Source organism: Neobacillus sp. Soil_C_43 (assembly GCF_057656715.1).
The window spans coordinates 474,894-532,248 of sequence record NZ_JBDGJV010000001.1 but is presented as its reverse complement, the minus strand read 5'-3'; the positions used below and the strand labels follow the sequence as shown (position 1 = coordinate 532,248).

62 protein-coding genes, 3 pseudogenes and 1 riboswitch (1 of these 66 running past the window's edge) are annotated in these 57,355 nt (G+C 37.4%); of the genes and pseudogenes, 50 read left to right on the top strand and 15 right to left on the bottom strand.

Features of this window, described 5'->3' with window-relative positions; genetic code table 11:
* Both AC3A54_RS02845 and vrrA read right to left on the bottom strand, forming a co-directional pair.
* Positions 1-845: the 5' portion of a 4-hydroxy-3-methylbut-2-enyl diphosphate reductase gene (locus tag AC3A54_RS02845; protein WP_487653259.1), read on the bottom strand. The gene continues 106 nt to the left of window position 1, outside the view; only the first 845 of its 951 coding nucleotides appear in the window; its start codon is at positions 843-845; its stop codon lies off the left edge, out of view.
* 137 nt (positions 846-982) lie between these two features.
* The gene (gene vrrA, locus AC3A54_RS02840) at positions 983-1,684 is read right to left on the bottom strand and encodes a VrrA/YqfQ family protein (protein WP_487653258.1); all 702 of its coding nucleotides are present in this window, start codon (positions 1,682-1,684) and stop codon (positions 983-985) included.
* Positions 1,685-1,945: 261 nt separating this feature from the next.
* Here vrrA and AC3A54_RS02835 point away from each other — a divergent pair, with 261 nt between their 5' ends.
* Entirely contained in the window at positions 1,946-3,262 is a 1,317-nt protein-coding gene (locus tag AC3A54_RS02835; RefSeq protein ID WP_335548354.1) for a DEAD/DEAH box helicase, read from the top strand.
* Positions 3,263-3,285: 23 nt separating this feature from the next.
* A complete protein-coding gene (locus AC3A54_RS02830) occupies positions 3,286-4,179 on the top strand; it encodes a deoxyribonuclease IV (protein ID WP_308083151.1) in 894 nt (297 codons plus the stop codon).
* Positions 4,180-4,344: 165 nt separating this feature from the next.
* On the opposite strand, the gene AC3A54_RS02825 is transcribed toward AC3A54_RS02830, so the two are convergent.
* Positions 4,345-4,602 (bottom strand): DUF2624 domain-containing protein, encoded by a 258-nt coding sequence (locus tag AC3A54_RS02825; RefSeq protein ID WP_309860601.1) that lies wholly within the window; start codon positions 4,600-4,602, stop codon positions 4,345-4,347.
* A gap of 364 nt (positions 4,603-4,966) precedes the next feature.
* Here AC3A54_RS02825 and AC3A54_RS02820 point away from each other — a divergent pair, with 364 nt between their 5' ends.
* Genes AC3A54_RS02820 through zur form a run of 3 tightly spaced genes read left to right on the top strand, consistent with a single transcriptional unit; the run spans position 4,967 to position 6,998 of the window.
* Positions 4,967-5,740 (top strand): metal ABC transporter ATP-binding protein, encoded by a 774-nt coding sequence (locus tag AC3A54_RS02820; RefSeq protein WP_308083153.1) that lies wholly within the window; start codon positions 4,967-4,969, stop codon positions 5,738-5,740.
* Positions 5,737-6,588, top strand: coding sequence for a metal ABC transporter permease (locus AC3A54_RS02815; protein WP_308083154.1), 852 nt, complete (start codon positions 5,737-5,739; stop codon positions 6,586-6,588). Before AC3A54_RS02820 ends, AC3A54_RS02815 begins: the two co-directional genes overlap by 4 nt.
* Entirely contained in the window at positions 6,585-6,998 is a 414-nt protein-coding gene (gene zur / locus AC3A54_RS02810; RefSeq protein ID WP_308083155.1) for a zinc uptake transcriptional repressor Zur, read from the top strand. The genes AC3A54_RS02815 and zur overlap by 4 nt, the downstream gene beginning before the upstream one ends.
* Positions 6,999-7,040: 42 nt before the next feature.
* Here zur and AC3A54_RS02805 read toward each other — a convergent pair whose 3' ends face one another.
* The gene (locus AC3A54_RS02805) at positions 7,041-7,643 is read right to left on the bottom strand and encodes a 5' nucleotidase, NT5C type (RefSeq protein WP_487653257.1); all 603 of its coding nucleotides are present in this window, start codon (positions 7,641-7,643) and stop codon (positions 7,041-7,043) included.
* A gap of 192 nt (positions 7,644-7,835) precedes the next feature.
* Between AC3A54_RS02805 and AC3A54_RS02800 the strand changes: the two genes are divergently transcribed.
* Positions 7,836-8,318, top strand: coding sequence for a hypothetical protein (locus AC3A54_RS02800; RefSeq protein WP_335548351.1), 483 nt, complete (start codon positions 7,836-7,838; stop codon positions 8,316-8,318).
* 218 nt (positions 8,319-8,536) lie between these two features.
* Here the strand turns inward: AC3A54_RS02800 and ispG are convergent, their stop codons facing one another.
* The 3 genes from ispG to AC3A54_RS02785 form a co-directional block, all read right to left on the bottom strand.
* Complete coding sequence (ispG, locus tag AC3A54_RS02795) at positions 8,537-9,637, bottom strand: flavodoxin-dependent (E)-4-hydroxy-3-methylbut-2-enyl-diphosphate synthase (protein ID WP_309867754.1); 1,101 nt, start codon at positions 9,635-9,637, stop codon at positions 8,537-8,539.
* Positions 9,638-9,751: 114 nt separating this feature from the next.
* Positions 9,752-10,099, bottom strand: a complete 348-nt coding sequence (locus AC3A54_RS02790; protein ID WP_487653256.1) for a LysM peptidoglycan-binding domain-containing protein — start codon at positions 10,097-10,099, stop codon at positions 9,752-9,754.
* Between the two features lie 83 nt (positions 10,100-10,182).
* Positions 10,183-10,962, bottom strand: a complete 780-nt coding sequence (locus AC3A54_RS02785) for a DUF1189 domain-containing protein (RefSeq protein WP_487653255.1) — start codon at positions 10,960-10,962, stop codon at positions 10,183-10,185.
* A 121-nt stretch (positions 10,963-11,083) separates the two neighbouring features.
* Between AC3A54_RS02785 and AC3A54_RS02780 the strand changes: the two genes are divergently transcribed.
* Positions 11,084-11,569: a DUF456 domain-containing protein gene (locus AC3A54_RS02780; RefSeq protein ID WP_487653254.1), complete on the top strand. Its 486-nt coding sequence runs from the start codon at positions 11,084-11,086 to the stop codon at positions 11,567-11,569.
* Between the two features lie 212 nt (positions 11,570-11,781).
* Here AC3A54_RS02780 and AC3A54_RS02775 read toward each other — a convergent pair whose 3' ends face one another.
* Positions 11,782-12,477 carry a Crp/Fnr family transcriptional regulator gene (locus tag AC3A54_RS02775; protein ID WP_487653253.1) on the bottom strand — a complete coding sequence of 232 codons (696 nt, stop codon included), beginning with the start codon at positions 12,475-12,477 and terminating at the stop codon, positions 11,782-11,784.
* A gap of 256 nt (positions 12,478-12,733) precedes the next feature.
* Between AC3A54_RS02775 and AC3A54_RS02770 the strand changes: the two genes are divergently transcribed.
* The 18 genes from AC3A54_RS02770 (at position 12,734) to AC3A54_RS02685 (ending at position 29,882) form a co-directional block, all read left to right on the top strand.
* Complete coding sequence (locus AC3A54_RS02770) at positions 12,734-13,342, top strand: superoxide dismutase (protein WP_335548346.1); 609 nt, start codon at positions 12,734-12,736, stop codon at positions 13,340-13,342.
* A gap of 132 nt (positions 13,343-13,474) precedes the next feature.
* Entirely contained in the window at positions 13,475-14,689 is a 1,215-nt protein-coding gene (locus tag AC3A54_RS02765; RefSeq protein WP_487653252.1) for an MFS transporter, read from the top strand.
* Positions 14,690-14,900: 211 nt separating this feature from the next.
* Positions 14,901-17,009: a peptidoglycan D,D-transpeptidase FtsI family protein gene (locus AC3A54_RS02760; protein ID WP_487653483.1), complete on the top strand. Its 2,109-nt coding sequence runs from the start codon at positions 14,901-14,903 to the stop codon at positions 17,007-17,009.
* A 251-nt stretch (positions 17,010-17,260) separates the two neighbouring features.
* Positions 17,261-18,172 carry a phosphate ABC transporter substrate-binding protein gene (locus AC3A54_RS02755; protein WP_335548476.1) on the top strand — a complete coding sequence of 304 codons (912 nt, stop codon included), beginning with the start codon at positions 17,261-17,263 and terminating at the stop codon, positions 18,170-18,172.
* An 83-nt stretch (positions 18,173-18,255) separates the two neighbouring features.
* Positions 18,256-19,176: a phosphate ABC transporter permease subunit PstC gene (gene pstC, locus AC3A54_RS02750; RefSeq protein ID WP_487653251.1), complete on the top strand. Its 921-nt coding sequence runs from the start codon at positions 18,256-18,258 to the stop codon at positions 19,174-19,176.
* Positions 19,176-20,063: a phosphate ABC transporter permease PstA gene (gene pstA / locus AC3A54_RS02745; protein WP_487653250.1), complete on the top strand. Its 888-nt coding sequence runs from the start codon at positions 19,176-19,178 to the stop codon at positions 20,061-20,063. The genes pstC and pstA overlap by 1 nt, the downstream gene beginning before the upstream one ends.
* A 75-nt stretch (positions 20,064-20,138) precedes the next feature.
* The gene (gene pstB / locus AC3A54_RS02740; RefSeq protein WP_335548492.1) at positions 20,139-20,900 is read left to right on the top strand and encodes a phosphate ABC transporter ATP-binding protein PstB; all 762 of its coding nucleotides are present in this window, start codon (positions 20,139-20,141) and stop codon (positions 20,898-20,900) included.
* A 12-nt stretch (positions 20,901-20,912) separates the two neighbouring features.
* Positions 20,913-21,686: a phosphate ABC transporter ATP-binding protein PstB gene (gene pstB, locus AC3A54_RS02735; protein ID WP_487653249.1), complete on the top strand. Its 774-nt coding sequence runs from the start codon at positions 20,913-20,915 to the stop codon at positions 21,684-21,686.
* Positions 21,687-21,699: 13 nt separating this feature from the next.
* Positions 21,700-22,359: a phosphate signaling complex protein PhoU gene (gene phoU, locus AC3A54_RS02730; RefSeq protein ID WP_487653248.1), complete on the top strand. Its 660-nt coding sequence runs from the start codon at positions 21,700-21,702 to the stop codon at positions 22,357-22,359.
* Positions 22,360-22,572: 213 nt separating this feature from the next.
* On the top strand, positions 22,573-23,247 hold the full coding sequence (locus tag AC3A54_RS02725; protein WP_487653247.1) for a DUF4912 domain-containing protein: 675 nt from the start codon (positions 22,573-22,575) through the stop codon (positions 23,245-23,247).
* Entirely contained in the window at positions 23,240-24,505 is a 1,266-nt protein-coding gene (locus AC3A54_RS02720) for a glycosyltransferase family 4 protein (protein WP_487653246.1), read from the top strand. Before AC3A54_RS02725 ends, AC3A54_RS02720 begins: the two co-directional genes overlap by 8 nt.
* 10 nt (positions 24,506-24,515) lie before the next feature.
* The gene (locus AC3A54_RS02715; RefSeq protein WP_335548483.1) at positions 24,516-25,133 is read left to right on the top strand and encodes a hypothetical protein; all 618 of its coding nucleotides are present in this window, start codon (positions 24,516-24,518) and stop codon (positions 25,131-25,133) included.
* Positions 25,134-25,208: 75 nt separating this feature from the next.
* Positions 25,209-25,358: a 50S ribosomal protein L33 gene (rpmG, locus tag AC3A54_RS02710; protein WP_015594975.1), complete on the top strand. Its 150-nt coding sequence runs from the start codon at positions 25,209-25,211 to the stop codon at positions 25,356-25,358.
* A 62-nt stretch (positions 25,359-25,420) separates the two neighbouring features.
* Positions 25,421-25,987 carry a 5-formyltetrahydrofolate cyclo-ligase gene (locus AC3A54_RS02705; RefSeq protein ID WP_487653245.1) on the top strand — a complete coding sequence of 189 codons (567 nt, stop codon included), beginning with the start codon at positions 25,421-25,423 and terminating at the stop codon, positions 25,985-25,987.
* The gene (locus AC3A54_RS02700; RefSeq protein ID WP_487653244.1) at positions 25,984-26,772 is read left to right on the top strand and encodes a DUF92 domain-containing protein; all 789 of its coding nucleotides are present in this window, start codon (positions 25,984-25,986) and stop codon (positions 26,770-26,772) included. The genes AC3A54_RS02705 and AC3A54_RS02700 overlap by 4 nt, the downstream gene beginning before the upstream one ends.
* Before the next feature lie 162 nt (positions 26,773-26,934).
* The gene (locus AC3A54_RS02695) at positions 26,935-27,888 is read left to right on the top strand and encodes an L-lactate dehydrogenase (RefSeq protein WP_335548486.1); all 954 of its coding nucleotides are present in this window, start codon (positions 26,935-26,937) and stop codon (positions 27,886-27,888) included.
* A 100-nt stretch (positions 27,889-27,988) separates the two neighbouring features.
* Complete coding sequence (locus AC3A54_RS02690) at positions 27,989-28,183, top strand: hypothetical protein (RefSeq protein WP_308083177.1); 195 nt, start codon at positions 27,989-27,991, stop codon at positions 28,181-28,183.
* 136 nt (positions 28,184-28,319) lie between these two features.
* Positions 28,320-29,882, top strand: coding sequence for a rhomboid family intramembrane serine protease (locus AC3A54_RS02685; RefSeq protein WP_487653243.1), 1,563 nt, complete (start codon positions 28,320-28,322; stop codon positions 29,880-29,882).
* On the opposite strand, the gene AC3A54_RS02680 is transcribed toward AC3A54_RS02685, so the two are convergent.
* Positions 29,854-30,705, bottom strand: a complete 852-nt coding sequence (locus AC3A54_RS02680; RefSeq protein ID WP_487653242.1) for a hypothetical protein — start codon at positions 30,703-30,705, stop codon at positions 29,854-29,856. The genes AC3A54_RS02685 and AC3A54_RS02680 overlap by 29 nt on opposite strands.
* Positions 30,706-30,923: 218 nt before the next feature.
* Here AC3A54_RS02680 and AC3A54_RS02675 point away from each other — a divergent pair, with 218 nt between their 5' ends.
* The 6 genes from AC3A54_RS02675 to AC3A54_RS02650 all read left to right on the top strand — a co-directional run bounded on the left by AC3A54_RS02675 (position 30,924) and on the right by AC3A54_RS02650 (position 35,700).
* Complete coding sequence (locus tag AC3A54_RS02675; RefSeq protein ID WP_308084127.1) at positions 30,924-31,127, top strand: YqgQ family protein; 204 nt, start codon at positions 30,924-30,926, stop codon at positions 31,125-31,127.
* Positions 31,128-31,147: 20 nt separating this feature from the next.
* Entirely contained in the window at positions 31,148-32,122 is a 975-nt protein-coding gene (locus tag AC3A54_RS02670; protein WP_487653241.1) for an ROK family glucokinase, read from the top strand.
* A 105-nt stretch (positions 32,123-32,227) separates the two neighbouring features.
* A complete protein-coding gene (locus tag AC3A54_RS02665; RefSeq protein WP_487653240.1) occupies positions 32,228-33,424 on the top strand; it encodes a M14 family metallopeptidase in 1,197 nt (398 codons plus the stop codon).
* Positions 33,425-33,614: 190 nt separating this feature from the next.
* Positions 33,615-34,748: a YqgU-like beta propeller domain-containing protein gene (locus tag AC3A54_RS02660; RefSeq protein ID WP_487653239.1), complete on the top strand. Its 1,134-nt coding sequence runs from the start codon at positions 33,615-33,617 to the stop codon at positions 34,746-34,748.
* A gap of 85 nt (positions 34,749-34,833) precedes the next feature.
* On the top strand, positions 34,834-35,151 hold the full coding sequence (locus AC3A54_RS02655) for an MTH1187 family thiamine-binding protein (protein WP_308083183.1): 318 nt from the start codon (positions 34,834-34,836) through the stop codon (positions 35,149-35,151).
* Between the two features lie 135 nt (positions 35,152-35,286).
* Positions 35,287-35,700: a hypothetical protein gene (locus AC3A54_RS02650; protein WP_487653238.1), complete on the top strand. Its 414-nt coding sequence runs from the start codon at positions 35,287-35,289 to the stop codon at positions 35,698-35,700.
* 178 nt (positions 35,701-35,878) lie between these two features.
* Here AC3A54_RS02650 and AC3A54_RS02645 read toward each other — a convergent pair whose 3' ends face one another.
* Entirely contained in the window at positions 35,879-36,055 is a 177-nt protein-coding gene (locus tag AC3A54_RS02645; RefSeq protein ID WP_308083184.1) for a DUF2759 domain-containing protein, read from the bottom strand.
* 397 nt (positions 36,056-36,452) lie between these two features.
* Here AC3A54_RS02645 and AC3A54_RS02640 point away from each other — a divergent pair, with 397 nt between their 5' ends.
* The gene (locus AC3A54_RS02640) at positions 36,453-37,088 is read left to right on the top strand and encodes an MBL fold metallo-hydrolase (protein WP_487653237.1); all 636 of its coding nucleotides are present in this window, start codon (positions 36,453-36,455) and stop codon (positions 37,086-37,088) included.
* A gap of 161 nt (positions 37,089-37,249) precedes the next feature.
* Positions 37,250-38,341, top strand: coding sequence for a class I SAM-dependent methyltransferase (locus tag AC3A54_RS02635; RefSeq protein ID WP_487653236.1), 1,092 nt, complete (start codon positions 37,250-37,252; stop codon positions 38,339-38,341).
* Between the two features lie 35 nt (positions 38,342-38,376).
* Here AC3A54_RS02635 and AC3A54_RS02630 read toward each other — a convergent pair whose 3' ends face one another.
* Both AC3A54_RS02630 and AC3A54_RS02625 read right to left on the bottom strand, forming a co-directional pair.
* Positions 38,377-38,619: a DUF2626 domain-containing protein gene (locus tag AC3A54_RS02630; RefSeq protein ID WP_308083188.1), complete on the bottom strand. Its 243-nt coding sequence runs from the start codon at positions 38,617-38,619 to the stop codon at positions 38,377-38,379.
* 83 nt (positions 38,620-38,702) lie between these two features.
* Positions 38,703-39,401 (bottom strand): helix-turn-helix transcriptional regulator, encoded by a 699-nt coding sequence (locus AC3A54_RS02625; RefSeq protein ID WP_308083190.1) that lies wholly within the window; start codon positions 39,399-39,401, stop codon positions 38,703-38,705.
* 225 nt (positions 39,402-39,626) lie between these two features.
* Here AC3A54_RS02625 and comGA point away from each other — a divergent pair, with 225 nt between their 5' ends.
* From comGA to AC3A54_RS02585, 8 genes are all read left to right on the top strand, one after another.
* Positions 39,627-40,712 (top strand): competence type IV pilus ATPase ComGA, encoded by a 1,086-nt coding sequence (gene comGA / locus AC3A54_RS02620; RefSeq protein WP_487653235.1) that lies wholly within the window; start codon positions 39,627-39,629, stop codon positions 40,710-40,712.
* Positions 40,699-41,730 (top strand): competence type IV pilus assembly protein ComGB, encoded by a 1,032-nt coding sequence (gene comGB / locus AC3A54_RS02615; protein ID WP_487653234.1) that lies wholly within the window; start codon positions 40,699-40,701, stop codon positions 41,728-41,730. Before comGA ends, comGB begins: the two co-directional genes overlap by 14 nt.
* 17 nt (positions 41,731-41,747) lie before the next feature.
* Positions 41,748-42,056, top strand: a complete 309-nt coding sequence (gene comGC, locus AC3A54_RS02610) for a competence type IV pilus major pilin ComGC (RefSeq protein WP_308084128.1) — start codon at positions 41,748-41,750, stop codon at positions 42,054-42,056.
* Complete coding sequence (gene comGD, locus AC3A54_RS02605; protein WP_487653233.1) at positions 42,056-42,496, top strand: competence type IV pilus minor pilin ComGD; 441 nt, start codon at positions 42,056-42,058, stop codon at positions 42,494-42,496. Before comGC ends, comGD begins: the two co-directional genes overlap by 1 nt.
* Positions 42,480-42,818, top strand: coding sequence for a hypothetical protein (locus AC3A54_RS02600; protein ID WP_487653232.1), 339 nt, complete (start codon positions 42,480-42,482; stop codon positions 42,816-42,818). Before comGD ends, AC3A54_RS02600 begins: the two co-directional genes overlap by 17 nt.
* Positions 42,787-43,242 (top strand): competence type IV pilus minor pilin ComGF, encoded by a 456-nt coding sequence (comGF, locus tag AC3A54_RS02595; RefSeq protein WP_487653231.1) that lies wholly within the window; start codon positions 42,787-42,789, stop codon positions 43,240-43,242. The genes AC3A54_RS02600 and comGF overlap by 32 nt, the downstream gene beginning before the upstream one ends.
* On the top strand, positions 43,239-43,622 hold the full coding sequence (gene comGG / locus AC3A54_RS02590; protein WP_487653230.1) for a competence type IV pilus minor pilin ComGG: 384 nt from the start codon (positions 43,239-43,241) through the stop codon (positions 43,620-43,622). The genes comGF and comGG overlap by 4 nt, the downstream gene beginning before the upstream one ends.
* Before the next feature lie 78 nt (positions 43,623-43,700).
* Entirely contained in the window at positions 43,701-43,886 is a 186-nt protein-coding gene (locus AC3A54_RS02585; RefSeq protein WP_335529388.1) for a YqzE family protein, read from the top strand.
* A gap of 57 nt (positions 43,887-43,943) precedes the next feature.
* Here AC3A54_RS02585 and AC3A54_RS02580 read toward each other — a convergent pair whose 3' ends face one another.
* Both AC3A54_RS02580 and AC3A54_RS02575 read right to left on the bottom strand, forming a co-directional pair.
* Complete coding sequence (locus tag AC3A54_RS02580; protein WP_487653229.1) at positions 43,944-44,735, bottom strand: YqhG family protein; 792 nt, start codon at positions 44,733-44,735, stop codon at positions 43,944-43,946.
* Positions 44,713-46,401: a DEAD/DEAH box helicase gene (locus AC3A54_RS02575; RefSeq protein WP_487653228.1), complete on the bottom strand. Its 1,689-nt coding sequence runs from the start codon at positions 46,399-46,401 to the stop codon at positions 44,713-44,715. The genes AC3A54_RS02580 and AC3A54_RS02575 overlap by 23 nt, the downstream gene beginning before the upstream one ends.
* 156 nt (positions 46,402-46,557) lie before the next feature.
* Positions 46,558-46,646, top strand: a riboswitch (glycine riboswitch).
* A gap of 150 nt (positions 46,647-46,796) precedes the next feature.
* Between AC3A54_RS02575 and gcvT the strand changes: the two genes are divergently transcribed.
* The 3 genes from gcvT to gcvPB are packed head-to-tail and all read left to right on the top strand — an operon-like array spanning position 46,797 to position 50,718.
* On the top strand, positions 46,797-47,900 hold the full coding sequence (gene gcvT / locus AC3A54_RS02570; protein ID WP_487653227.1) for a glycine cleavage system aminomethyltransferase GcvT: 1,104 nt from the start codon (positions 46,797-46,799) through the stop codon (positions 47,898-47,900).
* 18 nt (positions 47,901-47,918) lie between these two features.
* Positions 47,919-49,265, top strand: coding sequence for an aminomethyl-transferring glycine dehydrogenase subunit GcvPA (gene gcvPA, locus AC3A54_RS02565; protein WP_487653226.1), 1,347 nt, complete (start codon positions 47,919-47,921; stop codon positions 49,263-49,265).
* A complete protein-coding gene (gene gcvPB, locus AC3A54_RS02560) occupies positions 49,258-50,718 on the top strand; it encodes an aminomethyl-transferring glycine dehydrogenase subunit GcvPB (RefSeq protein ID WP_335545789.1) in 1,461 nt (486 codons plus the stop codon). The genes gcvPA and gcvPB overlap by 8 nt, the downstream gene beginning before the upstream one ends.
* Before the next feature lie 99 nt (positions 50,719-50,817).
* Here the strand turns inward: gcvPB and AC3A54_RS02555 are convergent, their stop codons facing one another.
* The gene (locus AC3A54_RS02555; protein WP_487653225.1) at positions 50,818-51,201 is read right to left on the bottom strand and encodes a rhodanese-like domain-containing protein; all 384 of its coding nucleotides are present in this window, start codon (positions 51,199-51,201) and stop codon (positions 50,818-50,820) included.
* 193 nt (positions 51,202-51,394) lie between these two features.
* Here AC3A54_RS02555 and AC3A54_RS02550 point away from each other — a divergent pair, with 193 nt between their 5' ends.
* The 6 genes and pseudogenes from AC3A54_RS02550 to AC3A54_RS02525 all read left to right on the top strand — a co-directional run bounded on the left by AC3A54_RS02550 (position 51,395) and on the right by AC3A54_RS02525 (position 57,247).
* Complete coding sequence (locus tag AC3A54_RS02550; RefSeq protein ID WP_335547656.1) at positions 51,395-52,231, top strand: lipoate--protein ligase family protein; 837 nt, start codon at positions 51,395-51,397, stop codon at positions 52,229-52,231.
* Positions 52,232-52,573: 342 nt separating this feature from the next.
* A pseudogene (locus tag AC3A54_RS02545) lies at positions 52,574-54,016 on the top strand (vitamin B12-dependent ribonucleotide reductase); the annotation flags it as partial.
* 207 nt (positions 54,017-54,223) lie between these two features.
* Complete coding sequence (locus AC3A54_RS02540; protein WP_487653224.1) at positions 54,224-55,159, top strand: restriction endonuclease; 936 nt, start codon at positions 54,224-54,226, stop codon at positions 55,157-55,159.
* Between the two features lie 59 nt (positions 55,160-55,218).
* A pseudogene (locus AC3A54_RS02535) lies at positions 55,219-55,734 on the top strand (vitamin B12-dependent ribonucleotide reductase); the annotation flags it as partial.
* A 292-nt stretch (positions 55,735-56,026) separates the two neighbouring features.
* Positions 56,027-56,629, top strand: a pseudogene (locus AC3A54_RS02530) (hypothetical protein); the annotation flags it as partial.
* A 168-nt stretch (positions 56,630-56,797) separates the two neighbouring features.
* The gene (locus AC3A54_RS02525; RefSeq protein ID WP_487653223.1) at positions 56,798-57,247 is read left to right on the top strand and encodes a C40 family peptidase; all 450 of its coding nucleotides are present in this window, start codon (positions 56,798-56,800) and stop codon (positions 57,245-57,247) included.
* The last annotated feature ends 108 nt before the right edge of the window (positions 57,248-57,355 follow it).

Here is a 57,355-nt window from a genome sequence, read left to right as displayed (position 1 = left end):
GTTATGACTTCCTTTGTAATAGGAGTAGGTGTGGAGGCTCCGGATGTAACAGCAACCGTCTTAGCATCCTTAATCCAATCAATTTCTAACTCAGTAATATCTGCAATACGATACGCCCTTGTACCAGCAATTTCTTCTGAAACCTGTGCAAGACGATTAGAATTATTACTTTTTGGATCTCCTACAACAATAGTAACGTCAGCTTCAGTGGCCTGATCGGCAACTGCCTCTTGGCGTATTTGGGTTGCATGGCAAATTTCATTATAAACCTCAACATGAGGATATTTTTGTTGAACCCTTTTCATCGTATCCGAAACATCCCATTGACTCATAGTCGTTTGGTTCGTTACGAGAAGCTTCTCACAATTAATGGTTAATGCTTCAACATCACTCGGGGTTTCCACCAGATGAACCATGCCAGGAGCAACACCAACAGCTCCTTCTGGTTCTGGATGCCCTTTTTTTCCAATGTAAATGACGTGGTAACCTTGTTGGGTCTTTTCTTCAATGAGGTCATGTGTTCTTGTCACGTCAGGACATGTTGCATCAATGGTTACAAGGCCTTTCTTTTTAGCAAGTTCACGCACTTCTGGAGAAATCCCGTGGGCAGTAAAAATAACTGTCCCTGATTCTACCTTATCAAGAATATCTTTTCTGTTTTTTCCATCTAGTGTGATGATTCCTTCTTCCTCGAAAGCATCTGTAACATGTTTATTATGAACAATCATTCCTAAAATGTAGATTGGACGTGGCAAAGATTTATCTAATGCGGCGTTTCTAGCGATGACCATGGCGTCGACCACACCATAACAGTATCCGCGTGGAGATATCTTTATGATTTGCATATATGAAGTCCTCCTAAAAGACATTGTTTAATAGACTATGTATTTATTATATAAGACTAATAGATAGAATACAAAGATACATTTTTCCTTTTGGAATAGCGAGAAATAAAAAGAATGCTGTTTCCAGCATTCTGACGTTAGATGTACATTCTCGGAATGGAATTTCCTCTTGGTTGTTTTCCGCTACTTTTAGCGGGCTTTTGTTGCTTCTTTTGACTAGATTGTTTTCCTGTACGGCGGTTTTCAGTTTGCTCGTTCGTTGAAGACTCTTCATCCATAACGGCTACCGATTGATTACTTTTCCCATCCGTTGTTTCTTCCATACTCTTTGATGCATTTTTAAATCCTTTATAGAGCTTCCACATGGCCGGGAGATTCTTGACCATTGGGCCGTACTGTTGAATGACAGGGCCTATAGATTGTGCTGTTCTTAATACTTGTTGGGTATTATTGAGAATAGAGGTTAATCCGCCTGGGTTACTTAAGGACTGGAGTAATCCTCCTGCACCGCCTGATGCAGCCCTGCCAGCTCCTTGTGCACCCATAAGTCCACCTGCACCGCCAGCTTGGTTTCCTCTACCCAAAATTTTTGAGAGTAGCCCGCCGCCACCGTTCATTTGTCTTCCCATCGATCCCATCATCGGATTTCTTCCCCCAAATGGATTGGCAGTTGGCCTCATCATTTGGTTTCCTCCTCCAAAGGGGTTTATACTAGGTCCCATCATTGGGCTTCTTCCGGCAAAAGGATTGTTCCCAGCCCCCATCATCGGATTTCTGCCTCCAAACATACCTGGGCCGCCCATACCGCCTTGCATAGGTACTCTTGGTCTTGGTTGCATACCACGACCTCCTTTCGTTCCCTCATGCTTTAAAATATGCATTTACCCTAATTTGGTTTAGGTATTCTACACAAGTTATTAACTAAATTTCATTTTAAAAATCGGATAAAATGTAAAAGATGAGAAATATATAGATAGTTAGCTGGTGATTTAAGAGAAACTTTAATATAATAACATGATGGAATGAAAAGTGTAGGCACATGCTGGTAAAGAAAAACTACATTAAACCATAGGATATTTTTTAGAATAAGGAGCCCTTATATGAAAGTAAATAAATTTGATCGTTTTAAGTTTCAACCTTTTATTATAGATTCGCTGAATAAGTTTGGTTTTTATAGTCCAACGGAAATTCAGGAACGGATGATTCCATTAGTGCTTAAGGGAGAAAGTGCCATTGGCCAATCCCAAACAGGAACAGGTAAAACATTTGCCTATGTATTACCTATCCTTGAAAAAATTGATCCAAAGCGTCAAGAGGTTCAAGCAGTTATTACTGCACCGACAAGAGAATTAGCCTCACAAATTTATCATCAAATCTTAAAAGTAACAGAAAACTGCAGTCCAGATAGTCAAATCATGACAAGATGCTATATTGGTGGAACTGACAAACAGCGGACCATTGAAAAATTAAAGGTACAGCCTCAAATCGTTGTAGGTACTCCAGGACGAATAAAGGATTTAATGGTTGAACAAGCTCTTTTCATTCATACATCAGAAATCCTTGTTGTTGATGAAGCAGACATGATTCTAGATATGGGATTTATTGAAGATGTGGATCAGGTAGCTGCAAAGATGCCGGAGAACTTGCAAATGCTTGTCTTTTCTGCGACCATACCTGAAAAACTTAAACCTTTTTTAAAAAAGTATATGGAAAATCCAAAAACGGTTCATATTGATCCAAAAAATAAGGCTGCTGAAAATTTAGAGCATGCTCTTTTACCATCCAGACATCGCAGTAAGAAGCAGCTTGTTCATGATGCCCTACTGGCCTACAATCCCTATTTAGCGATTGTTTTTACGAATACTAAAAAAATGGCTGAAGAGGTAGCGTACTACTTAAATGAAAAAGGGCTAAAGGTTGGCCGTGTTCATGGGAACTTAAACCCACGGGAACGTAAAAAAATGATGAAGCAAATTCAGGATTTGGAGTTCCAATATATCGTGGCAACGGACCTCGCCTCAAGGGGTATCGATATTGAAGGTGTCAGCCATGTAATAAACTATGAACTTCCAACAGATTTGGATTTTTATATCCATAGGGTTGGAAGAACAGCGAGAGCAGGCAATACAGGGATAGCCCTTACCATTTATGAGAGTTCCGATGAAGATGCGTTAAACAAGTTAGAAAAAATGGGTATTCAATTTAAACATGTGGATCTTAAAAAAGAAGGTTTTGTTGAAATAGATGAACGAAATAAAAGAAAGACAAGAGTTAGAAAAGAAGATGAAGCAGCTAAAACAGCTAAAACCCTAGTAAAGAAGCCACAAAAAGTAAAGCCAGGTTATAAAAAGAAAATGCAATGGGAAATGGACAAAATAAAGAAACGTCAGCGGAAATTGAACCAGAAAAAGAAATAAGAGATTGAATGGAGAGGAACAAGATGTTAAAAATTGGGTCACACGTGTCGATGAGCGGAAAAGATATGTTGCTTGCAGCTAGTAAAGAAGCAGTATCTTATGGTGCAAATACGTTTATGATCTATACAGGTGCTCCACAAAATACCAGAAGAAAGAAAATTGAAGACCTGAACATCGAAGAAGGAAGAAAGCATATGGAGGAGAATGGAATCTCAGAAATTATAGTCCATGCTCCTTATATCATTAATATTGGGAATACCACAAATCCTGACACATTTGAGTTAGGTGTAAGGTTCCTCCGCAGTGAAATAGATAGAACAGAAGCGCTTGGTGCAAAGCAAATTGTCCTTCATCCTGGTGCCCATGTTAGTGCAGGCACAGAGGCAGGAATTAAGAAAATTATTGAAGGATTAAATGAGGTTTTGACGGGTAAGGAACAACTGCAAATTGCGTTAGAGACCATGGCTGGAAAAGGATCTGAGTGTGGTAAATCTTTTGAAGAAATTGCAATGATTATGGATGGGGTTAATTATAGTGATAAATTATCCGTCTGTTTCGATACATGCCATACGCATGATGCCGGCTATAACATTGTGGAAGACTTTGATGGTGTCTTAAATGAATTTGATAAAATTGTTGGCCTGGAGAAGCTAAAGGTACTTCATATCAATGATAGTAAAAATGCAGTTGGTATGAGGAAGGACCGCCATGAAAATATTGGCTTTGGTCATATTGGCTTTAAGGCTCTGAATTATATCGTTCACCATCCACAATTGATGGATGTTCCTAAGATTCTTGAAACTCCTTTTGTTGGAGAAGATAAGAACAATAAAAAAGCACCGTATAAACAGGAAATAGAGATGCTACGCAATCAGACATTTAATGAAAATCTGTTAGATATAATCATGCAATCATAAGGAAAAGCTGTGCAATCTGCACAGCTTTTTTAAATTCGACTTTGAGAATTGTCCAGTTCCAGCGCCTAGCCCCTCGGGTCAAATAACCTTCGGCAAGTAAAGTCAAAGAACGACTTTTCTGGCCGAAGAACATTTGCCTGTCGGGGCTGACCAAGGCGCTTGCACTTATTGCTTAGTAATCTGCATTAATAATTTATTGACTTCGCGCGCTGTTTCCGGACCAGCTGCTTTTGCAATTTCTTTTACTAATTTACTTCTTTGTGTATCATCAAAAATATTTATGTTTTTACCACGTAAGTATTCTGCAATCTTCCTAGCCTGTTGCTGGTTTACTTTAATATTGAATTGATTGGCATATTTGACTAACTCTTCAGCAGTAATCGTGTTGATCTTATGATTAATGATGTTTTCAAATATTTTCACCCTCATCACTCCTCCATGCTAATGTATGAAAAACAAACGGGAGTGTGACAAAGGATTTAAAAAGTAGAGTGCACCTGCCTAGTTGCTGTATGCTTTACAATCAGAATATCGTATTGTATACTACATTAAGTTAAATCGGAATGATTCTTATAATTGGCTTTGTTAAAATTGCCTGTTGATTTCCGCTCCAGGCACAAGCGGTTCGTGGTTGTTTCGGCGAGCCTCCTCGGCGCTTGCGCCTGCGGGGTCTCCCCTGAACCATACTCCCACAGGAGTCTTCGTGCCTTCCGCTCCAATCAACAGGGTGTATAAATCAACACTATTCTTTAACACAGCCTATAATTAAAAAGTGAGAGTGCAAAATATGCAATCAATAATTGATATTCAACATTTATTTTATCGATATGAAAAGGATACAGTCTTAGAGGACATAAACATGTCCATTCCTGACGGTTCATTTTTAGCTATTGTGGGTCCAAATGGGTCAGGGAAATCAACATTGTTAAAATTGATATTAGGGCTATTAAAACCCCAGAAAGGCGACATCACTTTATTTGGTCAGGAAATCTCTAAATTTAAAGATTGGCAGAAGATCGGGTATGTGTCACAAAAGGCTAATTCATTTAACACAGGTTTCCCTGCTACCGTATTTGAAGTAGTGGCAAGCGGGTTAACAAAAAAGCTCGGTTTGTTTACGTTCTTTAAAAAGGAACATTCGATGAAGGTATTTGAGGCATTAGAAGCAGTTGGCATGAGAGAATTCAGTAACAGAAATATTGGAGAACTCTCTGGTGGTCAGCAGCAAAGAGTGTTTATTGCTCGAGCACTAGTCAGTGAACCCAAATTGCTGATTCTTGACGAACCAACGGTAGGAGTGGATGCTGAAAACGTAAATTCCTTCTATCAAATGCTCGGTGATTTAAACCAAAATCGTGCGATTACATTGCTGTTGGTTACACACGATATTGGCACTATTTCCGATAAGGTCACCCATGTTGCTTGCTTAAATAAACATTTACATTTTCATGGTGAAACAAAAGAATTTGAAGAGTTAAGAGGGGAAGGGATGTCTGAGTTTTATGGCCATGACGTTCATTTACTAGCTCATCACCATGAACACGGAGGCGCCAGAAAATGATTCAAGGAATTTTTCATTATGAATTTTTACAAAATGCCTTCTTAACCGGAATTATGATCGGGATACTAGCTCCATTGCTCGGTGTTTTTATCGTTGTGAGAAGATTATCTTTAATTGCTGACGCACTTAGTCATGTAACACTTGCGGGTATTGCAGCGAGCCTTCTTATTGAAAAGAAATTTGCCATCATGGCAGGTTTAAATCCTCTATATTTAGGTATGGTTTTTTCAGTAGGCGGATCATTATTTATTGAAAAACTAAGAGGGGTTTATAAACATTATCAGGAGCTTGCCATTCCCATTATTTTATCAAGCGGGATTGGACTAGGCGTTATCTTTATTTCACTTGCGAATGGATTTAATACAGACTTGTTTAGTTATTTGTTCGGTAGTGTTTCTGCTGTAAGTCGTACAGACCTATGGGTTATTCTTATCATAAGTATTTTGGTTATACTGGTTATTATTTCCTTGTATAAAGAGTTGTTTTTGCTTTCTTTTGATGAAGAGCATGCGAAAGCATCTGGGATTGCTGCTAAAAGTATTCATTTCATCTTTATTGTTATGGTTGCTTTGGTTATTGCAGCTTCTATGAGAATTGTTGGAATTCTACTGGTATCCTCTTTAATGACGTTGCCAGTTGCTGCCAGTATTCGGATCGCAAAGGGATTTAAACAAACCATTTTCTTATCCGTTCTTTTTGGTGAATTAGCAGTATTGGGCGGCCTTTTTATTGCCTACTATGTAGATTTGGCTCCAGGTGGGACCATTGTTATGCTTGCCGTTCTTATTCTTGTATGTTCTATTTTTTACAAAAAATTAACTGGTGCATTAGGAGGTGGTGCTAAATGAACGTTAACGAAGCAATCCAATACCTAAAGGAAAATGGATTTAAGCAAACAGGAAAAAGAGAAGACATGCTTCAATTGTTTGCTGACAGCGATAAATATTTAACCGCTAAGGATGTCCTCGATCAGTTAAAGGATGATTATCCAGGTCTAAGCTTTGATACGATATATCGCAACCTATCCTTATTTGTCAATATGGGGATTTTAGAAATGACAGAGTTATCTGGGGAAAAACATTTCCGTTTTACTTGTTCGAGTAGCCACCATCATCACCATTTTATCTGTTTAGACTGTGGTAAAACCAAGAAAATTGAAACCTGTCCTATGAATGGTCTAAGTGAAAATTTGAAAGGCTACGATGTCTCAGGACATAAATTTGAGATATATGGCCGTTGTCCGGAATGTTTGAATTAGAGAAAAAAACAGCTTGTGGGAGCACAAGCTGTTTTTATTATCCTATAAATGGAAGCTGGCCATTTGAGGTTTGAACCCTTGTTGTTTTAACCATTCGTCAACCCAATCATTAGCCTCTATCCAGTTATTAACCCGTATAACCCCATTTGGAATAGGGTCTTGATTGTAAGGGGTATTAAATAATATAACCGGAATCTTACATTCTTCATGAATCATGATCGCATTATCATGTTTATCCTCGAAAAAGATTTCCACTTTATGCTTTTTTACTGTTTCCACTTTATCGTGGGAACCAATTAATTCAATATGGTCAAAAATTAATCCTTGGTCAAAAAACCAATTCTCAGTGACTTCAAGTAAATGGGAGCCCCTAGCACTAATAAAGAACAGTTCATGTTTATTTTTCCACTTGTTAAGGACTTTTTTTGCACCTGTTGCAAGCGGAGATTCCTTATATATAAGTGGTTCATTCTTGGCAAACCATTTTGCAAATTCTTTCTCCGATACATTAACAAAGGGTGTCAAGTCATATTGATTCACGTCTTCGTACATAATTTCCATTCCAAAAGCTTTGTTGATAAATGGCAGTATCGATTTAGGGCAAGTTACCGTTCCATCGATGTCAATTCCAAATCTTCTTCTCATTAGGCTCACCTTCAAATTGCAATAGACTATCTTTATTTTACCAAAGACAGCTTAACAATAAAGTATTTATTTATAAGTAAATTTTTTCGGTAAATGAAATAAAAAACTAATGCAGTTAAACATTAACATATTAAAAATTTGAAGGAAGCTAACAATAATAAATGCTCCTATTACTGAAAGTGAGGGATTAGGATGGCAGACGAAAGAGACACAAGAATTCAGGAAGCCCTTCGAAGTTCAATTATAGGCGAGGATATCCCCAATTCTCCATCAGAGTTTAGGGAAGAAGTAGCATCTGAAGTTGCCGAGCCTATTAAAACTCGCTACTCATTGAAAAAAGACGATCCTGTTCCTGAAATTGGAGCATCAGTTCCAATCCATTCTCATGGATACAGAGAAGAAACAGCTGCCGAAATAGCTGCCCCAGTACCTGTAGTTCGAAGAGATGTGCGTACAGGGGATAGGGAGAGAGCTGAGGGAGGGACCGGAATAGGTACCCTTGCAATTGCTCTTTCTATTTTGTCCCTGTTTGTTATGCCAATTCTTTTTGGTGCTGCCGGTATTGTGTTAGGGTTTGTTGCTAGAAGAAGGGGTGCCGAGGGGCTTGGTGCCTGGGCAATAGGTATTGGTGCCATCTCGATCATTCTTGGTATGTTTATTCTTCCGTTCTTTTAACATGAACGCAGCCTAGGAGCAAAAAGAAACCCGGTAGCTAATTACCGGGTTTCTTACTTTATATAAATAAGAATGTAAAAATGACTTCGAGAATTGTCCAGCTCCAGCGCCTAGCCCCTCGGGTCAAATAACCTTCTGCAATAAAAGTCAAAGAACGACTTTTTTTGCAGAAGAACATTTGCCTGTCGGGGCTGATCAAGGCGCTTCCGCTTTTCTTATTATTTATTCACTTTTTCTTCTTCAGCTTTTTTGCGGAAATATTCTTCCGCAACTTGATCAATTTCTTTTTTCAATTCTTCGACCATTTGAGCCTCTGGAACTTTACGAACGATTTCACCTTTTCTAAAAAGCAAACCTTCACCGCGGGCACCTGCAATTCCGATATCAGCTTCTCGAGCTTCACCTGGACCATTGACAGCACAGCCTAAAACTGAAACCTTAATAGGCGCTTTGATATTTTGGATATATTCTTCGACTTCATTTGCAATACTGATTAGGTCAATTTCGATTCGACCACAAGTTGGACATGAAATTAATGTGGCTGCATTAGAAGAAAGTCCAAAAACTTTCAAAAGTTCTCTTGCTACTTTCACTTCTTCAACCGGGTCTGCACTTAAAGAAATACGAAGGGTGTTACCGATTCCTTTACTAATGATAGCACCTAAACCTGCCGCACTCTTTACAGTTCCAGAAAATAGTGTTCCGGATTCTGTAATTCCTAAATGTAATGGATAGTCAAATGCCCGTGCAGCTTTTTCATAAGCTTCGATAGCCAGATTAACATCTGATGCTTTCATGGAAACAATAATGTCGTGGAAATCTAAGTCCTCAAGAATTTTAATATGATGAAGGGCACTCTCAACCATTCCATCTGCAGTCGGATAACCGTACTTTTCAAGAATCTTTTTCTCGAGTGAACCTGCGTTTACTCCAATCCGAATGGGGATTCCACGTTCTTTTGCTGCTTTAACAACAGCCTCCACTTTTTCACGCTTGCCGATGTTTCCAGGATTAATTCTGATTTTATCTGCTCCGCCTTCAATGGCTTTAAGAGCTAATTTATAATCAAAATGAATATCTACCACAAGGGGAATATTAATTCGTTTTTTGATTTCTGAAATAGCATTTGCTGCTCGTTCGTCTGGACATGCCACACGAACAATTTGACAACCTGCTTCCTCAAGACGTTTAATCTCAGCAACTGTTGCTTCAACATCATGAGTCTTAGTTGTAGTCATACTTTGGATAATTAATTCATTATTCCCGCCAATTGTTAAATTACCAACTTTAACTGGCCGGGTTTTTGTGCGATGTATAATTTCACTCACGTGGAATTCGCTCCTTTAAATTGGAATTCGAATATGGGTTCTAAAAACAATTCGACTTTATTTTATCAGTCTACCACTATTTTTGACAAGAAGAAGCGATTATCCTCATTTTTTTGAGTAATCAGGAAAAACGTAGGTGGAGCCAATCTGAATTTTCTCAGGAGACTTTCCTGGATTGAGCTTCTTAAAATCTTCAATAAGCTCGGTTATTGAAACAGGAAGAGATTTATCTAACTCATTTTCAACGATTGAAATAACAGTATCGCCAGGTTTTACTTTTGCTTCAAATGCAGGGATATCTGTATTAGGTTTATTATTGTTTACTTTAGTGGTGTTCTCCACCTGTGCATCGACATGCTGAGGAGCTGAAGTGGATAGTGTGCCAACAGTTAAATCAAAGTAAATAACATATATGATTAAAACAGATAATAATAGACCAAAAAGTTTTTTCATCGGACAAGCCTCCAAAATGGAAAGTTTGTACATACCTATGCTTGTCCAACTATAAAAAGAACTAGATAAAAAAAATGCACCAATTATGGTGCATCGCTTTTAACCGTCTTTGGTCTTGGAATTTCCTTGATGGCTAAGTATAAAACGATAATCACAACAAACCAATTGATTAGCGCGCTGTTAGGTACAGTGGTTTTAATAGCTGCCATAATTGTAAAAAATAGCGTAGGCAACGTTTCACTATATGCAGCCATTCTCCATAATTGGCGATAATTTAGCTTTCTTCCTACTAGGTTCTTTAATACTAGACCTATTAATGCTAAGACGGACACTTCAATAAAGCTAGCGGCACTAGAGAAGAGGTAAATAAGCAGCGAAACCACAGGTATAATTACACCCTTTACTCCAGCAATTGTATCGATAAATTTAAGCATTTCATCCTTGGTTAAACCTTCAAACATGGAATAGGGTGATGTATCAGTCCGTCCTGCTGCAGTAAGGACGAATTCATCCTTTAACAAGGCAAATGCATTTCCTTCGTTCTCCACATCGGTTTCAGTCATAGTGCCAGTTGGATCGATGATAATCGTGAAGTCCTCACGATTAATTATGACAGGTACATCGGTTTTTGCTGATAGTTGTCCATTCTTTATTGAAAAATCAGGCGATTCATTCGTGAGAATCTTCTCAGCGGTATCTATTCCAGTGGTTAAGGCTGTACTAAAATAAATAATGGCAGGTAGAACGGAAATCAATGTTAGAAAGAATACATAAAGAATAGTTTTTCCGATACCTTGGAAACGAAATAAGGCAATATCTTTTGGAGAGTAGATACTTTTAATAAATTGTTTAAAAATATTCATAGTGACCACCTTTATACAGATTCCATTCTATTGTATCTTTTGTAGGCCTTATATACAAGAATGCCTTATGAAACCTTTTTGATTCTGATTCGTAAAAATAATCAAAGAAAGGAATGAAAAGATGGAAATAGTGTATTGGTCTTTAATAGCCATTTTATTTATTGTAGCTTTCGTAGGATTGGTATACCCTATCATTCCTAGCGTCATATTTTTGGTAGCCGGTTTCCTATTGTATGGCGTGTTTTTTAGTTTCGAACCCTTTCATTGGTTATTTTGGGTAATTCAAGGATTGTTTGTCATTTTATTGTTTGTGGCTGATTATATTGCAAATATGATTGGCATTAAGAAATATGGGGGCTCCAAAGCCGGTATTTGGGGAAGTACAATTGGTCTTATTTTTGGACCATTTATTATCCCGGTGTTGGGTATCCTAATTGGCCCTTTTATTGGTGCAATAGCAGCAGAGTTACTATTCAATAAAAGAAACTTTACGGAAAGCATAAAAATTGGCTTTGGTTCTGTTATAGGCTTTATAAGCAGTGTCGCGACAAAAACCATCATTCAAGCAATAATGATCGGATATTTCCTAATGGTTGTTTTAAATTAAGGCTGTGTTAAAGAACGGTATTGATTTTTACACCCTGTTGATTGGAGCGGAAGGCACGAAGACTCCTGTGGGAGTATGGTTCAGGGGAGACCCCGCAGGCGCTTTTCGCCGAGGAGGCTCGCCGAAACACCCACGGAAAGCGAAGTGACTGGAGCGGAAATCAACAGGCAAGTTTAACAGAGCCTAAATTAAAAAGCCACCTCGGTGGCTTTTTAATTTAAACCGCAAATTTCGAAGGAACAATTTTGGCAATCTACTTCTTGCTTTAAGCAATTTATCTTTTTAACAGTGATCTTTTGATTATCATATGAAATGATATCCTTTTCTCGAAGCTCCTTCAAAGAACGTTGAATTACCTCTCGTGTTCCAAAGGTTAAGTTAGCTAGTTCCTGATGTGTTAGCGGAAGGTCAATCAGGATGCCATCATCTGTCTTCACACCATATGAATTGCACAAGCGGATCAAAATGGAATACAGGCCTCCTTTTTTCCCATTCATAATTAAGTCCTGGCATTTCATCTGTGCTTTAAGATAACCAGTGCTTAACCAGAATACGAGCGCATTCATTGCTTCAGGGTCTGTTAAGATAAATTCTTCAAAATGCTCCCGTTTGACGAGCAGCATTTCACAATCAGTTAAAGTTTTCGCATAAAATTGATAATGGGGATTTGCTTTAAACAACTGATACTCAACAATTAACTCTTGGTTATTCAAGACTTTTAAAATAAACTCTTTTCCTTTTAAATGGACTCTACCAAGTGCAATACTTCCTTTAAGTAATAAGTAAACATACTCTACTGAATCTTTTTCTTGAAAAAGGACCGAACCAGACTTAATCTTTTGAATCGGTTCTTTTGTCTGGAAAAACTGAATCATTAAATTATATATAGAAACCATATTGCTTTCCATCATTATCACTCCCTATATATTACAGCTTAACAGAATAAGGGAAGGAGAATCATGACACTTTTTCGAAATATTATTAGTTATGAATAAAAATCGTTGAAATGGGGATTGTAAATATGTTAGCCTAAGCATTTTATTTGAAACGCTTTACTTATTTTGGTACTCTTAAGCTACAAAGCTTAAGAAAATTCGAAAAATCGTTGGATTTTTTGATTGACTTTAGCCCAAAAATAATATGAATACATAGGAGGAATTTTACATGGCTTTTGAATTACCACAATTACCTTATGCAGAAGATGCTCTTGAACCACACATTGATAAGGAAACAATGAATATTCATCACACAAGACACCACAACACATACGTAACAAATCTTAACGCAGCATTACAAGGCAACGAAGAATTACTTTCTAAATCTGTTGAAGAAGTAATTGCAAACTTAGATGCTGTTCCAGAAGCAGTACGTACAGCTGTACGTAACAATGGCGGTGGACATGCAAACCACTCTTTATTCTGGCAAATCCTTTCACCAAATGGTGGCGGTGCACCAACTGGTGAATTAGCAGATGCAATTAACAGCAAATTTGGAAGCTTAGAAAGCTTCAAAGAAGAGTTTGCAAAGGCTGCAACTACTCGTTTCGGTTCTGGCTGGGCATGGCTATCAGTGTCAAACGGTGAATTAGAATTAACAAGCACTCCAAATCAAGATTCTCCATTAATGGAAGGTAAAACTCCTATTCTTGGCCTAGATGTTTGGGAGCATGCTTACTACCTAAAATATCAAAACAAACGCCCAGACTATATTGGTGCGTTCTGGAACGTTGTAAACTGGGATGAAGTTGCTAAACGTTACAACGAAGCAAAATAATTCCAAATAAAAACAAAAAGACAGCTGTTTTTATAAGCAGCTGTCTTTTTGTTTGTTCCGATACCCGAAAAATTTGAATAGAAACCTCTCTCTTGTTAAAGACTACCCTTAAGATAAAGGGGAGTTTTAAAGGTGAAAAAATCAAAAATTTTAGGTGATGTAGAATTAACAAAAGATCTAACACTTTTGTTAGTTATTGGAGGGTTATATTCATTAAGTGTTGCTCTTTCCAATACATTTGTGAATATATACCTATGGAAACAAACAGGAAGTTATTTTGATCTAGCACTTTATAATCTTTCGATTGTCGTTCTACAACTGTTGACGTTTATCTTAGCAGGACGGTGGGCGAAGAAAATTGATAGGGTTATTGTACTTAGAATCGGTGTGATTTTCTTGGCTGTCTTTTATCTAATGGTATTAATTACTGGTACAAAGGCTTCCACCTTTTTATTACTTTTGGGCAGTCTTCTGGGTATAGGGTATGGTTTTTATTGGCTAGCCTACAATGTTTTAACCTTTGAAATTACAGAACCAGAAACTAGAGATTTTTTTAACGGATTTTTAGGGATCCTTAGCTCAGCAGGGGGAATGATAGGTCCATTAGCTGCTGGATTCATCATCACTAGATTTGAAAAATTCACCGGATATACGTTTGTATTTGGATTGTCCTTAGCATTATTTGCACTTGCTGTGTTTATCAGCTTTTCTTTAAAGCCAAGACCTGCTGCAGGGAGATACTGTTTTAGACGTATATTAGAGGAAAGAAAACTAAATGAAAATTGGCGTCTCGTTACCAATGCCCATTTTTTTCAGGGACTAAGAGAAGGGACGTTTTTATTTGTTATCTCCGTGTTTGTTTATATCTCAACTGGAAGTGAAATGGCTCTAGGTACATTTGGTTTGATTAACTCGGGCATTTCCTTTGTTGCTTATTACCTTGCATCCCGCTTAATCAAAAAGAACAATCGCAAAAAAGCCATTCTGATTGGTGGTCTAATACTATATGCGGCCGTCTTAATCATTGTCTGGGATGTAAATTTCGTAAAACTGTTAATTTATGCTGCTATGATTGCTCTGGCCTATCCACTCTTGCTTGTCCCGTATATGTCAACTACCTATGATGTGATAGGAAACGGGTGGAAAGCTGCAGAAATGAGAATTGAGTATATCGTTGTAAGAGAAATCTTTCTAAACTTAGGACGAATCGTTTCTATCCTTGCCTTTATTGCCGCAGTCACATGGTTTAATGAGGATCAAAGTATTCCTATATTATTGTTAATATTAGGTGCAGGTCATTCTTTGATTTATTTATTTATAAAAAGGGTTCAATTACCCGTAACGTAATGAGGCTGACAAATCAGCCTCATTTTCCATTTCAAAGAGAATTTAATAAAAAATGTCGAAATACGCAAAATTGGTAAGGGTTATTCATAGAAAAAAAGCTCATTTTCTTATAAAATAGAGGATGTTGTGTTAAGCCTTGAAAAAAAGGAAGTGTGTAAGAACCTTGAATAAAAAGAAAAAAAAGAAGACGCATGTACCGTTCCGTTTAAATATGTTATTTTTTGTGGTTTTTGCGCTGTTTTCCATTCTCATCCTTCGCTTGGGTGAATTACAAATTGTTTTTGGTGATGATTTTAAACGGGAAATTGAACGAACAGAGGATATCACCGTAAATAACCCTGTCCCAAGAGGAAAAATGTATGATCGAAATGGGAAAGCCATAGTTGATAATAAACCTTTAAATGCCATTACTTATACAAAGAATCAAAGTACTACGCAAGAAGAAATGTTGAAAACAGCAGAGAAATTGGCAAAATTTATTGAGATGGACACAAAAAAAATACCTGTAAGAGATAAAAAAGACTTTTGGATTATGAAGTATCCTGAAAAGGCAAAGGCCTTAATCTCTAAAAAAGAATGGGATAAATATAAGCAAAAAAAATTAACTGACAAAGAAATCTATCAAATGCAAATTGATAGAATTGAAAATGATGATCTTTTGGAGCTAGAAAATGATCAAAAGGCAATGAGAGTCCTAGCGATTTATAGGAAATTCAATAGCGGATATGCACTAACACCACAAATCGTAAAAAATAAAGATGTAAAACCTGAAGAATTTGCGATTGTTAGTGAAAACTTAGAAAATCTTCCAGGTGTGGACACAACCACTGATTGGGACCGAACCTATCCGTTTGGTGATACATTAGGGTCCATTTTAGGGAATGTTTCATCCTCTGAGGCAGGAATACCAAAAGAACAGGTAAGTAAATATCTTGCCCGAGACTATAGCAGAAATGACCGTGTGGGACAAAGTTATATTGAATTAAAGTATGAGGATGTCCTTCATGGTCAAAAAGCTAAAGTGAAAAATGTGACAGATAAGTCTGGGAAGGTTCTTTCTACTGAAGTTGTTTCTGAAGGGAAAAGGGGAAAAGACCTTGTTTTAACCATTGATATGGATTTACAGAAGCAGGTAGAAAAAATTATTGAAGATGAGATGTGGGATGCCAAGAAAAAGCCAAATACTGCACTAATGGATCGTGCTTTTGTAGTAGTCATGAATCCTAAAACAGGAGAAATTTTGTCATTGGCCGGAAAGCAGATTGGTAAGAACAAAGAGGGTAAGACCGTAATGAAAGACTTTGCTGGAGGAAATATTACATCCTCCTATAACGTCGGTTCTGCTGTTAAAGGAGCAACCATCCTAACGGGTTATAAAACGGGAGCAATAAGTCCAGGAGACACTCAACTGGATGAACCTTTAGTTATTAAAGGTACACAGGTGAAAAAATCCTGGAAAACATTTGGAAGAATTAATGACTTAAGAGCACTTCAAGTCTCTTCTAACGTTTATATGTGGAAAACAGTTATTGCGATGGCCCATGGACGTTATGTCCCTAACGGACCATTAATATTAGATACAGAAAAGACTTTTAATACAATGAGACAAACCTTTAGTCAATTTGGACTTGGTACCCGGACGGGGATTGACCTGCCAAACGAAGCGAGCGGTTTTCCGGGTTCAGAAAAGAAACCAGGTTTGCTTCTTGACTTTGCCATTGGTCAATATGATACCTATACACCGATTCAGCTTGCACAGTATGTTTCTACAATTGCTAACGGCGGTTATCGTGTGCAGCCACATATCGTTAAGGAAATTCGCGAGCCAATAATGGAGAATAATGAATTAGGTCCTATTATTGAAGAAATGCAACCTAAAGTATTAAATCGTGTGGATATGAAAGAACAATGGATCAAGCGAGTACAAGAAGGTTTCCGCATGGTTATGCAGGTGGGCGATGGTACAGCTACAAGTTACTTTAAAAGTGCTCCGTATCACCCAGCCGGTAAAACAGGAACTGCACAGGCCTTTTATTACGGTTCTGATAAATCTAAATATGGTACACCAGTCATGAATTTAAGTCTTGTTAGCTTTGCACCTTCAGACAATCCTGAAGTAGCTTTGGCTGTTATGGTACCATGGGCATACCAAGGAAATAGTGGGCCGAGTGTGAATAACTTAATTGGCCGAAAAGTAATGGATGCATACTTTGACTTAAAAAAGAATCGTAATAGTACGGGAGAATCATCAACTACAGAACAACAACAGACCGAAATTCCTACTGACGCAAATCAAAACAACCAGCAATCTGGTCAATAATCAAATCTTGAACTGTCTCCACATTTGGAGGCAGTTTTTTTTAATAACATGACAATGATTTGAGCATGATAACATTACATAACAAAGTATCTGTATAGTAGGGACTTAATTAGAAAGTGAATTTACAAAAGCTCTACATAGATTTACAAAACCTTTACATTCAATTAAAACACGGTTTACAGTGAAGGTTTATTCTTAAACATGTAAGGAAGACAAACATTAATACGAAAATTCTTAGGGGGAATTAAGAAATGAAAAGCCTGAAAAAATTAAGCTTATTTTCGATTCTAGCAGCAGTAATGGTAATGATGGCTGCTTGTGGAGGCGGAGCTGATACTGATAAAAAAGATGGAACAGCTGATGGTGGAAATAAAGAACTTTCTGGCTCATTAGTCATTTCTGGTTCATCTGCGATGCAGCCATTAGTTGCAGCTGCAGCAGAAGAATTTATGGCAGACAATCCAAATGTAGATATTCAAGTAAATGCTGGTGGATCTGGTACAGGTTTATCACAAGTAGCTGAAGGTTCTGTGCAAATTGGTAACTCTGACGTTTTTGCTGAAGAAAAAGAAGGTATTCCTGCTGACCAGCTTGTTGATCATAAAGTAGCTGTAGTTGGAATCACTGCTGCCGTTAACCCTAATGCAGGTATTAAAGATATTTCAAAAGAAGATTTAATTAAAGTCTTTACTGGAAAAGTGACGAACTGGAAAGAAGTTGGCGGTAAGGATCAAAAAATCGTATTAGTAAACCGTCCTGATTCATCTGGTACTCGTGCAGTATTCAATAAATTTGGTTTAGATGGTGCAACACCAGCTGAAGGAATCACTGAAGATTCATCAAACACAGTTAAGAAAATTATCAATGAAACAGATGGAGCAGTTGGTTATCTTGCATTCTCATATTTCACTGATGATAAAGTTACACCACTTTCAATTGACGGAGTAGAACCTACTGATGAGAACGTTCAATCTGGTAAATTCCCAATCTGGGCATATGAACATTCATATACGAAAGGTGAGCCTGATGGCCTTGCAAAAGCGTTCCTTGACTATTTAATGTCAGATGATATTCAAAACAATCTGTTAAAAGAACAAGGATACCTTCCTGTTACAAAAATGAAGGTTGAACGTGATGCAGAAGGAAATCAGAAAAACCTATAAGCAGTAAAACTTTTAAAAGTAAAGGGTAAATGCAGGATGCATTTACCCTCTTATGACGTATTCATAGGGGTGTTTGGATTTATATGGAAAAAACAATTCCTGCAAGTGAGAGATTGTTAAAATCAAAAAAGAGTTTAATGTCTGGGGAACTGCGAGGCAAGGTTATAGTCATACTATGTGCTGTAATTATGATCTCAGCAACCATTTCAATCACTATTTTCTTAGGCACAAAAGGGCTACAATCTTTTATTAAAAATGGTGTCAGTGTGATTGAGTTTATCACCAGTTCAAATTGGAACCCCACAAATAAAGCAAATCCAGGGTATGGCGCCTTACCGTTTATCTTCGGCTCCTTTGCCGTCACTTTCCTTTCGGCGCTAGTTGCTGCACCATTAGGCATTGGCGGTGCTATTTTTATGACCGAAATTGCACCCTCTTGGGGAAGGAAAATTTTACAGCCAGTCATTGAGTTATTGGTGGGAATTCCCTCCGTTGTTTATGGATTCATCGGACTTACCGTGTTAGTTCCTTTTATAAGGGGAAATGTGGGCGGACTCGGCTTTAGTTTATTATCTGGAACGATTGTGCTTTCAATTATGATTTTGCCAACCGTAACGACCATTGCGACAGACGCAATGAGTTCTATACCAAAAAATCTTCGTGAAGGTTCCTATGCGTTAGGTGCTACTCGTTGGCAGACTATTCGTAAAGTATTACTACCAGCAGCATTACCGACTCTTTTAACGGCGATCGTGTTAGGTATGGCCAGAGCCTTTGGGGAAGCACTTGCTGTTCAAATGGTTATTGGTAACGTAAGAGACTTACCATCAAGCATATTAGATGCATCAGCAACTTTAACGACGATTATTACACTCAATATGGGACATACAACCTATGGAAGTGTTGAAAATAATACTCTATGGTCAATGGGATTGATTTTATTAATCATGTCGTTTGCGTTTATTCTCCTTATTCGCTATCTCTCTTCTAGGAGGAAAATGTAATGAACAGCAAAACTGCGGATCGTATTGCAACGGGAGTATTTATTGCAATTGCTATTATTATCGTTTCTATATTAGTCGGTCTATTTTATTATATTTTGGTTAATGGTCTTAAGCATATTTCCATAGATTTCTTAACAACTCCATCTAGCAACGTACGTGCGGGCGGAGGTATACGTGATCAACTTTTTAATTCTTTTTATATCTTATTTATTACAATGTTAATTGCCGTTCCACTTGGAGTGGGTGGTGGTATATATATGGCTGAATATGCGAAGCCAGGGAAAATTACAGATATTATTCGTTCTTGTATTGAGGTGTTAGCCTCACTTCCATCAATCGTCATCGGAATGTTTGGCTTATTAATGTTTGTAAATGTCACAGGCTGGGGCTATACCATTTTAGGAGGAGCATTGGCGCTAACTGTGTTTAATTTACCTGTAATAGTAAGGGTTAGTGAGGATGCCCTTCGATCAGTGCCTCGTGATTTAAAAGAAGCGAGCCTTGCCCTAGGGATTACTCATTGGCATACGATTAAAACAGTTTTATTACCAAGTGCTTTCCCGTCTATTTTAACTGGAGTCATTCTTGCTTCGGGTCGTGTGTTTGGTGAAGCAGCGGCGTTGTTATTTACGGCAGGCCTTTCTACACCAAGATTAGATTATGCGAATTGGAATCCATTTTCAGCGCAATCGCCATTAAATATATTTCGTCCTGCGGAAACACTGGCTGTTCATATTTGGTCAGTTAATACTCAAGGGTTAATTCCAGACGTTGAGGAAGTTTCAAATGGATCTGCTGCAGTTCTAGTTATATCCGTACTAATATTTAATTTATTAGCCCGGTGGATTGGTAGTTTGATTCACAAGAAAATCACAGCAACTAAATAAAGGGCGGGATACATGATGGTTACAGCTTTTAAGGAAAAGAACTCAACAAAACAAGCTGTTCAGTCAAACAGCCATATGGTAAAGGAACATATTTTGAAGGTCAATCATTTGCAGATATTCTACGGGGAAAAGCGTGCAGTTAATGGAATATCAATGGACATTGAAAAAAATGGCGTAACAGCTCTTATTGGTCCTTCAGGATGTGGGAAATCAACTTTCCTGAGAAGTATTAATCGGATGAATGACTTAATTCCGGGAGCAAGGGCAGAAGGTGAAATCCTTTATGAAGATGTCAATATTTTGTCTGATGACATCAATGTTGTAGCTTTACGTAAGGAAATTGGAATGGTTTTTCAAAAGCCAAATCCCTTCCCTAAATCGATATACGAAAATATTACCCATGCCCTTAAGTTTGCTGGGATAAAAAAGAAAAAAGTACTAGATGAAATTGTCGAGGAAAGTCTTCACAAAGCAGCGCTATGGGACGAAGTAAAGGATCGGCTCCATAAATCGGCACTCTCGCTTTCTGGAGGACAGCAGCAACGTCTTTGTATCGCAAGAACGATTGCGATGAAACCGACTGTTATGCTCCTGGATGAACCGTCTTCTGCTCTAGACCCGATATCAAATGCTAAAGTTGAAGATTTGATTGTTGATTTAAAGAAGGATTATTCAATTATTATTGTCACCCATAATATGCAGCAAGCATCTCGTATTTCAGACAGAACTGCCTTCTTTTTAAACGGCGATTTGGTTGAATATGACAACACGGAAACAATCTTTACTAATCCATCTGTTAAAAAGACCGAAGAATATATTTCTGGTAGGTTTGGATAAGGAGGAATCGGTGTGGCAATCCCAACATTGACTAGAGAAGTTTTTAATGTGAAAGATCTTAACTTATGGTATGGAGAGCATCATGCCTTAAAGAATATCAATTTTCCTATTAATAAAAAAGAAGTAACAGCTATTATCGGTCCATCCGGTTGTGGGAAATCAACATTTATTAAAACCCTAAATTTGATGATCAATATGGTCCCAAATGTAAAAATGACCGGTGAAATTAATTATGATGGTCAAAATATATTAGATGAGAAAATGGACCTTGTTGAACTGCGTAAGCATGTTGGCATGGTCTTTCAAAAGGGTAATCCATTCCCACAATCGATTTATGATAATATTGCCTATGGTCCAAGAATTCATGGAATTAAGAAAAAGGTTCATTTGGACGAACTTGTCACAAAATCGTTAATGGATGTGGCTCTATGGGATGAAGTTAAGGATCGTTTACATGCACCTGCTTTAGGACTTTCAGGTGGGCAACAGCAAAGGTTATGTATAGCAAGGGCGCTCGCGACTAAACCTGAGGTTTTGTTAATGGATGAGCCGACTTCTGCCCTCGATCCCATCTCTACTTTGAAAATTGAGGAATTAATTTTAGAGTTGAAAGAAAAATATACCATTGTTATTGTTACCCATAACATGCAGCAAGCGGCACGGGTTTCAGATAAAACAGCTTTCTTTTTAATGGGGGAATTAATCGAATTAGATTCCACTTCTGCTATTTTTTCAAATCCAAAAGATTCACGAACGGAAGGCTATATTACAGGAAGATTCGGATGATGAGGTGACTAAATTGAGTACAAGGTCGAATTTTGATAATAATTTAAAGCAGTTGAAAGAATTGCTATTACAAATGGCTAATAAAGCTGAGTTTGCCATTAAGGAAGCGATGATTGCCCTAATTAACCAAGATATGGAGAAGGCTATGCTTGTAATTGATGGAGATAATGAAATTGATGATTTAGAGCATGAAATCAATGATAAGGCTTTATTATTAATTGCAAGAGAATCACCTGTAGCAACAGATTTAAGACAAATCAATGTAGCCTTAAAAGTATCATCTGAGGTGGAGCGGATGGCGGACATGGCTGTGAACATTGCTAAATCTGCGGTTCATATCGGAAATGAAAAACATATAAAAGAAATGGTTGATATTCCAAATATGATGGAAATGGCTTTAGATATGGTATCTGATTCTATCAAAGCATTTTATTCAGAGGATATTACTCTTGCTAAAAGTTGTGCTGAAAGAGATGATCAAGTAGATAAAATGTTTGGAAGCCTGATTCAGGAGCTTTTAGGCTACATTCCAAAAAATCCTAATTCTACAAACCAAATCATCCAATTAGCATTCGTGTGTAGATTTATTGAAAGAATAGCTGACCATTCCACAAACATTGCTGAAAACGTAGTCTATTTAGTAACGGGAAAACGAATTGATTTGAACGCCTAACAAAAAAATGTATGAATCAAAGATGAAGCAGAGAATGAGTGCTTCGTCTTTTTTTTATTAACAAGGCAGAGTTTTGTCGAAAAGGAAGCAAGATACGACAAATTGCGTTTATTGTGTGCCTATTAATCTGATGATAACATTAAATTATAAATAATAAGAATAATATGGATTTATATGCATATAATGATTGTTTGCAGAAATGGAGGACAAAACATGATTGAGGAAATAATTAAATTACGAGGGGACGGGCTATCGTTTCGAAGAATTGCTTCAGTACTTAATACGACGGTTGGTAAAGTTCAATATAGATGGAATAAATGGATAGATCACTCGGATGAAATAAATTCAAATGTCCAAAAAACCACTGGTAAGAATTCCGCTAATAGCCAAATTGCACCTGATCAAATTCCTCTTAAGGGTGAATTGAAGGCAAAACTTGTTTCCCCTCGAAAAATTATTCTTTTCTGGGAAGTTTCCGAATTACCGAAGAAAATAATTGAACTATTTTTCAAGAAGAGGTTTGAGGAGCTCGTAACGGTTATCCGTGTGTATGACGTAACAGATATTACGTTTAATGGAAAAAATGCACACCATTTTTATGAAATACCCGTTTCTTATCAAAGTGGACATTGGATAATAAAAGGCCTAATACCCAATAGGAATTTTGTTGCAGAATTAGGAATTTATTTTTCAGATCAAAACTTTTTCCCTCTTCTTCGGTCTAATTGCATTCAAACCCCTCATTCCCAGATTGGGTATGAAGGGAACTTTGACCTTTTCTTGAAGGTTCAAGAATATGAAGAGAAACCGCCAAAGTGGACGGAACATGTAAGTACGTATAGCTATTATGTTGAAACAACAAACAACTTGGAGGAGAAAAATGAATAAGACATTTTCTCAACAAGATGAGGCTAATAAGCCCGTAAATAATTGGCAATTAAAAATCTTAATGCTGTGCTGGGAGTATCCACCGAATATTGTTGGCGGACTTTCGAGGCATGTAGCTGGATTATCCTCTGAATTGGCATCACTTGGTCATGAAGTCCATGTATTAACTGCTGGAACGGACCAACTTCCTGAGTTTGAAAACATGAGTGGTGTGCATGTTCACCGAGTTCAACCCATTAATAATCGTGATGAGCATTTTTTTTCCTGGATAGGCGGCTTAAATTTGGCTATGGCCTTCAAGGCTGAAAGATTATCAGAAGAGATTACATTTGATTTACTTCATGCACATGATTGGCTTGTAGGGGCATCTGCTATTGTTTTAAAGGATACACTTGGTGTCCCATTATTAACGACCATTCACGCGACTGAGCATGGTAGAAATAATGGGATTTACAATGAAATGCAGCAATTTATACATGAGAAGGAACAACAGCTAATTTCTGAATCTGACCAAATTATTGTTTGCAGTGAATACATGAAGAATGAACTCGTTTCTATTTTTAAGGAAACAGATGTGAGTTTAGCTGTCATTCCAAATGGGATTGAGTTAGTGGCACCAAAACAAGCCTTTAATGAGATTTTTCCGGAACTAAAGAACGAAAAATATATATTTTCCTTAGGGAGAATTGTAAAGGAAAAGGGTTTTGAAACCATCATTGAGGCAGCCTCAATTGCCAAAGATGAAGGATTAGATTATCGATTTATTATTGCTGGAAAGGGGCCAATGCTTGAGACGTATCGCCAGCATATTTCAGCCCAGCAATTAGAGAGTCATGTCCAATTTATTGGCTTTATTACAGATGAACAAAGGAATGTCTTGATTCAAGAAAGTGAGTTGGCGGTGATACCAAGTTTATACGAACCTTTTGGTATTGTTGCATTGGAAACAATGACATTCGGTAAACCAACGATTGTTTCCAATACCGGAGGCATGAAAGGAATAGTTAAGCACCTCCAAACAGGGTTATTGATGGTACCAGGAGATGCACGAAGCTTACTGGAGCAAATTAACTTTTTACATAATAACCCTAAGAAAGCTCAAGAAATTGGAGAAAAGGGACGGCAAATTGTAAAGAGCTTGTATGGTTGGAAACGAATTGCCTCAGAAACAAGTAGAGTAATGGAAGATTTATTGTTAAGTGAGCGCATTAACAAGAGTGAGGAAGAAGGACAGGAAAGGCAAATAATTCGTAAATAAGGTGTAAGCGATGATGAATTTAATTGAAAAACACAATATTGAACAGACTTCCGGCCGTCAACAGTCATCTGAATCATTACTATTTATTCCGGGTCTATGGGTAAATGGGAAGTACTATTGGCTACAGGACTGTACGGAAAAGGTCATTTATGATGAAGAGATGACTATCAGAGTAAAACAGGAACAAGTACATTCTAAAATTCGAATGTCCAGTATTTTCGTAAGTAATCACGGCAATCAGGAGAAAGTGATTAAAGTGCTAGCAATGCACCATTTTTCAAATGTTGGGAAAGATAATTTAACCTTTGTTTCTCCCTTAGATAATCGCATTTTTCATCATACCAATAAACAGGTTTATTTAGTTAATGCTCATTACCAAAGGATCGGATTAACTGAATATACGGCTATGCCTCTTTGGAATGTCTATACAGATCAAATTTGGAGCTCACTTCAAACCGGGACTTTGAAATACCAGCCAATGGCTAAGGGTCCTGCAGCCAGTGTGTTCGCTTTAAAAATGGCCATCCAACCACATGAAACGGGTAAAATGATTACCTGGAGTATTAATGGATCGAACAAAAATGAATTAATTGCAATGGAAGATGCTCTAATAAAAAATATACACTAGCATTTCCTTTTGAAAAATGATATTATAGAAAAGTCGTATGAACGAACTAGCTTAATCGTTTGGAGGGAAATTGACATGCGTGTAAATATTACGTTAGCTTGCACTGAGTGTGGAGACCGTAACTATATTTCAACAAAAAATAAACGTAACAACCCAGACCGTCTTGAGCTTAAGAAATATTGCCCAAGAGAAAAGCGTACAACAGCACACCGTGAAACAAAATAAGCAGTAGGGCTTCCTGCTGCTTTTTTTGTTGTCCAAAAGTTATGTATGGAGGTTTCAATCGAATGAATGATAAACATTCACTACGCAAAATAATAAAGGATTCTCTCTCAGAACTAACAAGACCTCTCTATGAAGATTACTCCTATAAAATAGCAACTCGGTTGTTTGATGATCATGACTGGAAACAAGCAAATGTCATTGGAATCACCATATCAAAGCGTCCTGAAGTTGATACATATCAAATTATTCGTAAAGCATGGGAACAAGGTAAACAAGTGGTAGTACCAAAGTGTAACCCAAAGGAAAAGAAATTAGTATTTCGAACATTAAAGGAATTTTCCCAGCTTGAGTCCGTGTTTTATGGTCTATATGAACCAATTGAAGACCAAACTGCTAAGGTCGAAGCAGATGATATCGATCTTTTAATTGTACCAGGCCTTGCATATACGAAAACAGGATATCGTGTGGGATTCGGCGGTGGATATTATGATCGGTATTTAACCGCTTATTCAGGGAAAACACTCTCACTTGCCTTTGAAAATCAAATAGTTGAGCAATTCCAAGTTGAAACGTATGATTTACCTGTATCAAAAATTATTACAAATGTTGAGGTTATTTATACAAAATGATCGAAGTTTTAATGGTTTTTATGGGTATTCTATTGACAGGACTAGCAGGCTATTCACTTAAATCGTTGACCGTATCAGGTGCCCTTGCAGCTATAATAACTGGGCTTGCTGTATATTTGGGTTTTGGAATAAACGGATTGGTCCTTCTTGGTGTCTTCTTTGCTTCTTCAAGCCTATGGTCCAAATATAAGAGCTCCGCAAAGAATAGTATTGAAGAAAAATTGGCAAAAGGTGCAACAAGGGATTGGCGGCAAGTGTTTGCTAATGGAGGAGCAGCTGGATTTTTTAGTATTGTTCATTACTATCATCCTGATTTTATTTGGTTAATAGGATTTGTTGTTTGTCTCGCAAGTGCAAATTCAGATACATGGGCTTCTGAAATTGGTAGCCTTAGCCGTAAGCACCCTATATACATACGTACATTTAAGCGGATTGAGAAGGGGACCTCAGGTGCAATAAGTATGTTAGGCAGCACAGCAGCACTAGCTGGCTCGCTTCTTATTTCTATCTTTAGTTATTGGCTTTTTACGATAAGTTTTAGATTAGCTGTTCTCATTTTTTTATTTGGATATATTGGTAATGTTATTGATACGATTATAGGGGCTTTTTACCAGCAGGTATATGTTTGTAAAAAATGTGGGATAGAAACTGAGAAAAAAGAACATTGTCAAATAGTAACAACTAGAATAAAGGGTTTTCCATTAGTAGATAATGATATGGTAAATTTTCTTTCAGGCGTCCTTTCTGCAATTTTAGCAATTTTAGTCATTCAATTAACAACTTAATAAACCAAAAAACCACTTGTAACAAAATTGACTAATAGATAACGGTTTCATGAAGGTTTTATAGCAATGAAAGATTGTGAAATAGTGTACAATCTAATTGTAGGTAAGATATTAATGAGATTTGATGAACGCACCTTAAACTACCTATTGGAGGAATAAGCCATGTTAAATCGAGTGAATAGAGTAGCATTAATTGGTACAGGATTTGTTGGTTCTAGCTATGCATTTGCATTATTAAATCAAGGTATAACTGAGGAACTTGTCTTAATTGACTTAAATAAAGATAAAGCAGAAGGAGATGCAATGGACTTAAATCATGGACTTCCATTCGCTCCATCTCGTACAAAAATTTGGTATGGAGATTACAAGGATTGTGGGGACGCAGATCTTGTTGTCATTACAGCAGGGGCCAACCAAAAACCAGGAGAAACACGACTTGACTTAGTTGAAAAGAACACAAAAATATTTAAAGGCATTGTTGAACAAATTATGGCGAGTGGTTTTGATGGAATCTTTGTAGTTGCTACAAACCCAGTTGATATTCTAACCTATGCGGTCTGGAAATTCTCAGGACTTCCAAAAGAACGCGTCATTGGCTCAGGAACAATCCTTGATACAGCAAGATTCCGATTCTTACTGGGCGACTACTTCGATGTAGATACCCGAAATGTTCACGCCTATATCATTGGTGAACATGGTGATACTGAACTTCCTGTTTGGAGCCACGCTGATATAGCTGGTACTTCTATTTCTGAATGGACAAAAAATAAAGCCGGATTCATTCAAGATGATTTAAATCAACTCTTCCTAAATGTTCGTGATGCGGCCTATCATATCATCGAAAGAAAGGGTGCCACGTATTATGGAATTGCCATGGGCTTAGTTCGATTGACCAAGGCAATCTTACGAAACGAAAACTCTGTTCTTACAGTATCCGCATACCTCGATGGAGAATATGGACAAAATGATATTTATATTGGGGTTCCTGCCGTTGTGAATCGAAACGGGATAAGAGAAGTCGTTGAGCTCGATTTAAGTGAGGATGAAAAAGAAAAGTTTACAAACTCAGTTAATGTTCTAAAGAACACAATGGAACCTGTATTTAAGAATATATAGTAAGACAATGAGAGGCTGACTGCAAAAGGTCAGTCTTTATTTTATGATTTTTGGATAATATGCAAACCAGTATCACAAAATAACAACAGGAGGGATGAGAATGTCACGTATGTTAACATCCATTTTGATGATTGGCTCAATTGGATATTTTGCCTATCGATATAGATATCGATTAATCAATATTCTACTTGGTTCCGGTTGGATGCGTAGGTTAGCTGTTGGTTCCATCATGAGCTTTCCTGGTGTAAAAAATAAAATGATGCAATCGGTATTTGGAGGACCATCTGAACGGTGAAAAGCCACAGATGGTTTTTTTTGTTTGTTTAATTATGGTGACTTGGTTTATTCGTTTATAATGAAAATAATGAGGAAAAAATGAATTAAAATGTCTCTAACTGCGACTTATTCTTATATAGAAAGTAGGGGGGAAGTTGAATTATAGAGAGGACTATGTTTTTTGGAGGTTGGCATATTTTTTTATATCTGAGCAGGGCTATAGAATTATTCAATTATTTGATAATCAAAAAGAGCTTTGGTTAGAAAAACTTGAAAGTAAGGGGGCTCCAATTGTTCGTTTGCTTCGCCGAGACATTGACTGGAGCAACTCCATACAAAAAGATATTGAGTTTTGCACAACTAATGGGGAGAGAGTCCGTAGACAGGTCCGTCGTGGGGAACTAAAATTATTAAATATATATGTCAGTCAATTTCCACCTGTTGATGAATATGAGTATCGACTGGCTAAGCCATTTGTTTATCCAGAAGGAAAGAAAACGATTGTGAACTCAGTTTTGTTAACCAGTAAGAATTACGATGAAGGTTTGCGATTTCTTTCAGAGCGGTATGGAAAGGATATTACTTTTTCAATTAACGATGAATACTCCGAACAGGATGTTACCCATTTAAAGAATTCCGCTTTAGAATATGCAATAAAAAAAGCGAACTCTGAAAGAGCTGTATTTACGAGCGGTAAACCGTTTTTTACCTATGTATTTATGATCATTCAAATTGCCGTTTTTTTCTGGTTAGAGACACATGGTGGAAGTACGAATAACCAGAATTTGATTAAGTATGGAGCAAAGTTTAATCCATACATTCAAGATGGTGAATGGTGGCGTTTTCTTACACCAGTGTTTCTTCATAGTGGATTTACCCATTTAGCTATGAATACACTGTCCTTATATTTTATAGGTACGGCAGTTGAAAGAATGTACGGTAGTGTCCGGTTTGTATTTATCTACTTGTTTTCGGGAATAACAGGGTTCATTGCTAGCTTTATTTTTGTTGATAACGTTTCAGTAGGAGCAAGTGGAGCTATTTCGGGGTGCTTTGGGGCCTTACTTTACTTCGGTGTCATCTACCCGAAATTATTTGCAAGGACACTTGGAACGTACGTGGTCGCTATCTTTTTAGTAAATATTGCATTTGGTTTTTCACAAAGTGGAATAGATAATGCTGGACATTTAGGTGGGCTGATTGGAGGATTTTTGGCATCAGGAATGATGCATTTTCCAAAGAAGAAAAAACCTCTATTACAAGGAATTTTTTTACTCCTATCCATTATGGCGGTTGCGATATCTTTATATTTCGGTTTTAGTGATACATTAATCTCAAAAGATGAAAATTCAAATCTCATATTAGCTCAAGAATATATAAACCATGAGAATTATAAGCAGGCATATGAAGTTCTTAAGGGTGTCGAGGAGAGGTCAGAGAACCCTTCGGCTCAAATTTATTTTCTGTTATCCTTTACGGAGATTAAGCAAAACATGCTAACAGAGGCAAGAACACATTTGCATAAGACTTTAAAATTGGAACCTGAATTTACAGAAGCCAACTATAATCTGGCACTTATTTACTTAGAAGAAAACGACCTAATACAAGGAAAAAAATATGCCGAAAGAGCAGCCAAACTAAGACCGGAAAAAAAGGAATATATGGCCTTAGTTCGGGAAATTGATCAACTTATTCAATCATCTGGCGAAGGAGAATAGGCTCTCCATTTACTGTCTCAGTTAAAACTAATATATGTGATTTATTTTTTGCTAGTAAAATAAGTGGGAGGGCACTGCCGATCGGAGATATAAAGGTGCCATCGGCTTTTTTTATGCCAAGGAAGTAATTTTTATAAAGGCCTTCCCATAATTGACCAACAATTCGATTGGAAGATGCTTTCGAAAATCCTGATAAACCAGACTTTGCATTTTCGTTAAATAGAGTGAATGGGAGTGCTTGATAGTCATTTAAATGAATAGTATAGTGCCTAATCCCTTTATTCCAGCTGTATTGCAGCATTCTTTCTGTTTGTTCATCTAGTTTTTGTTTCCATTGAATTTGTTCTTTTGTTTTAGGACTGTGGAAGGATCGATTAGTGTTTTCCTGGGGAATGACGTATAAATAATCATCTGATAATGCTTGTGAACTATATATTGAGCCGTCATTTTCATGGAGTTCTCCTTGGTGAAAAGTAATTGCTTGAAAAAGAGAAGAATCCTTAATAGGGATGCGCTTCTCTTGTAAGAGCTTTGAGGTAGTTTGTTTCCAATCGCCAAGTTCACCGATTAGCCTTCCATTGGAGTATAAAAACCCTGCATCCTGCCTTAAATACGCTTTTCGATCAAGAGTGGAATCTATCTTCCAAAGCAGGGAACTTGGTTCAATTAGAGATAAAGAGGTCTTGGCAGATGTAAAGTTAACATTAGGAGCAATTGGGAAATAAGTAATACTTTCTTCTGCCACAGGTGTTTTTACTTGGAAGTAAACGTAAGCAGTGATACCGAGGATTAAAATTCCAACCATGACATAAATTTTTTTCACAATTTTTCTTCCTTCCGTGGTTAAAATAACACTTTGGTTGTCCTGTTACTGTTATATGGCAACATAATCATGGAAATGCCAATAAATTGGACATGTATTAATAAAGAAGGATTTTTATAGAATAAATAAATTATTGCCTTGAGGTGGAATTTTGCTTAGGTTATACTTTTTGTTGTGAAACTAATTATTCTCTCCATATTAAAATTAAGGGGATCATGATGAAAACGATTTATGAAATTCAGCAATTCTTAAAGCAATTTGGAACGATTATTTATGTCGGAGATAGAGTCGCAGACCTTGAATTAATGGAGTCGGAATTAAAGGAATTGTATCAGTCGCAGTTAGTAGAAACAAGAGAGTTCCAAACGGCATTGTTAATTTTAAGACACGAAATTCAAGTAGAGAAAGAAAAATCAAAATAACAAAGATAGGTGAATATACATTGTCAGAGAAATGGATTGCAGGCGTTGATTTAGGGGGAACCACTACTAAAATTGCCTTTATCACGATGGATGGAGAAATCGTTGAAAAATGGGAAGTACCTACAGATAACACGAATGAAGGTCAAAATATTACATTCAATATTTCAAAAGCCATTGATGAAAAATTAATGGAATTAGGTCAGATGAAGGACAAATTAATAGGAATTGGAATGGGTGCGCCTGGGCCTGTAGACTACGAGAATGGAATCATTTTAAACGTTGTGAATTTAGGCTGGAGAGATAATTATCCATTAAAAGCAAGTCTCGAAACAGCTACCATGCTTCCAGCTACAATTGAAAATGATGCCAATTGTGCAGCCTTGGGTGAGATGTGGAAGGGTGCTGGAAATGGAGCTAAGGACCTTGTTTGCATTACGTTAGGTACAGGTGTTGGCGGTGGCGTTATTGCTAATGGTAACATCGTTCAGGGTGTGAACGGTGCAGCTGGAGAAATTGGCCATATTACTGCTATCCCTTTTGATGGTGCACCATGTAATTGTGGCAAGACTGGGTGTCTTGAAACAGTGGCATCAGCTACAGGTATTGTTCGCTTGGCGATGGAAGAGTTAAATAAGAGCGAATCAAAGGGTGAACTAAGGAATATTTTAATCAATAATGGAAAAATAACAGCTAAAGATGTGTTCGATACAGCCAAAAATGGGGATGTATTAGCTCTTGAAGTTTTGGATGTGGTGTCCTTTCACTTAGGCTTTGTTGCCGCTAATATTGCCAACACGTTAAATCCAGGTATGATTGTCCTTGGCGGTGGAGTTTCAAAAGCTGGGAGCATTCTATTAAATAAGGTAAAAGAATACTTTGTTAAATATGCTTTCTCGGCTGTCAGAGAATCCACAACCTTGTCTTTAGCAACATTAGGAAATGATGCTGGAGTCCTTGGGGCAGCATGGCTTATAAAGAATAAATTAAACCAATAGTAAACAATCATTTGAAAGCCTGCAATCATGCAGGCTTTTTCTTTTTATACATTCATTTCTTACAGTCATCCAACATATCTATTTATGATGGGAGGAGGGGGAAGAATGGAAATAACTATACGCTCCGGAGAGACATTATCCTTTTTAAGTCGCTTGTTTAAGGTGCCGATCAGCCTCATTGAAGATTCCAACCCTAATATAAGTCCAAATAACCTGAAATTGCGAGAAAAAGTTAAAATACCAGGAAATATATTAATCCCCTATGTAATACAGGATGGGGATACCTTATTAGACATTGCAGCGGCTGTCGATCTACATGTAGATGCACTGCTCATCCTAAATCCAAGTATGGAGTCAGAACGTGTAAAAATGGGTGAGATCATATATGTACCAGAGAGGATTACTACTCCATTTACTACAGTGAAATCTGCTTGTACTTATCGTAGCCTTGTAAAAACAATTCATTCCCTTAAGAAGGCTTATCCTTTTATTTCAGTTAATATAATAGGTAAGAGTGTTCTTGGAAATTCAATTCATGAAATTAGAATCGGACGGGGTAAAAAGAAAATACATATGAATGCCTCGTTCCATGCTAATGAATGGATTACAACTATGGTTTTAATGAGCTTAGTCAATAATTATCTTCTCTCTTTAACTAATGGATCTATGATAAGAGGAGAAAAGACTTTTCATTCATATGAAGAAATAGAGTTATCTATTGTACCTATGGTCAACCCTGATGGAGTAGACCTCGTATTAAATGGGCCTCCTAGGGAGTTGAGGGAGGAAGTAATTCAAATGAATGAGGGAAGCGATGAATTCGTTCATTGGAAGGCCAATATTAGAGGGATTGACCTCAATAATCAGTTTCCTGCTAATTGGGACGTTTGTAAAAGAAATAAGACACCAAAATCCCCAGCGCCAAGGGATTTCCCAGGCCATTCACCATTAACTGAACCTGAAGCGATTGCGATGGCGAATTTAGCAAAAAATAGTTCTTTTGATTATATAATTGCCTTCCACACACAAGGAGAGGAATTTTACTGGGGGTATGAAGGTCTTGAGCCTTCAGTATCAGAAGAATTGGCCAAAGAGTTTGAGAGAGTAAGCGGATACCAAGCCATACGTTATGTAAATAGTCATGCAGGGTATAAAGATTGGTTTATCCAAGAGTTTAAACGCCCAGGTTTTACTATGGAGTTAGGAAAGGGGATCAATCCTCTTCCCCTATCGCAATTTCAAAAAATAATAAAGCCATCAGAGGCAATTTTTAAAGCTGCTCTGTCTTTTTCATTTTTATAGACACGATATACTTGTTTTCTCTCTCCATACTGATTAAAATAAATTATCATCAATAAGACAATACGTTTAAAAAGCCGGGTATACGGCTTTTTTCCTATTTTGTCTTATAAGTTAGAAAACCTGAAACATTTTTCTGAAAAAAACGTACTAACATAAGAGAAGCATAAAGGGAGGGGGCAGTAGAATTAAATTGGACCATCTGAATAATAACAAGCATCCATTCTTCGTGTTACTATTAATTTTCTTGACCCTTCTATTAACTGCCTGTGCTGATAAACAGCAACCAAAACAAAAAACGAATGTAAAAAAAGAGACGCAAAAAGAAACGACTCCTCATGAGGAAGCTGATTGGAAATTACCAATCTCCATATCAGAAGGCGAGTTTTACATGCTTGGTGGATGGCTTTCTGACACGGAGGTTCTTTATATTACGAATCTGGAGCAAACATCAAGCGTATATAGATATAACCTTTTATCTGGGAAAAGCAAGTTAATTTATAAAAGTGAGTACCCTATCGTTACTGTAAAAATAAGCCCTTCTAAGAAGAATATTTTAATTCATTCCTCCCCTTCTTCATACGAGGGGGTGGTGACCATAATAGATAAAAATGGTAGTGAACAAATGAAACAGTCATTTGCGTCCTATGAATTAGACTTTGAGTGGAACTTATTTAATGAATCACAAATTCTTGTCACAAAATTTGATGAAAATTGGAACTTTCAGTTATCGTTATTAGATACGAGTAAATTAAAAACAGTAGAGCTGACCTTACCACAGCCTTTTATTAAGTGGATTGACGAAAAGAACCTTGCCTATTTAAATTGGGATGAAAATACTCCCTCCTTATTTGCTCCACTTATTATAAGAAGTATAGAAACAGGAAAAGATAAAACAGTATTACCAGAAGTAATACAATTTTCGACTTTTCAAGATGTGCTAATGACTGTTTCTGTTAAGAAAGACGATTCAACCGTGGCAGCTTATACATTTTTTGATAAAGAAATGAAAGAGAGCTTTACATTTTCAATCCCACAGCTAACTAAATTTTCAGATTGGTTAGTGCCTTTCTATGATTACTCAAAGAATAGAGGTCAATTTATAACCTTTGAGCCTCTCAGCTCGGGTGAGGTTGACTCCTATACAGAGGGATTTGAGCTCGTTTCTTATAATATTAAGAGGAAAAAGAGCGAACTAATTATGGAGCACCTTGATAATGAACCCATTCTTTTTTCTCCTTCAGGTAATGCCCTGTTATACGGAAATCGATTTGAGAAAATAATTGATTTAAAAACAAAAGAAACCTATGAATTGATAAAAGAATGACACACGAGAGTCATTCTTTTTGTTTTTTCAAGCAATGTGATAAAATCACGTTGTTATAAATTCTAGGTAAAGAAGGTGCTTGTCCATGGCCATTGTAGATGTGACCGTGATTCCATTAGGTACGGAAACTCCAAGTGTCAGTAAATATGTAGCAAGTGTACAAAAGGTTTTAAAGAAGTATGAGAGTGCTGGAAAAATCCGCTTTCAACTTACACCGATGAATACTATTATTGAGGGGGAACTTCCTGTTCTATTTGAAGTAATCCAAGCCATGCACGAGGTTCCATTTGCAGAAGGGATCCAGAGGGTGGCTACAACGATTCGCATTGATGATCGGAGAGATGTGAAACGAACAATGGAATATAAAGTAGACCGGGTTACAAGCCTCCTAAATGAGGAATGAAAATAAAAAAAGGCTCTTATCGTAAACTTTGTTGCTCTCAGTACTTTTTTGTTCCTGATTCAAAAGCAACATCGGACATTTGAGTGAATTTAAATCCGATGCTGATAGGACCTGATTCAACTTCTGACAGAGTTGGTGAAAAAGACAGCAACATTGTCAGAAGGCAAAGGAACTTCGGACAGAGTAAGCAGAAAAACAGCAACATTGTCAGAAGGCAGGGCAACTTCGGACAGAGTAAGCAGAAAAACAGCAACATTGTCAGAAGGCAGGGCAACTTCTGACAAAGTTGGCAGAAAAAACAGCAACATTGTCAGAAGGCAAAGGAACTTCGGACAGAGTTGGCGAAAAAGACAGCAACATTGTCAGAAGGCAAAGGAACTTCGGACAGAGTTGACGAAAAAGATAGCAACATTGTCAGAAGGCAAAGGAACTTCGGACAGAGTTGGCGAAAAAGACAGCAACATTGTCAGAAGGCAGGGCAACTTCGGACAGAGTTGGCGAAAAAGACAGCAACATTGTCAGAAGGCAAAGGAACTTCGGACAGAGTAAGCAGAAAAAACAGTAACATTGTCTAGAGTAAATGAAATTAATAGTAATCAATTCAAAAGAAGTGAGTCTTCACTGAAAAACATAAGTAGGAAAAACAACAATCTTTGCGAAAACAGCTTAAAAAAAAGACTGTCAATGGACAGTCTTTTTTCAGGCCTTAAAAGGCATTAAGTGTTTTTTAATGAGTTCCAGTAGGAAAACCGTGTTGTAATACTGTCATTACTGTGAACCATCCGAAAACAAGAAAAGAAGCGATACCCCAAAATGCACCTAAGAAATTTTTATTCTTTAGCGCGCTATATCCACCATATGCAGCAAGCAGGGTTACGATAGCGAAAATAATAACTAAACCCATGAAAAGTCCCCCCTTTTTGGTATAATGAGGCAATGTGCCTAACACTTTAAAGAAAATTATGTAACAATATTATATACATTCGTTTCCTATTTTATATTTTTTTCTTTCATTTGTCGAGAGCAAAAACAGCAATGTGTTTGCTGCAATTTTTCTCTCTTTATTAAATGGCTATGTTAAAGAACAGTATTGATTTTTATACCCTGTTGATTGGAGCGGAAGGCTCGAAGACTCCTGTGGGAGTACGGTTCAGGGGAGACCCCGCAGGCGCAAGCGCAGAGGAGGCTCGCCGAAACGCCCACGAACCGCTCGAGCCTGGAGCGGAAATCAACAGGAAATTTTAACAGAGCCTATTAAATAGTGTAAAATAAATATATCGTATTGATTGGAGGAACTGGAAATGAAATGGCAACAACTTCCTTTAGGAAGTATACAAACAAACTGTACTATTGTTGAAAATCCAGATAAGTCATGCTTAATCTTTGACCCAGGTGGTGAAGGAAAGAAACTAATCCATTTACTGAACCAAAGAAAACTGAAACCTAGTGCGATCCTTTTAACGCATGCACATTTTGATCATATAGGGGCTGTAGATGAAGTGAGACAAGCATTCAATATTCCTGTTTATCTACATAAACAGGAAGAAAAATGGCTCGGTGATCCCGCATTAAATGGTTCTCAGTTTTTTATTCAGGTTGAATCAATTAAAGTATCTCCTGCTGACCACCTCATTAAGGATGAGGGGCCACTGAAGATAGGTAATTTTGAGTTCGTCATTTTTCATACTCCTGGCCATTCACCGGGAAGTGTTTCTTATTTTTTTGAAAAAGAAGGATTTGTTATTTCGGGTGATGCTTTATTTCAAGGAAGTATCGGCCGTACGGATCTGCCAGGAGGCAATCAAGCACAGCTGTTAAAAAGCATACATGACAAGCTGCTAAGTTTACCTGAAGACACGTATGTTCTGTCTGGTCATGGACCTGTAACAACTATTATAGAAGAAATGGATAGTAACCCTTTTTTGAATGGTTTTTAGTTAGAAAGTGGAGAGAACAAAGAAAAACCCTTCTCGAAGGAGAAGGGTTTTTCTGGGGGATGTTCTATTCATATAACGGGAGGGGATATTGTTAAGCTACTAATCTAACAATATAATAACTTTAACACTATGTCAATAGTGTTAACCTAAAAGGAGTCTTTATGATTAGCTATTTACAACAATTAATTTCAACAGCACCAATGAATTTAATTTCCTATGCCGATTATATTTCAACTGCCCTTTACCATCCTGAATTCGGCTATTATACGAAAGACAAACAGAAAATTGGACGGAACGGAGACTTCATAACGACAAGTAACATTTCTGATATATATGGCAGGTTGATTGCTAAATGGTTTTCTCAGGTCTGTGAGAGGAATGAATTCAACCCTGTGTTCTGTGAAATTGGTGCTGGTAATGGGCGTTTTGCTAGGGCTTTTTTAGAGGAATGGAACAAATCCATCCAAACACCAATCGAATATATTATTGTGGAAAGTAGCCCCTACCATCGCAAATTACAGAGAGAACTGGTAAGCAAAGATTTTTCCATTATCCAAGTAGAAAATCTTAATGAACTAGAGGCCTTTGAAGGAATGGTCTTTTCGAATGAACTTTTTGATGCACTTCCTGTCCATGTAATTGAAAAAGTTAATGGAAAGCTATTTGAGGTGATGATTGGCTGTCAAAATGAAAAGTTGTTCGAGAAAAGGGTCCCATTATCCAATGCAGCCATTTATTCTTTTTTAGAGGACAATCAACTGCATCTAAATGAAAACCAACGGCTAGAAGTTCCATTAATAATGGAGAATATGCTAAAGGAAATTTCAAAAACTTTACTTAAGGGACTGGTCGTTACCGCTGATTATGGCTATTCAAATGTAGAATGGATGGAGCCACAAAGGGCGAGGGGCAGTTTACGAGGCTATTATCAACATCAGATGATTGATGATGTGTTACTGAATCCAGGGGAAATGGACATAACTACCCACATCCATTTTGATTCACTTATTCGAAAAGGTGAGCATGTGAATCTGAAGCTGTTATCCAAGTTAAGACAGGATGAATTTTTATTAAAAGCTGGCGTTCTTAAGGATTTAGAAAATCATTACGACCCTAATCCGTTCTCAGAGGTAAGTAAGCGAAATCGAGCCATCCGAAGTTTAATTATGCCTTCTGGAATGAGTGCTTATTTTCAAATTGTAATTCAGCAAAAATCTCTTAATTTTACGGAGAATGACTTGTTTAGTGAATAAAGAAAAAACGCCGGGGTTTCCGGCGTTTTCTCTTCTTAATGTCCTCCGCCAAGCGGCATCATGAACGTTGTCCAATATGTAAAGCCGACGAAGAAAACTGTTAAATATGCTCCGAACACATACATATACATCCGCTCGGATAGTTTTAGATAGCTAAGCAGAACGAAGAATCCTGTTTGAGCTAAGAATAGCATTGCCGTCTTATCCATATCACCTAGATAAAACATAACGGTAAAAATACCAGTCCAGAAACCACAAACTCTGAACATGCGATCCATATGTACCCCTCCTTTTACCCTACGATACCATCATTACAATATTATAAAGTAAAAGGCGGTATAATGTAAATAATGGTTTCGAATTAGTTTGTAACAAGTGCCTGATAAGAACAAGTTTCACAGCCAGAAATCATATTTTCTTTTTCAACTAATTCAACTGAATTAAACAATGCGCCGAACATTCCTTTTAGGAATTCATGGTGCATACTGCAAACAGTTTCAGTATGTTCTTCAGCTACTTCCTTAAAAGGACAGTTGAAAATTTGAAAATAAATTTTAGTCTTTTCACCATTTGCTTCAAATTCAGGATAAAAACCTGCAAGTGTAGCGGCACTTTTTAATATATTTAGCTTTTGATCGAATTCTAATTCCTCACTAAGCGATTTTTTTGCCATTTCTTGTTCAATAATTTCCGTACCAAATCGCTTTCCTGTTAAGAAGAGAGCTTGTTTACCAGCTTCACCTAATGAAATCATTGTTTGAATAGCCACTTTAGATAAAAGCATATAATCGCGATAAGGGAAGTGCAGTTGAATCACATCATCTGATAGACGATATAACCGGCTTGGCCTACCACCCTTACCTGTTTTCTTTGTTTCAGATGCTAACATGTTTACATCTTCTAATTTAGATAGGTGCAGTCTTGCTACATTTGGATGAATATTAAAATTTTCTGCTACTTCTTGGACTGTTACTTCTTGATGCCGTTTGGTAATGTATTGATAAATGTAATATCGTGTTGGATCTGACAAAACGTTTGTTATCTTCAATGTTTGTTCCATCTCTATTCACCTCGGACCCCCATAATTTATTCCATTATAATACAGCCATTATTACATGGGAATGAGGTTAACAATGTTAACACTATATGTTTAGAAAATGTTCACAATTACCGACTTTATATTGTAACAATATTAGAATATTTTTGTAGTTTTAAAAAAATAATTTAAAAATAAAGAAGGAAGAGCTAGAATCTTGTCGAATCTTAGTTAAGAGAAAATAAAAAGGTGGTGGTACTCATTGCAAGTTCAATTGAACTATTAGCTAATCGAATCATCTCAGATGCTGCTAGGAATCAGGCAACGGATATTCACATTATTCCAAGAAAAAAAGACACACTCGTCCAAATTCGTTTGACCAACAAACTCATTCCTCGACTCTCCCTTCCAAAAGAAGAATGCGACAGATTAATTTCCCATTTTAAATTTACAGCCAATATGGATATCGGAGAAAGAAGGCGTCCGCAGAGCGGAGCTATTTTTTGTGAGGTAGACGGACAATTGATGGGCCTCAGGCTTTCTACTTTACCATCTAATAACAGAGAGAGCCTTGTCATCAGGCTTTTACCCCAACAAGAACAAATTCCCTTTCATCAACTCTCTTTATTTCCTTCTATGACTAGAAAGCTGTTAGCCCTTCTCAAACACGCTCATGGTTTAATTATTTTCACAGGTCCCACGGGTTCTGGAAAAACGACAACCCTCTACTCTTTATTAAATGAAACGGCCCATTTATTCCATCGGAATGTGATTACACTTGAAGATCCTATTGAAAAAAATTATGATTCTGTTCTCCAGGTCCAGGTCAATGAAAAAGCAGGAGTTACATATGCTGCAGGATTAAAAGCTATTCTACGCCACGACCCAGACATTATTATGGTTGGTGAGATAAGGGATGCAGAAACTGCAAAGATAGCTGTACGTGCTGCTTTGACAGGTCATTTAGTCCTTTCTACCATGCATACCAGAGATGCCAAGGGAGCCGTGTACCGTCTTCGAGAATTTGGTGTGAATTGGTTAGAAGTGGAACAGACACTGATTGCTGTTACTGCACAAAGACTTGTTGAGCTTACCTGTCCGTTTTGCGAGGGTGAGTGTTCTCCGAATTGTTATTCGTATGGAAGGTGGAAACGAGCAAGTGTATTTGAACTCTTGTCAGGAAGGAATTTACATTCCGTTATGAAAGCGGCAAGGGGAGAGGTGATGAATCCTAGGTACCGAACAATTAAGGATGTCATTAATAAAGGTATTGCATTAGGGTATATTCAAGAATCTGAATATGAACGACTGGTGTATGAAGATGAAACCACGTAAATGGTCGGTCAATGAACAAGCGAGCTTTCTAAAAAGAACGGGGGAATTACTAGCAAGGGGATACCCAATTGCAGAAGCAATTGAATCTATAGCATTACAATTACCTGCAAAACGAAAGAAGGAATTATATGATTGTTTAGTAGAGTTAAAAAAAGGATTACCATTTCATGAATCATTAGACAATCTTGGATTTCACAAGGATTTAATTGGTTACGTTTATTATGCTGAGCAGCATGGCAGCTTTTCTGATGCGCTCTTAGAAGGCAGTAGTCTTGCTTTAATGAAGGGTAAAGACCTACATAAGCTTTTGAAATTACTTCAATATCCTCTGGTATTACTCTTTATTACAGGTTTCCTTTTTATTTTCGTGGAAAACACGCTACTCCCTAGATTTACCACTCTTTTTTCATCTCTTGGACTTGAAGAAAACTTTTTTACAAAGGTTATCTTCATGTTTGACCAATATTTCCCCATTTTTATTGGTAGCCTGCTTTTGACATTACTCCTAACATTTGTTTATTATTTTCTCATTTTCCGCAAATTCTCCATCTTGAAGCAAAGGTCGATGCTTGTTCGAATTCCAATCGCTGGCAAGCTCCTCAAATTACTGTATACCCATTACTTTTCCATCCAGTTAAGCTTTCTATTATCTGGTGGATTATCTGTATCGGAAGCCTTGGTACTATTTGAGAAAAACCTAAGACAGCCTTTTTATAGTCAAATCGCGGGAACGATTAAAGAAAATCTCGTAACAGGAGAAAAATTGGAGACCATCTTAACGTCCTTTTCATTTTTTGAAATGGAATTCTCCATGATTGTCAAACATGGACAAGATAATGGGAAATTAGAGCAGGAATTACTCTTCTTTAGTAAACATTGTCTCAACAGTATGGAAGAAATAATTGAAAAAAGTTTAAAGACGATTCAACCAATATTATATTTATTTATTGGATTTCTAGTTGTTTCAATGTATTTGGCTATTCTTTTACCTATGTTTCATCTATTAGATGGTATCTAAAAATGGAGGTTTAAATGATGAATAATGAAAAAGGGTTTACACTTATTGAAATGATGATAGTTATGCTAGTAATTTCAATCCTGTTGATCATTACAATTCCAAATGTAGCAAAACATAATACTAATATAAATAATAAGGGTTGTGAGGCTTATGTGAAAATGGTCCAAGCACAAGTTCAAGCCTATGAAATGGATAAAAACAAGGTGCCAACACTGCAAGACCTTATAACCGAAGAGTATATAAAGAATGATGCAAAAGGGTGTCCGAACGGAAAAACAGTGAGTATAGATTCAAGTGGAAATGTTACAGCTGTAGTAACACCGTAATGAACTGGAATCAAAAAGGATTCACCTTGATTGAATCACTTCTAGTCCTTTCTATTTTTATGATTATTTCCTCAGTCACAGTCTTCACACTGAAACCTCAACACACTTTTATGGAAAAGGATTCCTTTTTCACCCAATTAAAAGCTGACCTGTATTATGCCCAGCAGTATGCCATATCGCACCATCATGAGGTATTAGTTCAATTTGTGCCAAAAGAATACAGGTATTATATGATTTACCGTGCAGAGGAAAGACCAATTATTGAAAGAGATTACTCACACAATGTAAATTTCACCGAAGGTACGATGCCTTTATCTTTTAAGTTCCTACCAGATGGTAATATAAACAAGTTTGGCAGCTTAATTTTGTACTATCGAAATAAAATCTATCGGTTGACCTTTTTAATTGGAGAGGGACGGTTTTATGTTTCAGAACAGTAGAGGATTTTTTTTACTGGAACTACTCTTATCACTGTCTGCGTTGTTAATGATAAGTATGTTTTTACTTCCCATTTTCATACAAGTAAGAGATCAATCACATCAAGTTGAAATAGAGAATATTTCACGAAAATATATATATGAAGAATTGCAGGCAAGGATGATGGATCACAAAAATTTTAACAATTACTCAGTTGTTCAAGATGGAATTGAATATCAAATTATCTGGAAAGACTCCCTTGTAGATAACGGAAAGGTGGTGTGTGTTAAAGTTGAAAAGACTCCCTTTATACATGGAACTGAAACATGTGGAATATTCGAATGAAAAGGCATTTACGCTTATCGAAGTACTAATCGCTTTTTCGGTCTTTAGTATCATTATCTTTTTTATGCTGCCTATTTTTCAAATAACCCTCAATAATAAAGATACTCAAGTGCGATTGCGGGCTATGGAGTGGGAGGTCTTTTGCAGTCAAATAAAGAAAGAGATGCGCTTCTCTAGTAGTGCTCAAGTGTTATCTGGCCGCTTAATCCTAACCAAAGATACAGAAACGGTCCAATTTGAAAAATACGGTACGAACCTACGGAGACGAGTGAATTCTACAGGGAACGAAATTATACTTCAAAACGTGTCACAGTTGTCTCTAACAACGTTAAACAACGCAGTTAAAATTACGGTTGTTGACCTTTCAGGAAAAGTACACACAGTAACCATTTTTTCATTGGTAGATTGGAACAAGGGGTCATGAACAATAAGGAGAAAGGATTTACTTATCCGCTGACACTTTGTTTGCTTCTGTTTTTTTTAGTATTCCTCACCATGCATGTTGACCAATTACTAATGGAAAGGAAAATAGCACATGAAACAGCTGCTATTCATCAGGAGGAATACTATTTTCTCTCTTCGGTAAAAAAGGTAGAAGCATTGTATCAAGCTGGGGAAACTCTTCCAGTAAAAGGAGGCTGGACGTATAGTAATGGCACGATGGAGTTCCAAGCCGAAGCACCTACAGGTGGCGTTCAAAAGGTTACCTTTAATTTGATTTTAAATTCCGGAATAGCAGTTAGCGGCCGAGGTTCTTTTGATGTGGTTACTAAAAAACTAACTAAATGGACTGAAATAAAATAAATCGTTTGAAAAAAGCAATCCTGGACATACTTGTAACTGAGAACGGAAGTGTCCGTCTGGAGAAAGGCAGGTGCGTCCATGAAAACAAATGACTATGTCAAATACATGACACAAACAATTGTAAAATATGCCGACCAACCAAAGGCTGAAAGAAAAAGGCTCCGTTATGAGCGAAAGCAAGGACGAGCATCTTTTTGGTATCGTTGGTTTGGAATCCTACCGTATATCCTCTATTTTCAAATGAAAAAGAGACGAAAACTTTAGGAATACAATTGAATTCTAAAAGGCTGACTCAAAAGCAAAAGAGTCAGCCTTTTGTTCTTATATGGCCTGATCAGTTAGATAAAACAGACCGCCATTGATAAAGGAAATATTAATTTTCGGTTCGTACTGCTCTTGAAGTGCTTTTTTTTCTGTCTCATAATTTTCATTTTCTTCTTCAATTTCTTCATAAAAATGCTCCAACAGTTTTAAATCTTGGTCCCACCGCTTTCGGGCTTCCTCCGCCCAGGAATGATCATCCTCATTAATCAACGATGTTAAATAGTTTTCAATCCTTAGCATTCCACTTTTGGGTTTTACCAATGGTGATAAAGTAAAAGAGTAATCTGGGATTTTGGGTGTTAATGGTATGTGTTCTAGTCGATCATGGAAATTCTCAACCATTTGACCATTAATAAGCTGTAAACCGATTGATTTATAAATATCACGCTTACGATCACATTGATAAGAAATTTTAACATTCATACACAGCCAGGGCAGTAGCGGTGTTTGGTTATGAATTAGGTTATGTTTTTCGTAAAGTCTGATATAACTGGCCAAATTTTTGGTGGATTGAAAAATTTGGTGAAGCCTAGGTGAGCCAAAATGGATAATCTCACCCTTTATATGCTCTGGAGCTATTTCTTTGTTTGTAATGAAGGTGAGCTGCATCGGATTAGGAATACCACCTGTTTTTTCCAGGTAGTGCCAGTAAAAAGGGCGGTTCATTAATTCTTTATCCAATTCAATCGTCAATTGTACGGTTAAGTATCCCGGTTTATTCTCGATAATTTGGCATTCATTTGCTACAAAGTAACTGATAAGAAAGTTATGAATTTCCTGCTGCTGCATGTGTCTCACCTTCTTTAATAGTTTGGGCAAATTCAATCATAGATGATAAATTTTCCATTTTAATTCTCATTTCACCTTCTGAAGCGGATTGTCCAAATATATCAATTAAATGATCCTCAATATTGCCAAATTCTAATTTCGTTAATATATCGTCCAGTTCACCAATGACCTTTTCAAACAGATTAATCTTTTCATAAAGAAGCTTTAATATATGCTCCTCAACTGTATTTTTGATGGCGAAGTTATAAATCATGACGTCCTTTTCTTGGCCTAAACGATGGATTCGTCCAATCCGTTGCTCCAGCCTCATAGGGTTCCATGGCAAATCAAAGTTAATAATATGATTACAAAATTGCAGATTAATTCCTTCACCGCCCGCTTCCGTTGCAATTAAGACTTGGGCATGCTTTTGAAACAGTTCGCGCATCCAATCCTTCTTCCCTCGTTTAAATCCCCCTCGAAATGGGACAGAAGAAATTCCATGTTGCTTTAAATACCATTGCAGATACATCTGAGTCGCACGATATTCCGTAAAAATAATAACTTTATCATTCACTTTCTGAATTATCTCAAGTGCTTTTACAGCTTTTGAATTTTTTTGTACCGCTTCCACTTTACTAATCAAAAAGTTTATTTGTTCTTCAAAGGCAGGAGTTGGATCCTCCTTTTTTTGCAGCATGTTTTTTAAGGTGTAAAAAACAGATTCCCTGCTGCTACATGCTTCCCGCTGCAGAGTCATGACAGAGAAGGCACTCGTTGGTAGCCAATCACTTTCACTTTTTAAATTAGTAATTGAATCATATAAGTCCTTTTCTTGCGGAGAAAATTCAATGGGGATGGTTTCTACGTGCCTCTTAGTCCATTCAATTCCTGTATCAGCACGTCGATTACGAATCATCACCTTGTTTACTAATTCTTTTAAATGCTCATCATCATTTAAGGAACGTGCATCCCGTTTATATTTTTCGTAGAATGCGGTTTCGCTGCCTAAATGTCCCGGTTTTAAAAGTGAAACGAGGTTAAAGATTTCCTCAATTCTGTTTTGAATGGGAGTTGCGGTTAATAATAAACAAAATTTCTTTTTAAGGTTTTGAACAAACTCGTAGTTTTTTGTTTTATTATTTTTAAGCTTATGTGCTTCATCAATAATGATTAGGTCGTAATCAAGCTTAGAAATAATATCTCGATGCGGGTTCCTCTTGGCTGTATCTATAGATGAGACGACCACATCACATTGTTCCCATACATAGCTTTTCCTTTGTGTAATAGCAGGGATGAAGAACTTGCTGTTCAATTCAATCGCCCATTGTGTTACTAAAGATGCGGGTACTAGAATAAGTACCTTTTTCACTAATCCACGAATCATGTATTCTTTTAAAATCAAGCCTGCTTCAATCGTCTTTCCAAGTCCCACTTCATCTGCAAGGATGGCTTTTCCATTCATGTTCTCAATCACTTGCTTAGCTGTTTCAAGCTGGTGAGGAAGCGGTGTTAAATTTGGCAGATGTTTTGGAGCTTGCAAGCCTTCAAATTCAGGTATGACCAGATGTTTTTCAACCCCAATTGCTAGTTTAAATAGCTCCCAATTTCCCCAAGGCCCATCGTTATCAATTCTATGTAAAAAATCATCCTGCCAAGAGGAATCAAATTCAATTTTGACAGACATTTTTTCAGCTCCTTTTGTTGTAAAAAAGACTATTGCCCAATGTATCGTTTTAATGGTAGGATTAAAATAGCTTTGAATGTTTTAAATATTTTAATAAGGTAATTTATTTTAGTAGTATAATTAGTATGACCAAATAGGAAAATATTATAATTGCGAATGATAACAAGGGGAGAGACTACCTTTGTAGCGCCGAAGGAGCAAGCAGAAACTGTGAATCTCTCAGGCAAAAGAACTCTTGTTTGACGCAACTCTGGAGAGTGCTACCTAACAGTGTAGCCACCAAAGGGGAAAGCCTTTTTTTCGGTAAACTTTCAGGTGCAAGGACAGAGACCTTCTTATGTTTTAGGGGAGGTTTCTGTCCTTTTTTATGTTTTTAAATTGAAGGGGGATTTAAAATGACTGAATTAAAACGTACTCCGCTTTTTGATGTGTATAAGGAATTTGGAGGGAAAACCATCGATTTTGGTGGCTGGGAACTACCGGTTCAATTCTCTAGCATTAAAGAAGAACATGAAGCAGTCCGCAATCGTGCCGGATTGTTTGATGTGTCTCACATGGGAGAAATCGAAGTAAAGGGCTCTGACAGCCTAAACTATTTACAAAACATGATGACAAATGATATTTCAAAAATTAAAGATGGCGGTGCACAGTATACAGCCATGTGCTACGAAAATGGTGGAACGGTTGATGACTTGCTAGTTTATAAAATCGAGGACAATTATTACCTACTTGTTGTTAATGCATCAAATATTGATAAGGATTTCAAATGGCTTGAGGACCATCTATCAGGGGATGTAAGCATTGAAAATCTGTCTGAAAAAACAGCTCAGCTTGCTATACAGGGACCTCTTGCTGAACAAGTTTTACAAAAGCTTACTGATACAGATTTAAGTGGTATTGGCTTCTTTAAATTCCAGCAGGAAGTTAGCTTAGATGGTAAAAAAGCCCTCGTATCAAGAACAGGATACACGGGTGAAGATGGCTTCGAAGTGTACTGTGATGCCGCTGATGCCGAACAGCTTTGGAAAGACATCTTACAAGCAGGAAAAGAAGAGGGCGTTCTTCCATGTGGGTTAGGTGCACGCGATACTCTTCGTTTTGAGTCCGTTTTAGCTCTTTATGGGCAGGAGCTTTCACCAGAAATCTCTCCACTTGAAGCTGGAATTGCTTTTGCTGTTAAACTTAACAAAGAAGCTGATTTTATTGGTAAGGAAGCCTTAAAACAGCAGAAAGAGAAAGGCCTCTCTAGAAAGATAGTGGGGATTGAAATGATTGACCGTGGGATCCCACGTCATGGCTACCCTGTTTATAAAGGGGATGAGCTAATTGGAGAAGTAACAACTGGTACGCAATCACCTACATTAAAGAGAAATATCGGGCTTGCCCTTATTTCTACTGAATTTACTGGGCTAGATACTGAGGTGGAAGTAGAAATTCGCGGTAAACGCTTAAAGGCTACAGTCGTTCCAACACCTTTTTATAAAAAAGAAAAGAAATAACAGAGGGGGGCTAGGTTTATGAAACATCGCTATTTACCTATGACTGAACAAGATAAGAAGGCTATGCTCGAAACCATTGGTGTTTCTTCAATTGATGAATTGTTTAGCGATATTCCTGAGAAAGTAAAATTCAAGGGTGAATACAATATTAAACCGGCAAAATCTGAAACCGCATTAATGAAAGAGCTATTCCAAATGGCCAGCCGGAATGCTGACTTAAAAAGAAATGTCTCTTTTCTAGGTGCTGGGGTATACGATCATTACATGCCTGTCATTGTAGATCATGTAATTTCTCGTTCCGAATTTTATACTGCCTATACACCATACCAGCCAGAAATCTCTCAAGGTGAATTACAAGCCATTTTTGAATTCCAAACGATGATTTGTGAATTAACAGGCATGGATGTAGCCAACTCTTCTATGTATGATGGTGGTACAGCACTGGCTGAGGCTGCGATGCTAAGTGCAGGTCATACAAAACGAAAGACTATTTTAGTGTCAAGTGCCGTTCATCCAGAGTCCCGTGAAGTTCTTAAAACATATGCAAAAGGTCAATACCTTGATGTCGTTGAAGTACCTGTAACAGATGGTGTAACAGATGTTGATGCTTTAAAAGGACTTGTAAATGCAGATGTTGCTGCTGTCATTGTTCAGTACCCTAACTTTTTTGGCAGAATTGAACCACTAAAAGAGCTTGAAGAAGTAATCCATGAGAATAAATCGATGTTTGTCGTTTCCAGCAACCCATTATCCCTAGGTGTGTTAACACCTCCAGGAAAATTTGGTGCTGACATTGTTATTGGTGATGCGCAAGTCTTTGGTATTCCAACAGCATTCGGAGGACCACACTGCGGATACTTTGCAGTGACAACTAAATTAATGCGTAAGGTACCAGGACGTCTTGTTGGACAAACAACAGATGATCAAGGACGCCGCGGTTTTGTTTTAACGCTTCAAGCACGTGAACAGCATATCCGTCGTGATAAAGCGACATCAAATATTTGCTCTAACCAGGCATTGAATGCATTAGCAGCTTCGGTTGCAATGACTGCACTCGGTAAGAAGGGTGTACGTGAAATGGCAGCAGCAAATTTACAAAAGACTCAATATGCAAAAACTGCATTTAAAGAGGCTGGATTTGATATTGCTTATGATGGCCATTCATTTAATGAATTTATCGTGAAATTCAATCAACCAGTTAAAGAATTAAACCAAAAGCTGTTACAAAAAGGAATCATTGGCGGTTATGATTTAGGTCGTGACTATGTTGAACTTGCAAATCATATGTTGATTGCCGTTACAGAACAAAGATCTAAGGAAGAAATTGATACTCTAGTGAAAGAATTGGGGGATTTGCATGCATAATCAGGACCAGGCACTCATTTTTGAACTTAGTACACCAGGTCGAATCGGTTTCAGCCTGCCGGAAATGGATGTACCTGAATTAGACCTTAGCAGTCTTCTTCCTGAAGGTTACGTTCGCGAAGAAGAGCCTGAACTTCCAGAAGTATCTGAGCTTGATATTATGCGCCATTATACCGCGCTTTCTAGAAGAAATCATGGTGTGGATTCAGGTTTTTATCCATTAGGTTCTTGTACGATGAAATATAATCCAAAAATTAATGAAAATGTGGCTCGATTTAATGGTTTTGCACATGTGCACCCATTACAAGACGAAAGTTCTGTTCAAGGAGCACTTGAGCTATTATTCGACCTGCAGCAACATTTAATTGAGATTACAGGAATGGATGAGGTGACACTTCAACCAGCCGCTGGTGCTCACGGAGAATGGACTGGATTAATGCTCATTCGTGCTTATCATGAGGCAAACGGCGATATGAAGCGTACAAAGGTCATCGTACCAGATTCTGCTCACGGTACAAACCCAGCATCCGCTACCATTGCTGGATTGGAGACAATTACAGTTAAATCAAATGAAAATGGTCTTGTTGATTTAGAGGATCTAAGAAGAGTAGTTGGCGAAGACACGGCAGCATTAATGTTAACAAATCCAAACACACTTGGACTTTTTGAGGAAAATATTCTTGAAATGGCTGAGATTGTTCACGGAGTGGGTGGAAAGCTGTATTACGATGGAGCTAACTTAAATGCGGTTTTATCAAAGGCTAGACCAGGGGATATGGGGTTTGACGTTGTTCACTTAAACCTTCATAAAACATTCACTGGCCCGCATGGCGGAGGTGGCCCTGGATCAGGTCCGGTAGGTGTTAAAGCAGATTTAATTCCTTATCTTCCAAAACCAATTATCGCAAAGCGCGGTGAAGAGTATGTGCTAGATTATGATCGTCCACAATCCATTGGACGTGTGAAGCCTTACTACGGCAACTTTGGAATCAATGTTCGTGCATACACTTATATCCGCTCAATGGGCCCTGACGGCTTAAAGGCAGTAACGGAGTATGCGGTACTAAACGCAAATTATATGATGAGAAGGCTTGCTGAATACTATGATCTACCATTTGATAGACATTGTAAGCACGAGTTTGTTCTTAGCGGAAGACGCCAGAAGAAATTAGGTGTCCGTACACTCGATATTGCGAAACGTCTGCTTGATTTCGGTTACCATCCACCAACCATCTACTTCCCGTTAAATGTGGAAGAGTGTATCATGATTGAGCCAACTGAAACAGAATCAAAAGAGACTCTCGATTCATTTATCGATATCATGATTCAAATTGCGAAAGAGGCGGAGGTTAACCCAGAGATTGTTCAAGAGGCCCCACACACAACTGTTGTAGGTCGTATGGATGAAACAACAGCTGCGCGTAAACCTGTTTTAAAATACCAAAGAGCATAGTTAGGAGAACGGTCAGATTCCTTAATAGAATCTGACTTTCTTTTTGTTTTTGTGAAAAATTAAAGGTTCCGGAGTTGCTCCGGAACCATGAGTTTTAAATTATTTTTTTGCTTTTACTTTACCAGACCATTTTTTAAATCCACCTTGCAGTTGGGTAAGGTCTCTATAGCCTTTACGATGTAAGAATTGAGCAGCACGTGCACTGCGCATTCCGCTTTGGCAATATAAGTAAACAGGCATATCCTGACGAATCTCTTGCATTCGCATTTTCATTTGCGACATTGGAATATTACGAGCACCTAAGATATGTCCACCCTCGAATTCGTTTGGCTCACGAACATCTATAAGCTGTGCCTTTCTATAGCCCGCACGGAAATCCTCTTCTGTTACCGTTTTAACAATCCTTTTCTGATAGAAAAAGGTAATAACGGAGTAGATAATAACTGCTGCAATAATGATTAATAAAGTATAAAGTGAATTCAACTTCTTTTTGCTCCTTTCAAGCTTTCCTGCACTAGTTTTTATTATATAAGTCATTCCACGAAAGATAAAGATGCATGGGAAAAAATCTTTACTTTTTCTCATACAATTATACCAGAAACATCTTATTTTGAATTCATATCAGATTTTGGTAGACTAAAGAACGAAATAATTTTATAAAATGAGGTTTTTATATATGGAAAAAGAAGTATGGCGTTTCATAGATACAGGCAATAGTTCTCCTTCATTTAATATGGCTTTGGATGAGGCTCTGCTTGATTGGCACAGTGAAGGGAAATTTCCCCCGGTGATTCGGTTTTATGGGTGGAATCCTCCGACGTTATCCGTAGGTTATTTTCAGAAGGTTGAAAAGGAAATTGATATGGAGGCAGTAAAAGCCCATAATCTTGGTTTTGTCAGAAGACCAACAGGTGGACGTGGTGTGCTACATGAACATGAGCTTACATACAGTGTAATCGTTTCAGAAGACCATCCAGAAATGCCTAGTTCAGTTACTGAGGCGTACCGGGTTATTTCAGAGGGAATTTTGAAGGGATTTCACCATTTAGGTTTAGAGGCATATTTTGCTGTGCCAAAAACTTCAGAAGAAAGAGATGCATTGAAAAATCCACGTTCTGCTGTTTGCTTTGATGCACCAAGCTGGTATGAGCTTGTTGTGGAGGGAAGAAAGGTAGCAGGCAGTGCGCAAACAAGACAAAAGGGTGTTATTCTCCAGCACGGATCGATTCTGTTAGATTTAGACGAAGAGAAGCTGTTTAGTCTTTTTAAATATCCGAATGATCGGGTAAAAGAACGGATGAAGAAGGCCTTTAAGGATAAAGCGGTGGCTATTAATGCAATTAGTCCAAGAAGAATTACGCTGGAAGAAGCGAAGGAAGCATTCTATAAAGGGTTTGCTGAAGGGTTAAATATTGAGCTAGAATCCTATCAATTAACAGAGGAAGAGCTTGCCTACGTCCAAAAAATTGCAACTGAACGATATGAGAATGATGAGTGGAATTATAAACGATAATTTGAGGAAAGCGGCGATTGCCGCTTTTTTCCTTTTATAATACCTTTTTAAAAAAGTAGCAAGCCTCGAAATTTGTTAAAATTTCCTGTTTTTAGACGAAATCCGTAGAAAATCTTTCATTATCTCTTAAATCTAGTTATTTTTATGTTTGACAAAATAATTGTTTTTTGCCTCTAATACAATATATAGTGGCACCGAAAATATTTTCGGTACTATATATAGATTTTTTAGTTGATTATTTCGGCAGAGCTGTGATACCTTATTTATATAAGACAACTAGATATAGCAAAAGCAATCTAGATTAGACACAATAGGTAGATTTTATTCGAAGGAGTTGTTCTCATGTCTGTAGTTTTTAGACAAAAAATGAATATTGATTTTGAAAGGTTGAATGAGGATATCCACCTTTTCCCCCAGGTACACCCAGTAACCCCAGATATGAAAATAACTCACAAGGGTGTTTCGCGTTTGGTTATGTTGGACCGCTACACCTTTAAAGACACAGAGAAAATTACTCTCACAAACGGCGACTTTGTAGTTCTCACCATAAAAGAGGATCCAAAATTTCCAGCAAGAGGTCTTGGGTACATCCAGGAGATTGATTGGGAAAATAAAAAAGCAAAAGTTTTAGTCGATGAGGAATTTAGAGGAGTGCTAGATGACCCTCAAGAAGCTAGTACAGGGGTAATTGTCCGTTCTTTAGACGTGATTGAAAAGCCGTTGGAGCTATTTTACGAGCAAATTGCGAAACGAAATGCAACTGGCCTAGCCTCGGTTGAAGAAACGGATGAAAAGCGACAAGAATGGTATGAAAAGTTCTATCAAGAGCTTGTTTCAATGAATTTTATTCCTGCAGGTCGTGTGCTGTATGGTGCTGGAGCAAATACAGATGTGACATTTTTTAATTGCTATGTTATGCCGTTTGTTCCGGACTCACGTGAAGGGATCTCTGACCACCGTAAACAGGTAATGGAGATCATGAGCCGAGGCGGCGGTGTTGGGACGAATGGGTCGACTTTAAGACCGCGGAATACACTTGCAAGGGGCGTAAACGGTAAATCATCTGGTTCTGTATCGTGGTTAGATGATATTGCAAAATTGACGCACTTGGTAGAACAAGGCGGGTCCCGCCGCGGAGCTCAGATGATAATGCTTGCAGACTGGCATCCAGACATTATTGAATTTATTATTTCTAAGATGCAGAACCCTAGAATTCTACGATTCTTAATTGAAAATACAAATGACGAAACAATCAAGAAACACGCTAGCGATAAGCTTAAGTTCACACCGCTTACCCTGCAGGAAACAGCTATGTATCAAGGTATAGTGAATTATAAGAACATCCCAGGCTATGGTGGTTTTGATGAGAAAATCATTGCTGAGGCAGAAGAAAAATTAGTTACTGGCGGTAATTACACTGTCCATAACTCAGAGTTCTTGACTGGTGCGAATATTTCGGTATGTTTAACAAAAGAATTTATGGAAGCTGTCGAAAATGATAGTGAATATGAACTTCGTTTCCCATATGTTGAACACTATGATCAAGATGAAATGAAAATTTACAATGAAGAATGGCATAAAGTCGGTGACGTGCGTGAGTGGGAAAGAATGGGCCACAAAGTTCGTGTCTATAAAAAAATTAAAGCAAAAGAACTTTGGAACCTTATTAATATTTGTGCAACGTACTCTGCAGAACCTGGAATTTTCTTCATCGATAATGCAAACGACATGACAAATGCTAAAGCATATGGTCAACAAGTTGTTGCAACAAATCCGTGTGGTAAAGTGGCTTAGTTTGCCTCACGTTAAAAATTGCGGAATGAAGCGGGAAGGCTGAGATGCTAATCCGAACCAAAGGCTAGATGTAATAATCTAGTCAGGGGCAACGCATAGATGGTGAACCTGCACTGCAGAATATAATCCATCCACGAGGCCGCAACATTACACATCGAAATAAACACAGCAAAGCTCATATTAGTGGAGTGATAATAAATGAACAGAGGGTATGCTGGGTATTATAAAGGACATTACTTAAGAAGTTCCTACGAATATGCATACGCTAAATACCTTGACTATCATTCTATTCAATGGAGTTACGAAGATGCTGTGTTTGATCTCGGATATAAAATGTATAAACCAGATTTTTTCTTCTACAATAAAGATAAAAGGCTACTTAAAATAGTGGAAATAAAATCAAGGGATAAAAATGAAAAAGATAAAGCAAGAAAAGCTTTAAAGACCATTGAGGAAAATTATAATATAAAGTGTGAACTGATTTCTTATGAGGATTTGCTTATATTATATAAGGATTTACCTTTTTCGTTAACTTCAACAATTAGTGAATGGATTGACTCTAAAGAAACCACGATTAATAAGGCAACTTTTGGAGAACTCAACGCTCATTATAATCATAAGCATAGTGATACCTCAAAAAAAAGAATTGGTAAGCATACTAAAGAATTATGGGCTTCTGATAGTATTGCAAAGCAAAAAATGCTTGAGGGGTTAAGAAAATCTGGATTAGCTCAAAAGGGGAAATTAAAAAGTCCTAGAGAAATAAGAAACTGTCAAGAATGTGGGCAGGGATTCAAAGTTATTAAGACTTCCTCTCAAAAATATTGCAGTCAATCATGTGCAGGTAAAATAGCCATAATGGTTGCAACAAAAGCTTATATCAAGAGTAGAAGCCAACTACATGAAAATATAAAAGAATATATTATACAATGGTCGAAAGCGAATAGAGAAATTGTGCTTGCAACTCCTTTGAATAAAATTAAAACCACTATAAAGCCATTAACAGATAATATCCAAAAAGAGTTTGGAGTGAAGGATTTTAGAGTCATTTCAAAGGCAGTTTTTGGAAAGGATCTAGGTAGAAAAGAATTAATTAAATTTATGCAAAAAGTGTGTAATGAAAATATATGCTGACCTAACGGGAAATCAACCGTTAGAACTAGAGGATAAAAAGCCTTTAGGATAACAAACTGGAACAACCACTTGCACCATTTTCTGTGTGTAACCTTGCTGCAGTAAATCTTGCTGAGATGGCAGATAAGGATACCAAAACAGTTGATTTTGAAAAGTTAAAGAAAACTGTTGCCGTAGGAGTGCGGATGCAGGATAACGTAATTAATGCAACACCATACTTCCTAGAAGAAAACAAAAAGCAGGCTCTAGGTGAGCGCCGTGTCGGGTTAGGAGTAATGGGCTTACACGATTTATTAATCTATTGTGAAACCGAGTATGGTTCGCCAGAAGGTAATTTATTAGTTGATAAAGTATTTGAAACTATCGCTACAACTGCGTATAGAACATCAGTTGAATTAGCAACAGAAAAGGGAAGTTTCCCATTCTTAAAGGGTGAAACAACAGAAGGTACCAATCGATTGAGACAGGCATTTATTAATACAGGATTCATGAAAAAAATGCCTGAGGATGTTCGCCAAGCAATTTTAGAAAAAGGAATAAGAAATTCACATTTGCTAACCGTTGCTCCTACGGGTAAAGTTATTGCCCCCAGTGTTCGTAAGAGCGCTGCGTAAACTTAGCTATATGCGGGAAACCCTGGCGTATCTCTTACTACCTTGTCTGGCCAACAATTTGAAGGTAAAAATGTAAGAGTGTTGGCTTATTGCCTACCAGACAATCCGCAGGGAAGTCGTGGCTGACCCCTCAACGACTACATGCTGAGCAACCATCTACAATGGTTGATGATATAGTCTGATCATTACAGCGATGTAATGAGTGGGTACTAATAATCCCACCCTCTATACCTTATAGAGAGTAACAAAAATGAGTACTGGAACAATGGTTGGCGTTTCCACAGGATTAGAGCCTTATTTCTCATTCTCTTATTTCCGCAGTGGGCGTCTTGGAAAGTTTATCGAAGTAAATGCGGATATTGTCCAAGAATATTTGGAACAGCATCCTGAAGCCGATGCGAACAATCTTCCAAAATGGTTCATAACTGCAATGGAATTAGCACCAGAAGCACATGCTGATGTCCAATGCGTCATCCAACGCTGGATCGATAGCTCCATCAGTAAAACCGTTAATGCACCTAAAGGCTATAGCGTAGAACAAGTAGAAAAAGTATACGAGAGATTATATAGCGGCGGTGCTAAAGGTGGAACTGTTTACGTAGATGGTTCCCGCGATTCTCAAGTACTAACCCTTAAAGCAGAAGAAAATACTAATGAGCAGTTATCGATGTTTGATGAAAAGCCAAAGCAGCATGTTGTTCTAGTTGACACCATTAGTGACCTGCGTTCAACTGACGTAACAATTGGTTCTGAGGTTGGCAACACTTGCCCAGTTTGCCGAAAAGGAAAAGTAAAAGAAATCGGCGGCTGTAATACATGTACAAACTGTAATGCTCAATTAAAATGTGGATTATAAAATAGTATTTCAAGAGGATGGAAAGTAAAATTTCCATCCCTTTTTCAATGTAATAAATTATATTAGAATAATTTTTGTAACCAAATCGTAATATTGCTGTTAAGTCGTTGTTATCATTTCCTTGTATAGTGTGATTATCAAATACATCACTCCAAGGAGGACAACATTATGCTAAAAAAACTAATCTCAGTTCTTGCGATTACAATTGGACTTAGCTCAGTGTTTGCTACTACGGGTGATAAAGCAGAAGCGGCATACTATCATACAAAAGCAATTTCAGTTGCCAAGGCAAACCTTGGTGTTCCATATAGATGGGGTGGAATCACTCCGGGCGGTTTCGACTGTTCTGGTTTAGTGAAGTATTCTTACTCAAAGGCTGGTAAAGTTCTGCCAAGAACTGCAGCGGATATGTTTTACACAAAGGGATATCGTGTAAGTTACTTACAGCCTGGAGATTTATTGTTTTATGCACCAACGAAAGCTAACAGACCCACACATGTAGCAATGTATATTGGTGCAGGGAAAATGATTATGGCTTCATCATCTAAAGGAGTTATTGTTACCTATACAAATAATACCTATTGGAACCCAAAATATATCGGTGCCAAGCGTATTTAAATAAAATAACTTCCCCAGAGTATCGGCATAAGTCGGTACTCTTTTTTGTTCCTAAGAGGCGTTAATCACTAAGATTGTTGTCAGTCCAAAAATGTCCCCGTTTCTGAC

Bases quoted from the DNA above. Each gene is read 5' to 3' on its own strand.
- vrrA (WP_487653258.1), bottom strand. From the start codon at position 1,684: ATGCAACCAAGACCAAGAGTACCTATGCAAGGCGGTATGGGCGGCCCA.
- AC3A54_RS02835 (WP_335548354.1), top strand. From the start codon at position 1,946: ATGAAAGTAAATAAATTTGATCGTTTTAAGTTTCAACCTTTTATTATA.
- AC3A54_RS02830 (WP_308083151.1), top strand. From the start codon at position 3,286: ATGTTAAAAATTGGGTCACACGTGTCGATGAGCGGAAAAGATATGTTG.
- AC3A54_RS02820 (WP_308083153.1), top strand. From the start codon at position 4,967: ATGCAATCAATAATTGATATTCAACATTTATTTTATCGATATGAAAAG.
- AC3A54_RS02815 (WP_308083154.1), top strand. From the start codon at position 5,737: ATGATTCAAGGAATTTTTCATTATGAATTTTTACAAAATGCCTTCTTA.
- zur (WP_308083155.1), top strand. From the start codon at position 6,585: ATGAACGTTAACGAAGCAATCCAATACCTAAAGGAAAATGGATTTAAG.
- AC3A54_RS02805 (WP_487653257.1), bottom strand. From the start codon at position 7,643: ATGAGAAGAAGATTTGGAATTGACATCGATGGAACGGTAACTTGCCCT.
- AC3A54_RS02800 (WP_335548351.1), top strand. From the start codon at position 7,836: ATGGCAGACGAAAGAGACACAAGAATTCAGGAAGCCCTTCGAAGTTCA.
- AC3A54_RS02790 (WP_487653256.1), bottom strand. From the start codon at position 10,099: ATGAAAAAACTTTTTGGTCTATTATTATCTGTTTTAATCATATATGTT.
- AC3A54_RS02785 (WP_487653255.1), bottom strand. From the start codon at position 10,962: ATGAATATTTTTAAACAATTTATTAAAAGTATCTACTCTCCAAAAGAT.
- AC3A54_RS02780 (WP_487653254.1), top strand. From the start codon at position 11,084: ATGGAAATAGTGTATTGGTCTTTAATAGCCATTTTATTTATTGTAGCT.
- AC3A54_RS02775 (WP_487653253.1), bottom strand. From the start codon at position 12,477: ATGGAAAGCAATATGGTTTCTATATATAATTTAATGATTCAGTTTTTC.
- AC3A54_RS02770 (WP_335548346.1), top strand. From the start codon at position 12,734: ATGGCTTTTGAATTACCACAATTACCTTATGCAGAAGATGCTCTTGAA.
- AC3A54_RS02760 (WP_487653483.1), top strand. From the start codon at position 14,901: ATGTTATTTTTTGTGGTTTTTGCGCTGTTTTCCATTCTCATCCTTCGC.
- AC3A54_RS02755 (WP_335548476.1), top strand. From the start codon at position 17,261: ATGAAAAGCCTGAAAAAATTAAGCTTATTTTCGATTCTAGCAGCAGTA.
- pstC (WP_487653251.1), top strand. From the start codon at position 18,256: ATGGAAAAAACAATTCCTGCAAGTGAGAGATTGTTAAAATCAAAAAAG.
- pstA (WP_487653250.1), top strand. From the start codon at position 19,176: ATGAACAGCAAAACTGCGGATCGTATTGCAACGGGAGTATTTATTGCA.
- pstB (WP_335548492.1), top strand. From the start codon at position 20,139: ATGGTAAAGGAACATATTTTGAAGGTCAATCATTTGCAGATATTCTAC.
- AC3A54_RS02725 (WP_487653247.1), top strand. From the start codon at position 22,573: ATGATTGAGGAAATAATTAAATTACGAGGGGACGGGCTATCGTTTCGA.
- AC3A54_RS02720 (WP_487653246.1), top strand. From the start codon at position 23,240: ATGAATAAGACATTTTCTCAACAAGATGAGGCTAATAAGCCCGTAAAT.
- AC3A54_RS02715 (WP_335548483.1), top strand. From the start codon at position 24,516: ATGATGAATTTAATTGAAAAACACAATATTGAACAGACTTCCGGCCGT.
- rpmG (WP_015594975.1), top strand. From the start codon at position 25,209: ATGCGTGTAAATATTACGTTAGCTTGCACTGAGTGTGGAGACCGTAAC.
- AC3A54_RS02705 (WP_487653245.1), top strand. From the start codon at position 25,421: ATGAATGATAAACATTCACTACGCAAAATAATAAAGGATTCTCTCTCA.
- AC3A54_RS02700 (WP_487653244.1), top strand. From the start codon at position 25,984: ATGATCGAAGTTTTAATGGTTTTTATGGGTATTCTATTGACAGGACTA.
- AC3A54_RS02695 (WP_335548486.1), top strand. From the start codon at position 26,935: ATGTTAAATCGAGTGAATAGAGTAGCATTAATTGGTACAGGATTTGTT.
- AC3A54_RS02690 (WP_308083177.1), top strand. From the start codon at position 27,989: ATGTCACGTATGTTAACATCCATTTTGATGATTGGCTCAATTGGATAT.
- AC3A54_RS02675 (WP_308084127.1), top strand. From the start codon at position 30,924: ATGAAAACGATTTATGAAATTCAGCAATTCTTAAAGCAATTTGGAACG.
- AC3A54_RS02665 (WP_487653240.1), top strand. From the start codon at position 32,228: ATGGAAATAACTATACGCTCCGGAGAGACATTATCCTTTTTAAGTCGC.
- AC3A54_RS02655 (WP_308083183.1), top strand. From the start codon at position 34,834: ATGGCCATTGTAGATGTGACCGTGATTCCATTAGGTACGGAAACTCCA.
- AC3A54_RS02645 (WP_308083184.1), bottom strand. From the start codon at position 36,055: ATGGGTTTAGTTATTATTTTCGCTATCGTAACCCTGCTTGCTGCATAT.
- AC3A54_RS02640 (WP_487653237.1), top strand. From the start codon at position 36,453: ATGAAATGGCAACAACTTCCTTTAGGAAGTATACAAACAAACTGTACT.
- AC3A54_RS02635 (WP_487653236.1), top strand. From the start codon at position 37,250: ATGATTAGCTATTTACAACAATTAATTTCAACAGCACCAATGAATTTA.
- AC3A54_RS02630 (WP_308083188.1), bottom strand. From the start codon at position 38,619: ATGGATCGCATGTTCAGAGTTTGTGGTTTCTGGACTGGTATTTTTACC.
- AC3A54_RS02625 (WP_308083190.1), bottom strand. From the start codon at position 39,401: ATGGAACAAACATTGAAGATAACAAACGTTTTGTCAGATCCAACACGA.
- comGB (WP_487653234.1), top strand. From the start codon at position 40,699: ATGAAACCACGTAAATGGTCGGTCAATGAACAAGCGAGCTTTCTAAAA.
- comGC (WP_308084128.1), top strand. From the start codon at position 41,748: ATGAATAATGAAAAAGGGTTTACACTTATTGAAATGATGATAGTTATG.
- comGD (WP_487653233.1), top strand. From the start codon at position 42,056: ATGAACTGGAATCAAAAAGGATTCACCTTGATTGAATCACTTCTAGTC.
- AC3A54_RS02600 (WP_487653232.1), top strand. From the start codon at position 42,480: ATGTTTCAGAACAGTAGAGGATTTTTTTTACTGGAACTACTCTTATCA.
- comGF (WP_487653231.1), top strand. From the start codon at position 42,787: ATGGAACTGAAACATGTGGAATATTCGAATGAAAAGGCATTTACGCTT.
- comGG (WP_487653230.1), top strand. From the start codon at position 43,239: ATGAACAATAAGGAGAAAGGATTTACTTATCCGCTGACACTTTGTTTG.
- AC3A54_RS02585 (WP_335529388.1), top strand. From the start codon at position 43,701: ATGAAAACAAATGACTATGTCAAATACATGACACAAACAATTGTAAAA.
- AC3A54_RS02580 (WP_487653229.1), bottom strand. From the start codon at position 44,735: ATGCAGCAGCAGGAAATTCATAACTTTCTTATCAGTTACTTTGTAGCA.
- AC3A54_RS02575 (WP_487653228.1), bottom strand. From the start codon at position 46,401: ATGTCTGTCAAAATTGAATTTGATTCCTCTTGGCAGGATGATTTTTTA.
- gcvT (WP_487653227.1), top strand. From the start codon at position 46,797: ATGACTGAATTAAAACGTACTCCGCTTTTTGATGTGTATAAGGAATTT.
- gcvPA (WP_487653226.1), top strand. From the start codon at position 47,919: ATGAAACATCGCTATTTACCTATGACTGAACAAGATAAGAAGGCTATG.
- gcvPB (WP_335545789.1), top strand. From the start codon at position 49,258: ATGCATAATCAGGACCAGGCACTCATTTTTGAACTTAGTACACCAGGT.
- AC3A54_RS02550 (WP_335547656.1), top strand. From the start codon at position 51,395: ATGGAAAAAGAAGTATGGCGTTTCATAGATACAGGCAATAGTTCTCCT.
- AC3A54_RS02540 (WP_487653224.1), top strand. From the start codon at position 54,224: ATGAACAGAGGGTATGCTGGGTATTATAAAGGACATTACTTAAGAAGT.
- AC3A54_RS02525 (WP_487653223.1), top strand. From the start codon at position 56,798: ATGCTAAAAAAACTAATCTCAGTTCTTGCGATTACAATTGGACTTAGC.